The 57,671-nt window shown below is 70.0% G+C and carries 47 protein-coding genes and 1 pseudogene (1 of these 48 cut by a window edge); 17 read left to right on the forward strand and 31 right to left on the reverse strand.

Annotation, left to right across the window (positions count from 1 at the left end; all coding sequences use genetic code 11):
- Positions 1 to 658: 658 nt before the first annotated feature.
- Positions 659 to 1,861 (forward strand): sensor histidine kinase, encoded by a 1,203-nt coding sequence (locus ACXIZN_RS18420; protein ID WP_167373484.1) that lies wholly within the window; start codon positions 659 to 661, stop codon positions 1,859 to 1,861.
- A 7-nt stretch (positions 1,862 to 1,868) separates the two neighbouring features.
- Here the strand turns inward: ACXIZN_RS18420 and ACXIZN_RS18425 are convergent, their stop codons facing one another.
- The 7 genes from ACXIZN_RS18425 to ACXIZN_RS18455 form a co-directional block, all read right to left on the reverse strand.
- Positions 1,869 to 2,210, reverse strand: coding sequence for an RNA polymerase-binding protein RbpA (locus ACXIZN_RS18425; protein ID WP_034311760.1), 342 nt, complete (start codon positions 2,208 to 2,210; stop codon positions 1,869 to 1,871).
- A 65-nt stretch (positions 2,211 to 2,275) separates the two neighbouring features.
- Positions 2,276 to 2,506 carry a preprotein translocase subunit SecG gene (gene secG, locus ACXIZN_RS18430; RefSeq protein ID WP_016333144.1) on the reverse strand — a complete coding sequence of 77 codons (231 nt, stop codon included), beginning with the start codon at positions 2,504 to 2,506 and terminating at the stop codon, positions 2,276 to 2,278.
- A 155-nt stretch (positions 2,507 to 2,661) separates the two neighbouring features.
- A complete protein-coding gene (gene tpiA / locus ACXIZN_RS18435; RefSeq protein ID WP_034311753.1) occupies positions 2,662 to 3,447 on the reverse strand; it encodes a triose-phosphate isomerase in 786 nt (261 codons plus the stop codon).
- On the reverse strand, positions 3,447 to 4,655 hold the full coding sequence (locus ACXIZN_RS18440) for a phosphoglycerate kinase (protein ID WP_457960549.1): 1,209 nt from the start codon (positions 4,653 to 4,655) through the stop codon (positions 3,447 to 3,449). The genes tpiA and ACXIZN_RS18440 overlap by 1 nt, the downstream gene beginning before the upstream one ends.
- Before the next feature lie 9 nt (positions 4,656 to 4,664).
- Complete coding sequence (gene gap, locus ACXIZN_RS18445) at positions 4,665 to 5,669, reverse strand: type I glyceraldehyde-3-phosphate dehydrogenase (protein WP_038515534.1); 1,005 nt, start codon at positions 5,667 to 5,669, stop codon at positions 4,665 to 4,667.
- A 178-nt stretch (positions 5,670 to 5,847) separates the two neighbouring features.
- Complete coding sequence (locus ACXIZN_RS18450) at positions 5,848 to 7,035, reverse strand: winged helix DNA-binding domain-containing protein (protein WP_457955873.1); 1,188 nt, start codon at positions 7,033 to 7,035, stop codon at positions 5,848 to 5,850.
- Positions 7,036 to 7,076: 41 nt separating this feature from the next.
- A complete protein-coding gene (locus ACXIZN_RS18455; RefSeq protein WP_457955874.1) occupies positions 7,077 to 8,321 on the reverse strand; it encodes an acyltransferase family protein in 1,245 nt (414 codons plus the stop codon).
- Between the two features lie 507 nt (positions 8,322 to 8,828).
- On the opposite strand from ACXIZN_RS18455, the gene ACXIZN_RS18460 reads away from it, so the two are divergent.
- Together ACXIZN_RS18460 and ACXIZN_RS18465 are read left to right on the forward strand one after the other, a co-directional pair.
- Positions 8,829 to 9,410: a hypothetical protein gene (locus ACXIZN_RS18460; RefSeq protein ID WP_457955876.1), complete on the forward strand. Its 582-nt coding sequence runs from the start codon at positions 8,829 to 8,831 to the stop codon at positions 9,408 to 9,410.
- A 71-nt stretch (positions 9,411 to 9,481) separates the two neighbouring features.
- A complete protein-coding gene (locus ACXIZN_RS18465; RefSeq protein WP_457955878.1) occupies positions 9,482 to 10,711 on the forward strand; it encodes a hypothetical protein in 1,230 nt (409 codons plus the stop codon).
- Between the two features lie 173 nt (positions 10,712 to 10,884).
- On the opposite strand, the gene ACXIZN_RS18470 is transcribed toward ACXIZN_RS18465, so the two are convergent.
- Positions 10,885 to 11,307, reverse strand: a complete 423-nt coding sequence (locus ACXIZN_RS18470) for a nitroreductase family deazaflavin-dependent oxidoreductase (RefSeq protein ID WP_457955879.1) — start codon at positions 11,305 to 11,307, stop codon at positions 10,885 to 10,887.
- Positions 11,308 to 11,394: 87 nt separating this feature from the next.
- Between ACXIZN_RS18470 and ACXIZN_RS18475 the strand changes: the two genes are divergently transcribed.
- On the forward strand, positions 11,395 to 12,333 hold the full coding sequence (locus tag ACXIZN_RS18475) for an AraC family transcriptional regulator (protein WP_457955880.1): 939 nt from the start codon (positions 11,395 to 11,397) through the stop codon (positions 12,331 to 12,333).
- A 21-nt stretch (positions 12,334 to 12,354) separates the two neighbouring features.
- Here ACXIZN_RS18475 and ACXIZN_RS18480 read toward each other — a convergent pair whose 3' ends face one another.
- From ACXIZN_RS18480 to ACXIZN_RS18490, 3 genes are read right to left on the reverse strand one after another with little or no spacing between them, the layout of a single operon-like run.
- Positions 12,355 to 16,821 (reverse strand): hypothetical protein, encoded by a 4,467-nt coding sequence (locus tag ACXIZN_RS18480; RefSeq protein ID WP_457955881.1) that lies wholly within the window; start codon positions 16,819 to 16,821, stop codon positions 12,355 to 12,357.
- Between the two features lie 13 nt (positions 16,822 to 16,834).
- On the reverse strand, positions 16,835 to 17,575 hold the full coding sequence (locus tag ACXIZN_RS18485) for a hypothetical protein (RefSeq protein ID WP_457960550.1): 741 nt from the start codon (positions 17,573 to 17,575) through the stop codon (positions 16,835 to 16,837).
- A 47-nt stretch (positions 17,576 to 17,622) separates the two neighbouring features.
- The gene (locus ACXIZN_RS18490; RefSeq protein ID WP_126731938.1) at positions 17,623 to 19,074 is read right to left on the reverse strand and encodes a hypothetical protein; all 1,452 of its coding nucleotides are present in this window, start codon (positions 19,072 to 19,074) and stop codon (positions 17,623 to 17,625) included.
- A gap of 109 nt (positions 19,075 to 19,183) precedes the next feature.
- On the opposite strand from ACXIZN_RS18490, the gene ACXIZN_RS18495 reads away from it, so the two are divergent.
- Positions 19,184 to 19,621, forward strand: coding sequence for a PPOX class F420-dependent oxidoreductase (locus tag ACXIZN_RS18495; protein WP_257487728.1), 438 nt, complete (start codon positions 19,184 to 19,186; stop codon positions 19,619 to 19,621).
- Positions 19,622 to 20,366: 745 nt separating this feature from the next.
- Positions 20,367 to 22,871 carry a PQQ-dependent sugar dehydrogenase gene (locus ACXIZN_RS18500; RefSeq protein ID WP_457960551.1) on the forward strand — a complete coding sequence of 835 codons (2,505 nt, stop codon included), beginning with the start codon at positions 20,367 to 20,369 and terminating at the stop codon, positions 22,869 to 22,871.
- A gap of 106 nt (positions 22,872 to 22,977) precedes the next feature.
- On the opposite strand, the gene ACXIZN_RS18505 is transcribed toward ACXIZN_RS18500, so the two are convergent.
- Entirely contained in the window at positions 22,978 to 23,589 is a 612-nt protein-coding gene (locus ACXIZN_RS18505; protein WP_457955882.1) for a TetR/AcrR family transcriptional regulator, read from the reverse strand.
- An 84-nt stretch (positions 23,590 to 23,673) separates the two neighbouring features.
- On the opposite strand from ACXIZN_RS18505, the gene ACXIZN_RS18510 reads away from it, so the two are divergent.
- On the forward strand, positions 23,674 to 24,552 hold the full coding sequence (locus tag ACXIZN_RS18510) for a sterol desaturase family protein (RefSeq protein ID WP_457955883.1): 879 nt from the start codon (positions 23,674 to 23,676) through the stop codon (positions 24,550 to 24,552).
- Here ACXIZN_RS18510 and ACXIZN_RS18515 read toward each other — a convergent pair.
- Together ACXIZN_RS18515 and ACXIZN_RS18520 are read right to left on the reverse strand one after the other, a co-directional pair.
- Positions 24,526 to 25,529: pseudogene (locus ACXIZN_RS18515) on the reverse strand (glucosyl-3-phosphoglycerate synthase). The gene ACXIZN_RS18510 and the pseudogene ACXIZN_RS18515 overlap by 27 nt on opposite strands.
- 87 nt (positions 25,530 to 25,616) lie before the next feature.
- Positions 25,617 to 26,540, reverse strand: coding sequence for a hypothetical protein (locus ACXIZN_RS18520; RefSeq protein WP_457955885.1), 924 nt, complete (start codon positions 26,538 to 26,540; stop codon positions 25,617 to 25,619).
- Between the two features lie 78 nt (positions 26,541 to 26,618).
- Here ACXIZN_RS18520 and ACXIZN_RS18525 point away from each other — a divergent pair, with 78 nt between their 5' ends.
- Genes ACXIZN_RS18525 through ACXIZN_RS18540 form a run of 4 tightly spaced genes read left to right on the forward strand, consistent with a single transcriptional unit; the run spans position 26,619 to position 32,436 of the window.
- A complete protein-coding gene (locus tag ACXIZN_RS18525; RefSeq protein ID WP_457960552.1) occupies positions 26,619 to 29,567 on the forward strand; it encodes an FHA domain-containing protein in 2,949 nt (982 codons plus the stop codon).
- A gap of 3 nt (positions 29,568 to 29,570) precedes the next feature.
- Complete coding sequence (locus ACXIZN_RS18530; protein WP_457955886.1) at positions 29,571 to 30,785, forward strand: glycosyltransferase family 4 protein; 1,215 nt, start codon at positions 29,571 to 29,573, stop codon at positions 30,783 to 30,785.
- A complete protein-coding gene (locus ACXIZN_RS18535) occupies positions 30,779 to 31,486 on the forward strand; it encodes a methyltransferase domain-containing protein (protein ID WP_457955888.1) in 708 nt (235 codons plus the stop codon). Before ACXIZN_RS18530 ends, ACXIZN_RS18535 begins: the two co-directional genes overlap by 7 nt.
- Positions 31,483 to 32,436 carry a prenyltransferase/squalene oxidase repeat-containing protein gene (locus ACXIZN_RS18540; protein WP_457955889.1) on the forward strand — a complete coding sequence of 318 codons (954 nt, stop codon included), beginning with the start codon at positions 31,483 to 31,485 and terminating at the stop codon, positions 32,434 to 32,436. The genes ACXIZN_RS18535 and ACXIZN_RS18540 overlap by 4 nt, the downstream gene beginning before the upstream one ends.
- A 61-nt stretch (positions 32,437 to 32,497) precedes the next feature.
- Here ACXIZN_RS18540 and whiA read toward each other — a convergent pair whose 3' ends face one another.
- Genes whiA through uvrC form a run of 4 tightly spaced genes read right to left on the reverse strand, consistent with a single transcriptional unit; the run spans position 32,498 to position 37,333 of the window.
- A complete protein-coding gene (gene whiA, locus ACXIZN_RS18545) occupies positions 32,498 to 33,487 on the reverse strand; it encodes a DNA-binding protein WhiA (RefSeq protein WP_457955890.1) in 990 nt (329 codons plus the stop codon).
- An 18-nt stretch (positions 33,488 to 33,505) separates the two neighbouring features.
- A complete protein-coding gene (locus ACXIZN_RS18550) occupies positions 33,506 to 34,480 on the reverse strand; it encodes a gluconeogenesis factor YvcK family protein (protein ID WP_126731751.1) in 975 nt (324 codons plus the stop codon).
- Positions 34,467 to 35,324: an RNase adapter RapZ gene (gene rapZ, locus ACXIZN_RS18555; RefSeq protein ID WP_034311885.1), complete on the reverse strand. Its 858-nt coding sequence runs from the start codon at positions 35,322 to 35,324 to the stop codon at positions 34,467 to 34,469. Before rapZ ends, ACXIZN_RS18550 begins: the two co-directional genes overlap by 14 nt.
- Positions 35,325 to 35,374: 50 nt before the next feature.
- Positions 35,375 to 37,333 (reverse strand): excinuclease ABC subunit UvrC, encoded by a 1,959-nt coding sequence (uvrC, locus tag ACXIZN_RS18560; RefSeq protein ID WP_192745245.1) that lies wholly within the window; start codon positions 37,331 to 37,333, stop codon positions 35,375 to 35,377.
- Between the two features lie 238 nt (positions 37,334 to 37,571).
- Between uvrC and ACXIZN_RS18565 the strand changes: the two genes are divergently transcribed.
- On the forward strand, positions 37,572 to 38,309 hold the full coding sequence (locus tag ACXIZN_RS18565) for a S1 family peptidase (RefSeq protein WP_192745246.1): 738 nt from the start codon (positions 37,572 to 37,574) through the stop codon (positions 38,307 to 38,309).
- Between the two features lie 96 nt (positions 38,310 to 38,405).
- Complete coding sequence (locus ACXIZN_RS18570; RefSeq protein ID WP_457955892.1) at positions 38,406 to 39,185, forward strand: exodeoxyribonuclease III; 780 nt, start codon at positions 38,406 to 38,408, stop codon at positions 39,183 to 39,185.
- Between the two features lie 80 nt (positions 39,186 to 39,265).
- Here ACXIZN_RS18570 and ACXIZN_RS18575 read toward each other — a convergent pair whose 3' ends face one another.
- The 5 genes from ACXIZN_RS18575 to rpe form a co-directional block, all read right to left on the reverse strand.
- The gene (locus ACXIZN_RS18575) at positions 39,266 to 39,709 is read right to left on the reverse strand and encodes a PH domain-containing protein (RefSeq protein WP_126731744.1); all 444 of its coding nucleotides are present in this window, start codon (positions 39,707 to 39,709) and stop codon (positions 39,266 to 39,268) included.
- A gap of 17 nt (positions 39,710 to 39,726) precedes the next feature.
- Positions 39,727 to 40,233 carry a 6,7-dimethyl-8-ribityllumazine synthase gene (ribH, locus tag ACXIZN_RS18580; RefSeq protein WP_034311710.1) on the reverse strand — a complete coding sequence of 169 codons (507 nt, stop codon included), beginning with the start codon at positions 40,231 to 40,233 and terminating at the stop codon, positions 39,727 to 39,729.
- Complete coding sequence (locus ACXIZN_RS18585; RefSeq protein WP_457960553.1) at positions 40,230 to 41,504, reverse strand: bifunctional 3,4-dihydroxy-2-butanone-4-phosphate synthase/GTP cyclohydrolase II; 1,275 nt, start codon at positions 41,502 to 41,504, stop codon at positions 40,230 to 40,232. Before ACXIZN_RS18585 ends, ribH begins: the two co-directional genes overlap by 4 nt.
- A 53-nt stretch (positions 41,505 to 41,557) precedes the next feature.
- Positions 41,558 to 42,181 (reverse strand): riboflavin synthase, encoded by a 624-nt coding sequence (locus tag ACXIZN_RS18590; protein WP_126731741.1) that lies wholly within the window; start codon positions 42,179 to 42,181, stop codon positions 41,558 to 41,560.
- Positions 42,182 to 42,293: 112 nt separating this feature from the next.
- The gene (rpe, locus tag ACXIZN_RS18595; protein ID WP_126731931.1) at positions 42,294 to 42,962 is read right to left on the reverse strand and encodes a ribulose-phosphate 3-epimerase; all 669 of its coding nucleotides are present in this window, start codon (positions 42,960 to 42,962) and stop codon (positions 42,294 to 42,296) included.
- A gap of 145 nt (positions 42,963 to 43,107) precedes the next feature.
- Between rpe and ACXIZN_RS18600 the strand changes: the two genes are divergently transcribed.
- The 3 genes from ACXIZN_RS18600 (at position 43,108) to ACXIZN_RS18610 (ending at position 46,316) form a co-directional block, all read left to right on the forward strand.
- Positions 43,108 to 44,343, forward strand: a complete 1,236-nt coding sequence (locus tag ACXIZN_RS18600) for a sensor histidine kinase (RefSeq protein ID WP_457955895.1) — start codon at positions 43,108 to 43,110, stop codon at positions 44,341 to 44,343.
- The gene (locus ACXIZN_RS18605) at positions 44,340 to 44,999 is read left to right on the forward strand and encodes a response regulator (RefSeq protein ID WP_457955897.1); all 660 of its coding nucleotides are present in this window, start codon (positions 44,340 to 44,342) and stop codon (positions 44,997 to 44,999) included. Before ACXIZN_RS18600 ends, ACXIZN_RS18605 begins: the two co-directional genes overlap by 4 nt.
- Before the next feature lie 198 nt (positions 45,000 to 45,197).
- Positions 45,198 to 46,316 (forward strand): serine hydrolase domain-containing protein, encoded by a 1,119-nt coding sequence (locus tag ACXIZN_RS18610; protein ID WP_457955898.1) that lies wholly within the window; start codon positions 45,198 to 45,200, stop codon positions 46,314 to 46,316.
- On the opposite strand, the gene ACXIZN_RS18615 is transcribed toward ACXIZN_RS18610, so the two are convergent.
- The 4 genes from ACXIZN_RS18615 to ggt form a co-directional block, all read right to left on the reverse strand.
- Complete coding sequence (locus tag ACXIZN_RS18615) at positions 46,313 to 46,819, reverse strand: flavoprotein (RefSeq protein ID WP_457955899.1); 507 nt, start codon at positions 46,817 to 46,819, stop codon at positions 46,313 to 46,315. The two genes, ACXIZN_RS18610 and ACXIZN_RS18615, sit on opposite strands and share 4 nt — an antisense overlap.
- Positions 46,816 to 48,258 carry an RsmB/NOP family class I SAM-dependent RNA methyltransferase gene (locus ACXIZN_RS18620; protein ID WP_457955900.1) on the reverse strand — a complete coding sequence of 481 codons (1,443 nt, stop codon included), beginning with the start codon at positions 48,256 to 48,258 and terminating at the stop codon, positions 46,816 to 46,818. The genes ACXIZN_RS18615 and ACXIZN_RS18620 overlap by 4 nt, the downstream gene beginning before the upstream one ends.
- Entirely contained in the window at positions 48,255 to 49,181 is a 927-nt protein-coding gene (fmt, locus tag ACXIZN_RS18625; protein WP_457955901.1) for a methionyl-tRNA formyltransferase, read from the reverse strand. Before fmt ends, ACXIZN_RS18620 begins: the two co-directional genes overlap by 4 nt.
- A 245-nt stretch (positions 49,182 to 49,426) precedes the next feature.
- Positions 49,427 to 51,238 (reverse strand): gamma-glutamyltransferase, encoded by a 1,812-nt coding sequence (ggt, locus tag ACXIZN_RS18630; RefSeq protein ID WP_457955902.1) that lies wholly within the window; start codon positions 51,236 to 51,238, stop codon positions 49,427 to 49,429.
- A gap of 97 nt (positions 51,239 to 51,335) precedes the next feature.
- Between ggt and ACXIZN_RS18635 the strand changes: the two genes are divergently transcribed.
- A complete protein-coding gene (locus ACXIZN_RS18635; RefSeq protein WP_457955903.1) occupies positions 51,336 to 52,715 on the forward strand; it encodes a hypothetical protein in 1,380 nt (459 codons plus the stop codon).
- A 73-nt stretch (positions 52,716 to 52,788) separates the two neighbouring features.
- Here the strand turns inward: ACXIZN_RS18635 and ACXIZN_RS18640 are convergent, their stop codons facing one another.
- The 4 genes from ACXIZN_RS18640 to rpoZ form a co-directional block, all read right to left on the reverse strand.
- On the reverse strand, positions 52,789 to 54,879 hold the full coding sequence (locus ACXIZN_RS18640) for a primosomal protein N' (RefSeq protein ID WP_457955905.1): 2,091 nt from the start codon (positions 54,877 to 54,879) through the stop codon (positions 52,789 to 52,791).
- 109 nt (positions 54,880 to 54,988) lie between these two features.
- Positions 54,989 to 56,191 carry a methionine adenosyltransferase gene (gene metK / locus ACXIZN_RS18645; RefSeq protein ID WP_185927028.1) on the reverse strand — a complete coding sequence of 401 codons (1,203 nt, stop codon included), beginning with the start codon at positions 56,189 to 56,191 and terminating at the stop codon, positions 54,989 to 54,991.
- Positions 56,192 to 56,269: 78 nt separating this feature from the next.
- Positions 56,270 to 57,508: a bifunctional phosphopantothenoylcysteine decarboxylase/phosphopantothenate--cysteine ligase CoaBC gene (coaBC, locus tag ACXIZN_RS18650; RefSeq protein WP_457955906.1), complete on the reverse strand. Its 1,239-nt coding sequence runs from the start codon at positions 57,506 to 57,508 to the stop codon at positions 56,270 to 56,272.
- Positions 57,501 to 57,671, reverse strand: partial view of a DNA-directed RNA polymerase subunit omega gene (gene rpoZ, locus ACXIZN_RS18655; RefSeq protein ID WP_005152353.1) — the 3' portion only. 99 nt of this gene lie beyond the right edge of the window; only the last 171 of its 270 coding nucleotides appear in the window; its start codon lies off the right edge, out of view; the stop codon is at positions 57,501 to 57,503. Before rpoZ ends, coaBC begins: the two co-directional genes overlap by 8 nt.

Here is a 57,671-nt window from a genome sequence, read left to right on the forward strand (position 1 = left end):
ACGTCTCTGATCACGCGAGTCACGCCTTGGGGCACCTCGCCCGAAGCCACCCGAAGCGCGTGAAGGCCCCCTTCCCTCGGCTGAGCCGAGGGAAGGGGGCCTTCACGCGCTTCGGGTGGCTTCGGGCGAGGTGCCCCAAGGCGTGACTCGCGTGATCAGAGACGTAACTCGCGTGCTTGGAGGCGTAACTCGCGAGTTACGCCTCTGATCACGCGAGTTACGCCTCCAAGCACGCGAGTCGCGTGTTCGAGCACGACCACCCCGGTAGTGACACCCCCATGGCGGAAGTCCGCGAAGGCGTCCTTCCCTACGCTGAAGGACAGGAAGGGATGCGCGGCGGGGTCACCGCGCGACCACGAAACGTGACGTAGATCAACTTCCGGTGACTTTCGCATCAGAGAGGACTTGTTCGCGCGTCGAAACGATCAACGGACCACCGAGCCCGGGTGGTCCGGTGTGGATTCGACCGACCGAACGTTCATGCACTTGTCCGCAGAGCGGACAGTGACCGGACAGTCGCTAGCCCGACTGGGGGAAACTTACCGCCCTTGTACATCCACCCGTTAGCATCCGCACATTTGTTCGTTCCTGCGCGTCCCGATCGGGCGAAGAACACGTCTCACCATCCAAGTCCACAAGACGAGTGAGGTCGCCAGCGATGAGCACAGAGGGTCTCTCGATGCCAGGTATCTCGGTGGGCGGCTCCGGAGCGGACGCCGCCGACCGGATGCGCCGTGCCGCCGGGGTCATTTCGTTCGCCAAGATCAAACGCCCGGCGCTGGTCGCGCTGGGCATCGACACACTCGCGATCTTCCTTGCCGCGCTCGACGTGTGGCTGGTGATCCCCGAGAAGGCTCAGCCGTACTCGATCTATCTGTCCGGCGCCGCGTGCCTCGGCCTCGCCTTCCGGCGCAAGTTGCCGTTCCTCGCGGTGATCGTCACCGTCCCCGGGTTCCTGGCGGGCTGGTCGCAGCTGGCCGCGATGATCGCGCTCGGCTTCCTCGCCACCCGCAAACAGATGCACTGGCAGACCTGGACCGGGTTCGCGCTCGTCTTCACCTGCCGGTTCGTTCAGTGGCCGCTGGCCGACTTCGTCGAGCTCAGCTGGCGCGAGCACGTCCTGGACGGTATCTACGGCGTCATCGTCGCCGGGATGCCGGTGGCCATCGGCCTGCTCATCGGAGCGCGGACCGAGATCTCGCAGAAGCTGTCCGAACTCGCCGCCAGCCGCGACCGCGAACGCCGCTTCCACGCCGACGCCGTCCGCGCGGAGGAGCGCGCCCGCCTCGCACGGGAGATGCACGACGTCGTCTCGCACCAGATCACGCTGATCGCGATGCAGGCGGGCGCGCTGCAGGCCCAGACCACCGACGCTCGCTCGCTCGAAACCGCGCAGGTCATCCGGAAGCTGAGCACCAAGACGCTCGAGGAACTGCGTTCACTCGTGAGCGTGCTCCGCTCGGGCTCCGAAGACGACGGGCCCCGGCCGGGGATCAACGAACTCGACCGGCTGATCCGCGGCTCGGACGTGCCGGTGCATCTGACCGTCGAGCGGATCCCCGACCTGCTGCCCAGCCAGGTTTCGGCGGCGGCCTACCGGACCGTGCAGGAATGCCTGACCAACGTGCACAAGCACGCGCCCGGCGCCACCGCGACCATCCGGATCCAGGGCGAGCACGGTTCGCTCAAGGTCGAAATACGCAACGAGCGCGCCCGGACCCCCGGTGCGGCCCTGCCCTCGGGAGGGCACGGGCTGACCGGGCTGGCCGAACGCGCTCGACTGCTGGGTGGGAGCTTCGAGACCGCCGACACCGAGGACGGCGGGTTCCGGGTGCGTGCCCGGTACCCGCTCGACCGGTGAGCGAAGGCTAGATCTCCCGGCGCTGGCGCAACCGCTCCAGCGCCTCGGCGAGGATGGCCTCGCCGTCGGCGTCGGAACGCCGTTCCTTCACGTACGCGAGGTGAGTCTTGTAAGGCTCGGTCCGCGGCGCGGCAGGAGGGTTCTTCTCGTCCTGCCCACCAGGGAGCCCGCAGCGCGGGCAGTCCCACTCGTCGGGAATCTCGGCGTCCATCGAGAACGAGGGCTGTGCCTCGTGCCCGTTGGCGCACCAGTAGGAAATACGGCGCCGCGGCGCCGACTCACCCCGTTCCGATTCGCCCGAAGGACCGGCACCCACACGGGTGCCCCGAATCGCGTTACCGCCAACCATGAATCCTCACACCTATAGGGATCGGCGGCGCGCCCCCCATAGGCACGCCGAAACACCTGGGTCGATCAGACCTTGAGCAGGAGCCCGAGGCCGATGATGCTGATCAGCCACACCGCGCCCAGCAGCAGCGTGATCCGGTCGAGGTTCTTCTCGGCCACGCTCGAGCCGGAGAGGCTCGACTGCATACCGCCACCGAACAGCGAAGACAGACCGCCACCACGGCCGCGGTGCAGCAACACGGCGACCACCAGCAGCACGCTGGAGGCGATCAACAGGATTTGCAGGAACAGCTTCATGTCATCCTCTGCGCTCTTGGAGAATGCAGGAAAACGGTGTGCACAGGCGGCCGGGGTTTGAAACAACCCAGCACCGCCAGGACACACCGTACTCCTGGACTCGTCCACTGCTGTGTGACGGACCGGATACCCAGGTTACCCGGTAGGTGCCCCGATCAGGGCAGGGGCCCGCCCGCGGCGAGTGCGCAGAGTTTGGTGAACTCGTCACCATCCAGGCTGGCACCACCGACGAGCGCACCATCGATGTTCTCGCAGGCGACGAGGTCACTGATGTTGTTGGCCTTGGCCGAGCCCCCGTAGAGCACGCGGACCGAGGACGCGACCTCGGCACCGTACTTCTCGGCGAGGGTGGCGCGGATGGCTCCGCACACCTCCTCGGCGTCCTGCGGGGTCGCGACCTTGCCGGTCCCGATCGCCCAGACCGGCTCGTAGGCGACGACGACGTCCTTGACCTGCTCGGCCTTGAGCCCCTTGAGGCCCTCGACCAGCTGGGTCGTGGTGTGGGCGATGTGCTCGCCGGCCTCGCGGACCTCGAGCTTCTCCCCCACGCACAGGATCGGCGTGATGCCGTGCTTGAGCGCTGCCTTCACCTTCTTGTTCACCAGTTCGTCGGATTCGCCGTGGTACTCACGCCGCTCCGAGTGCCCGACGGTGACGAAGCTGCAGCCCAGCTTCGCCAGCATCGGGCCCGACACGTCACCGGTGTAGGCACCGGAGTCGTGCGGCGACAGGTCCTGGGCGCCGTAGGTGAGCGACAGCTTGTCGCCGTCGGTCAGCGTCTGGACGCTGCGGATGTCGGTGAACGGCGGCAGGACCGCGACGTCGACCTTCGCGTAGTACTTCTCCGGCAGGGCGAAGGCGATCTTCTGAACCAGCGCGATGGCTTCGAGGTGGTTCTGGTTCATCTTCCAGTTGCCGGCGATGAGCGGTTTGCGCGCCACTAGTCGTTCTCTCCCAGCACAGCGACTCCGGGCAGTTCCTTGCCCTCCAGGTACTCCAGCGACGCGCCGCCGCCGGTCGAGATGTGCGAGAAGCCGTCCTCGGGCAGGCCGAGCTGCCGCACGGCCGCGGCGGAGTCTCCCCCGCCGACCACGGTGAAGGCATCGCTCTTGACCAGCGCTTCGGCCACGGCACGGGTGCCACCGGCGAAGGACTCGAACTCGAACACGCCCATCGGGCCGTTCCAGAACACGGTCGCCGCGTCGGCCAGCTTGCCCGCGAACAGCTCCCGCGACTTGGGGCCGATGTCGAGACCCATCCGCCCGGCCGGGATGGCCGTCGCGTCGACGACGTCGAACTCCGCGTCGGCGGCGAAGCCCGTCGCGGCGAGGACGTCCACCGGCAGGATCAGCTCGACGCCGCGCTTCTCCGCCTCGGCGAGGAAGCCGCGGACCTGCTCCAGCTGGTCCTCCTGCAGCAGCGAGTTCCCGACCTCGTGGCCCTGGGCCTTGAGGAAGGTGTACGCCATGCCGCCGCCGATGAGCAGCCTGTCGACCTTGGTCAGCAGGTTCGCGATGACACCCAGCTTGTCCGACACCTTGGCGCCGCCGAGGACGACGACGTACGGGCGCGCGAGGTCCTCGGTGAGCTTCTTGAGGACGTCGACCTCCGCCAGCACCAGACCGCCCGCGTACGCCGGAAGCGCACGGGCGATCTCGTAGACCGAGGCCTGCTTGCGGTGCACGACACCGAAACCGTCGGAGACGAACGCGCCGCCCGGGACGAGCGCGGCCAGCTCGGCGGCCAGCTCCTGACGCTCGGCCTCGACCTTGCTGGTCTCGCGCGCGTCGAAGCGCACGTTCTCCAGCAGGGCCACCTGGCCGTCGGTCAGGCCGGCGACGGTGGCCTTGGCGGACTCGCCGACCAGGTCACCGGCCAGCGGGACGTCGACGCCGAGCAGCTCGGTGAGCTTCGCGGCGACGGGCGCGAGCGAGAACTTCGGGTCCGGCTCGCCCTTGGGACGGCCGAGGTGCGCCGTGACGACCACCTTCGCGCCCGCCTCGGCGAGACGCTTGAGGGTCGGCAGGGCGGCGCGGACGCGGCCGTCGTCGGTGATGGTCTCCCCGTCGAGCGGGACGTTCAGGTCGGAACGTACGAGTACGAACCGGCCCGAGACGTCCTCGCCCAGCAGGTCTTCGAGGTTCTTCAGCGCCATGGGTCAGGAAAGCTTGGTGCCGACGAGCTTGACGAGGTCGGCGAGGCGGTTGGAGTAGCCCCACTCGTTGTCGTACCAGCCGACGACCTTGACCTGGTTGCCGATGACCTTGGTCAGCGGCGCGTCGTAGATGCAGGACGCCGGGTCGGTGACGATGTCGGCCGAGACGATCGGGTCGTCGCTGTAGCGCAGGATGCCGGCCAGGGGGCCCTCGGCGGCGGCCTTGTACGCGGCGTTGATCTCCTCGAGGGTCGCGCTCTTGGTCAGCGTGACGGTGAGGTCGGTGGCCGAACCGGTCGGGACCGGGACGCGGACCGCGTAGCCGTCGAGCTTGCCGTTGAGCTCCGGCAGGACCAGGCCGATGGCCTTGGCGGCACCGGTCGAAGTCGGGACCATGCTCAGCGCGGCGGCGCGGGCGCGGCGCAGGTCCTTGTGCGGCGCGTCCTGCAGGTTCTGGTCCTGCGTGTACGCGTGGATCGTGGTCATCAGGCCCTGCTCGATGCCGAAGGCGTCGTTGAGGACCTTGGCCAGCGGGCCGAGGCAGTTGGTGGTGCAGGACGCGTTCGAGATGATCGTCTGCGAACCGTCGTACTTGTCGTCGTTGACGCCGAGGACCACGGTCAGGTCCTCGCCCTTGGCGGGCGCGGAGATGATGACCTTCTTGGCGCCACCGGCGATGTGCGCCTTGGCGGCGTCGCCGTTGGTGAAGAAACCGGTCGACTCGACGACGACGTCCACGCCGAGGTCGCCCCAGGGCAGGTTGGCCGGGTCGCGCTCGGCGAGGGCCTTGATCGTCTTGCCGTCGACGACGATGCCCTCGTCGCTGACGCTGACCTCGCCCGGGAAGCGGCCGAGGATGGAGTCGTACTTGAGCAGGTGGGCCATGGTGGCGACGTCGCCGAGGTCGTTGAACGCGACCACCTCGATGTCGTGACCGGCGGCCTGCACGGCCCGGAAGAAGTTGCGGCCGATGCGGCCGAAGCCGTTGACACCTACGCGAACCGTCACTGCTGCCACTCCCTTGAGACTCGTCCGGGATCGCCCCGGTAAGACGTCCTTTACTCGGGCGCAACCCTAGCGTGCGTGCTCGGGCGACCCTCTTTGCCCTGACGAGACTTCCACCACTCGGTGGGTCAGGTCAAGAATCGATTAAGACCATCGCTACCAGGCCGTCTTGGGGAAACTCTCAGCTTCCCTGTGCTAGCCGTCGCTCCAGCGGTGTCCGCATTCGTGGCGTGACTCGCACCTCTCCGAACCACTCGGCCAGGTGGTTCGCCTCCGCCTCGACGGCCCGTTCGACGTCCGTGCCGACGTCCTCCAGGAAGTGATGGACGATCTCGCCGTCCGGGCGCTGCGCCCAGCCGCCGACGATGCGGCCGCCTGCCCAGACCGTGGGCCCGATGTTGCCGGTGCCGTCGAACAGCGGCGCCTTGTGCGGGCCGAGATACCAGTCGCGCTCGATCCAGCCCATCGACGTCGGATCGAGCGACGGGAGCAGCGCGACCCAGGGTTCGGGCTCCGCGACCGGCTCCAGATCGTCGGCGAGCACCACCCCGGGAACACCGTCGAGGTCGACCTCGACCGGTTGAATCGCGGCGAGTGCCTTCTTCGTCTGGCCCGCCGTCCAGCCGGTCCACCAGCGTAGGTCCGCGATCGGGGCGGGGCCGTAGGCGTAGAGCCACCTTCGGGCGAGCTCGACGCGGGCGGCGTCGGCGTCCCATTCGGCGAGGCCCTGTGGCAACCAGCCCTCCATCGGCGCCCAGTAGTACTGACTGCTGATCCAGCTTCCGCGCGGGCGGCCGCGCACGATACGGCCGTCGACCGCGAGCTGGAAGAGGACCCGGCTGGTGACGTTGGCGATCGCCTCGTACGGCTTTCCCTTCGCCATCAACAGCTGTTGCTTGAGCCGCGGCTCGTCCTCGGAAAGCTGCTGCGCCGTCGCCGATCCCCTGGCTTTCAGCGCCCGCTCGGTCGCGTCTTCGACCTCGGCCAGCCAGCGCCCGGGTTCTGTGACGTTCTCCGGATGCCCTTGCGTGCCGAGGTGCTGTTCGAGCAGGCGGCGCTGCTTCTTGGCGATGTCGGCGGAACAGGCGGCCTGGACGAGCGCCGCGTTCTCGTGCCCGAGGACGAAGACCGTGCGGCGCATGCCGAGCATCCGGATCAGCGTTCGCTCTTCGTAGAGCGCGTTCTCCAGCTCGGCGACGCCGCTGCCCTTCACGCGCGCCCACGCCGACAGGTGCACCGAAGCCGGGTCCGTGGCGTGCAACGCGACGACCGCGTCCGCGGCGGCGTGCACCGACTCGGCGGGCACGGCGAGGCGATGACGCGTCGCGAGGCGGGCGCGGCGCTGCGCGGTATCGATCTTGGGGGTCACGGATCGGTTCTATCACCGGGGTCCGACAAAACTCCGGCTCATCAGTTCCGATGCTCCCGGCAGTGGGCCACCGGTGCCCCGGGCCGCGGCTCGAAGCGAGCGACTTGAGGCGCCGGCAGGCGAGGCGGCCGAGGCGGGACGGCCGGGATCACCTGGGTGATCTCGTCGTCCGGGTGCGGCGCGCGTCTTCCGCCGCCGGACCGGGTTTCGTCCGGCACCCGGAGGTAGATCCGCAGCTTCTGGGTCGGCCGTTCGATCAGCCGCCAGGACACCACCCCGCAGAGGTACGCGGTGGGTACCGCGAGCACGATCAGCAGGTACGAGTCGCGCACCCCGGCGAGGGTGTACAGCTGTTGCACCGGCATTCCCCACACGTACATCCCGTAACTGGGATAGACCCACTGGTCGTAGCCCTCCAGCCGGCGCGGCCAGTGGTACGCCCAGGTGATCGCGCCGTAGCCCGCGGCGATGGGCAGGATGAAACGCGTCGCGGGTTCGATGGGCGGGGTGAAGTTCGCGACGAGGTAGAGCGCCACCAGCGCGTACGCGACGGCCGGGCGCAACGGGATCAGGTCCCGGTAGCTGTGCAGCAGCATGCCGAGGACGAACGCCACCAGGAACGCCACCATCGACCCCAGCGGCACGCTGAACAACGAGCCCGCGTTGCCATGGAAGCCGACCGAAGCCCCCATGAACCCGTCCGCCACCATGAACGCCAGCAGCAGCGGGAACAGCACGACCCGTCCCCGCGCGAGGCCGCCCACCAGCCCGATGACGAGCACGATCAGATATCCGGTGGTCTCCATCGGGAGCGTCCAGATCGAACCGTTCGCGGAGAACGGGTACGGGTTCTCGGTGAACACGCCCGGGAGCAGATGCTGCAACGGGTACAGCATCGCGTTGTTCACGACGTAGCCCCAGGTGTCGTGATCGCCCCAGTATTCGCGCGGGCTGAGCACCGTCACCAGCGGCCCGATCACGAACGCCGTCACCATGACAACGAACAGCAGCGGCGGCCAGATCCGCAGCACCCGCTTGAGCAGGTACCGCCACCACGAGGAGTCCCGCCGCCAGCTGTCGGCGATCTGGTAGCCGCTCATGGCGAAGAAGCCCATGAGCGCGAAGTACCCCAGCGAGATGTTCCAGCTCGACGGCAGGCTGGTGATCCGGCTCGGTTCGATGATCGGGAAACAGTGCTCGAAGACGACCAGGATCGCCCCGAACATCCGCAGCCACGCGAACCCGGTGTCCGGTTTCGCGTAGGTCTTCGCGCCCGGGCTACTCATGGACCACCGGCGCGATGGCTTCGGAACAGGTGATCACGTCCACGACACACCCCGCACGCCGGTCCGTTCGATCAACCGATGCGCCTCTCCCCGAACCCGCCATGCGCGGGAGGTTACCGGTGGCTTGCCGGGGCCGTACCGGATACCGATACTTCTGGTGGGAAAAGTACCGACGATTACACTGCCGAACACCCAGAGCACAGAAGGAGCAACGCACGGTGACCGAGTCCGACCGTTCACGCCGGGAACGCAACCTGGGGCTCGTGGTGATCCTGGTGCTGGTGCTCGTCCTGGAGACCGCGGTGATCGGTTACCTCGTCACCTCGAACTGAGAGACGGCCCTCCGGGCTGTCAGGCGTTCACCGGACTCCCGCGGTTCTTCGAACCCGTTACTTTCGATTCCGTCAACGGAACGGGACCCGAGTTCTTGTGCGCGATCGCGCCGGGTACCGCTGTCCACCGGTTGAAAGAGTGGGGATATCCATGTCCAAGTTCGGGAGATTCTTGGTGACGTCCGCCGCGACCGCCGCAATGGCGGGAGCGTCGATGTTCGGCCTGTTCGCCGCGCCCGCACAGGCCGCGGAAACGGGCTCGTCGAGCGATATCGGAATCGCTTCCTCCGACGACGGCGCCTGCAAGACGAAGAAGACGGTCGGAAACGCGCGGAACAAGGGAGACATCTTCCACTCCTACGCCAAGACCACCGTTTTCAAGCACAACCACGTCGGCATCTACTACACGACGAAGACGATCGTGGAGGCGCCCGGCTCGGGTAAGAAGAGCAAGGCCGTCACGGCGTCCACGCTGAAGAAGTGCGGCCCCATCTACAAAATGTCCGTCGACGTCAAGCAGTCCACGCGCAACAAGGCGGCCGACCACGCTTACAACAAGTTCCGTGATCTGCCCTACGACTCGAACTTCGCCGACAACAAGGACAACAGCAACGGGAAGCTGAACTGCTCCGAGCTGGTGTGGAAGGCCTACAAGCACGGCGCGAAGGTCGACTTGGACAGCAACGGCGGGCCGGGCGTCTACCCCGACAACATCAAGGATCACAAGAGCACCGTGGTCTACGCGACCATCAAGTAACGACATCCTGTGGACGGTGCGGCCCGCCGGGTGCGGGCCGCACCGCCCACCGCCTGAGAGGATCCGGCCCGGTGCGCCTCCCCCGACTCATCGCGCTCGCCGCCTGCGGGCTCCTGCTCACGACGGCGTGCGCTTCGCCCGACAGCGGAGCGGAGATGAACATCGCCGATCCCGCTGTGGTGAAACTCGGCGAAACCGTCGTCGCGTTCGCTCTCAGCCCGGACACCTCCGCCGACAATCCGGCGGAAAAGCGGCAGCCCGGCTATCTGGTCCTGGTGCAGGGGGACGGCGGAACGCGGCTGATCGAGACCAGCGGCATGACCGAGTCGCATATCGCGTGGTCGGAGACCGGACTGTTCTTCAGCGACGACAAGCGCGACTACATTCTCGGCAAGGACGGCCTGGCCGGCTTCGAGAACAAGAAGGCAGGGCATCAGCAGTCGGCTTTCGCATTGCCCGGCGGCAAGGGTTTCGTCGCGGTCTACAACGAAGGCTTCTCGGAAGCCGGTTACACCAATCAGGTGGCCGTCACCACTTCGACCGGTTCACGGCTTTACCGGGTCGAGGGAAACTACTTCATGAACGCGCTGTGCGGCGGTGTCCTCAATGGGATCGCCACCGATGCGGGAGCTCATTTCGCGGAGTCGGCCGCGATTCCCGGTATGCGCTCGAAGGTCGATCCCAGTGCGCAGCCGGAACTGCTTTCCCAGCTGTACCCGGCGACCGATGGAAAGGAAAAGGTCCTCGCCTGGCGAGGGGTCTTCGACGCGGGAGACCACAACCGTCACGTGCCCTGTCACGACGGTGTCATCACGTTCCTTTCCGATTACACCGACGCCGACGGCAAGCCCCGGACGACCGTCGTTTCGTGGAACACGGGCGACGGCAAGTACACCGAACAGCCACTCGTGGACGCCGGGGGCCGCCCCGTCACCGAGAAACTGGTCGACCCCGAGACGTTCTCCCAGAAGACGTACGACGCCAGGGCCCTGCGGGAAGGCCATCTCGAATGGCTCGCCGCCGACGGTCGGCTCATGAGCACCGAAATCGCCTCCGGGACCACCGTGCCGCGGTTCGGCACCGGCTTCACCTCGGGTAGCGATTCGTCCAGCCAGGCGATCTTCACGGACCGGTCGATCACCGTGATCCAGGAGAAGTTCGACGGCAACACCCCCGTCAAGATCAAGCGGTTCGACCGCGCCACCGGGAACCCGATCACCGAAATCACCGTGCCCGGCCTGGCGGAACGGTTCGGCAACCGGTTCAACCTGCGCGGTATGGCCGTCTCCCCAGCCTCGTGAGTGGTGAGGACGGTCAGAACCGTCCTCACCACTCACGAGGCTGGGGAGACGGCCATACCGCGCAGGTTGAACCGGTTGCCGAACCGTTCCGCCAGGCCGGGCACGGTGATTTCGGTGATCGGGTTCCCGGTGGCGNGAGGACGGTCAGAACCGTCCTCACCACTCACGAGGGCCTAGACCCGCTCCAGCTCGAAGACGGGGATGACCCGGCTGGTCTTGCTCTGGTAGTCGGCGAACTGCGGCTGAGCGGCGGCCTGCCTGGCGTAGACCTCGTCGCGCTCGGCGCCGGCGAGCAACCGCGCGCGGACCGGGAAGGTCTCGGTGCCGAGCTCGACCTTCGTGTCCGGGTTGGCCACCAGGTTGTGGAACCAGGCCGGGTTGTCGTCGGCGCCGCCCTTGCTCGCGAAGATGTAGATCCGGTCGCCTTCGAGAAGCGGGACGAGCGGCGCGATGCGCCGGGTGCCGGACTTCGCGCCGGTGTGGTGGACGAGGACCAGCGGGTACCCCTCGAACATGCCGCCCGCCTTGCCGCCGGTCTCGCGGAACTCGGCGATCACGGTGCGGTTGATCTGGTCGAAGTCGAACGTGTCAGTCATGATCTCGATCGTATGACTCGCGCGGTGACTGTATCGATGGCTGATAACGCCACGAAGATATCCGTTTGTCGCACTATCCTCGTCGCCATGGACCTGTTGGCCGAAGCACTCGCCGTGGGAGGCGTCCGCGGCACCGCCGGGGCGCGGATCGAGGCGTCCGGACCGTGGGGCATCCTCTGGCACGGCATCACCCGTGCAGCGTTCTATGCCATCACCTGCGGCACGGCCTGGCTGGAACTGGCCGGGCACCCGCCGCGGCAGCTCATGCCCGGCGACGTCGTCCTGTTGCCGAACGGCCCGGAGCACACTCTGCGCAGCGCTCCGGACGTCGCGATCATTCCCAATCTGTGCACGGCGGCCGAGAAGGCGCGAGACTGCGGTGGCGTGCTGCGCCTCGGCTCCGGGGACGTGGAGACGCATGTCCTCGGCGCGTCCTACGACTACGACCCGGCGGTGTCCACCCAGGTGCTCGCCACCCTGCCGGAGCTGGTGCACATCCGCGCGAACCACGTCGGTGGCGGGCTGGACGACACCGTCCGGCTGTTGTCGCGGGAACTGGCCTCCCCGCAGATCGCCACCGAGTTCGTCCTCAACCGGCTCGTCGACATCCTCCTGGTCCAGTTGCTGCGCGCGTGGCGGACCGAGAAACCGGCGGAGGCGCGGGGAACCTGGCTCGGTGTCCTCGGCGATCCGCTGATCAGCGTGGCGCTGGCGAAGATCCACGAGGACCCGGCGAAACCGTGGACCACCGACCTGCTCGCGGCGGAACTGGCGACCTCACGCAGCACGCTGACCCGCCGCTTCCGCGAAACCACCGGCCGGACACCCGGCGAGTACCTGACCCAGTGGCGGATGGACCTGGCCGCCGTCCGGCTGCGCGACACCGGCGACACGGTGGACACCATCGCCCGCTCGGTCGGCTACACGTCGGTGTACGCGTTCAGCCGGGCTTTCCGCCGCGCTCGCTGTCAGGCACCCGGGCAGTACCGGGCCTCGGCGCGGGAAGACCTCAAGACGGCCGGGTGACGCGACACCGCACTCGCGTGATCAGGCCGTCTCCTCTTCCGGCTCCGGCTCGTCCGACGGCCGCGTGAACAGCCGCGTCGCCGAGAGCCGCGCGACGCCGTCCGGCTCGCCGAGCGCGTCGGTCGCGTTCCGGATCGTCGCGTCGACGGACAGGTACTTGCGCCCCGCCCGCAGGTCCGCGTCGTTGCGCAACCGCACGATCAGCGGGAACTCGCTCAGCGCGCCGGCGTCGAACAGACCGGTGGTGTAGATCAGCTGGACGCCCAGCGCCTCCGCGACCGCGCGCTGCAGTTCCAGCAGGTAGCCCGCCGACGCGCGGCCGATCGGGTTGTCGAGGAACAGCACGCCGGAATGCCGGTTGCGGGCCTTGCCGCGGTTGTTCGCCCGCAGCGCCGCCAGGGTGCAATACAGGATGATCGCCGCGGTCAGCTGCTGCCCGCCGGAGAACACGTCCCGGATTTCGGAGACCCGCTGGCGTTCGGTCCGCAGCACGGAGTCCGGCTTCAGCATGTCGACCCGGAAACCCTTGGGCGCGGCGGCCTGCACGCCGCGGAGCACGAGGGACAGCCCGTCCCGCTTGACATCCCGGCCGTCGGAGGTCTTCCCCACCGCGGCCTCGTCGACGACCTCGCCCAGTTTCTCGGCGAGCACGTTCTCCTCGAGTTCGGTGAAGCGGATCCGCAGGAACTCCTGGCCCGACCAGTCGCCGAGACCGTCCGGCAGCCGCGAAACCCGTTGTGCCGCGCGGAGAGTGCGCAACGCGCCGTCGACCATGCCCTGCAGGCGGGTGATGATGCCGCCGCGGTGCCGGTCGATCTGCGCGAGATCGTCGGTGAGCGTGCGCAGCCGGGGCCGCAGCGCCTCCGCCCATTCCGCGGCGTGGGCGGGCAGCTGATCGCGGCGGACCGAGATCACCTGCTGCCGCACCGGCGTGCTGAGCTTCTCGAACCGCTTGTCCGTGGCGTACTGCGCCAGCTGGTCGGCCGCGGCACGCACCCGGCGGTCGCCCGCGTCGGCGGCGTCCTGCGCCTCGGTGAGCGAGGTGTTGAGCCGCGAGTGCTTGGCACGCGCGGATTCGACGTCGCCCTCGAAGGCAGCCACTTCGTCCTCTTTGGACAAGAGGTGCGCCATGGATTCGGCCAGCAGCCCGAAGCCGGACGCGGAGGTCTTCGCGGACTCCAACGTCGCTTCGGCGGCGGCGCGGCGCTCCTGGAGTTCTTCCCATTTCCGCGCGGCGGCGGACACTTCGAGACTCGCCTCGTCGATCAGCTCCAGGCCGTGCTGGATGTCCTTCGGCCGCGCGTCGGAGGCGATCGCTGACGGCTGTTCCGGCAACTGACCCAGTTCCGCCTTGCGGGTCGCGACGAGCCCGACGATCTCGGTGCGCTCTTCCTCCAGCACCGCGACCGCGCGGTTCGCCCGCGCCTGCGCCGCCGCCCGCGCCGAAGCGTCGGAGCCGTCCGGCGTCTCCAGCAGCGCCGAGGCCCGCTCGCGGACGGCGTCGTCCAGCGCTTCCACGGCCGCCCGCGCGGACGCCTCGACACTCTCGGCCTGGTCGAGTTCGGCACGAAGGTCGCTGCCGACCTCCACCTTCGCGTAGGCCTCGGAAGCCGACGCGAAAGTACGCCGCAAGGCGTCCACCGGTTCGGTGGGCACGGGGTCGTTTTCGGTGACGTCGCTCGATCCCGGCACCTCGGCCAGTTCCGCTTTCGCTGTCGTCGCCGTGCGCCGGTGCCCGTCGGCGGTGCGCTGCTCCTCGCTCGCCTGTTCACGCAGCCGGGACGCCTTCACCGCGGCTTCGGACGCCGTCGCCTCCGCCCGTTCGGCGGTCTCGGTCGCGCGTTCGACGTCATCCGTCCACTCGGGAATCTTCGCGGCGCGCGCGGCGAGGGTTTCGAGCCCGCGGGCCCGCTCCCCCGCCTCGGCCGAAGCCGCACGCAACTCGGGGACCCGTTCCCGGAGCCCGGCCGCCTTCTCCCCGAGGCGCTGGAACTCCTTTTCCGCCTGCTCCAACGCGGTCTGCGCGGTTTCGTGCGCGGTGCGCGCGTTCTGGAGCTGCTCGGCCAGTGTCGCGATGCTGCCGGGCGGATAGTCCTCGCGCCAGGTCTTGAGCTTCCACGACAGGGCGCTGTCGTCGGCCAGCGATGTCGCCAGCGCTTCCAGCCGTCGCTGACGTTCCGCGTGCCGGAGCGCGATGGCCTCGCGCTCGGCGTCGGCGGCTTCCTCGTCGTACATCGCCGGATTGGGCGGCACGAGGAATTCGATCCCGGCCTCGTCCGGCAGGCGGTCGGTCGTGGTGGCCTCGGTCGTCGCGACCGGGATGATCGTGGTGGGCAGCAGACGCCGCTCCGCCAGGACCTTCTCGGCGAGCCGCACCTGCTCCGGCTCGTTGAGCAAGATCCCCGAGACGAGCTGAGGTGCGCGCGCCAGCACGGCCGCCCGCCGCTTTTTGTCCAAAGTAGACAGATAACGCCAGCCGGACCACGCGTTCATCCCGGCGGCTTCCAGCGCGTCTAAAGCGGCCTGGACCTCTTCGGTGGCGGGCAGGAGACCGCCCGAACCGAGCGCGTTCAGCGCGCGCTCGTCGACGGATTCCTCCATCCGCAGCGCGGTCTGTTCCTTCTCCGCCGCCGAACCCGCCTCGCGAAGCCGCTCCAGCAACATCGGAAGGTCCGTCTCCAGCGTGACATCGTCCACGCCGAGGAGTTCGCTCAGCCGCGGTTCGACGGCGAGCGCGTCGGTACGCCGGTTGGCCCGGTCGAGTTCCTCGGCCGCGCGTTCCAGGCGGTCCTTTGTGGACCCAGCGAGCCGGTGCGCGTCGTTCACGGTGGCCTGCGCGGACCGCAGATCCTCCGCGACGCGTTCGAGTTCCTGTTCACGACGAACGAGTTCCGCGGCGGTCTCCTCGGCCTCCGTCCTGGCCGCACGCGCCGCTTCGGCGACGTCGGCACCGGCCTTGAGCGCGCCGGACCGGACGGTTTCCGCGATCTCCTCACGGATTTCGGCGATCCGCGCGCCCAGCCCTCTGGCCTCCGCCCGGCGCGAAGCCGCGAGGTTCGCCGACTCGTCGCGTTCCGCCTGGGCCTTTTCCGCCTCGGCACGCAGGGCGCCGACGTGGGCTTCGGCCTTCGCCGCCTGCTCGGTGGCGTTCTTGGCCAGCGCCAGCAGTCCCCGCGCGAGCGCGCCCGCGGCGGCGTTGCGGGCCTGCAGCGCGGGCTGCGCCTTCTGCTCGCGATTCCCCACCAGTTCCCGGAAATCGCGCGCCTTGCGGGAGGCGTTGAGGTGGTTGAGCACGGTGGCGCATTCACGCCAGGCCTCGGCGGCGGTCTTGGCCTCGGCCAGTTCGCCGTCGATCCGCTTCTTGCTCTCCTGCGCCTCCTCGAGCCGCAGTTTCCCGACCAGGCGACGGAGTTCGGTGACCCCGGCGGTGAGCCGGCGGTGGTCGCCCTCGGCCAGTTTCTCCGCGGACTTCACCTCGTCGACGTGCTGTTCGAGACCGCTCAGCCGCTCGTTCTCCAGCTTGTCGCGCGCGGCGACCTGTCCGGCCAGCGTCCGCATCTCGGCACGGGCCGCGTCGGCGAGCTTCCGTGACGCGGCGGCGACGCCTTCTTCTTCCGCCAGGGGTGTGAGCAGGTCGAGGGCACCGGCAACGAAATCGCGCTCCGACAGCAGATCCCCGCGCTGGGCGAGGTTGTGCGCGTACGTCGCGACGACCTCGGCGAGATCCTTCGGTTCCTCCTCCGAAAGCACCGCGCGCAACAGGAACTCGACGAAGGCTTCGTCGGTGCTGAACGCGAAGGCGTCCGCCGCCTCGCCCTCACCGGCGTTCATCGCGCGCTGGTACCGGAAGAGCTCGGTGTCGAGGCCGAGGCCGTCGAGCCGGGACGTCCATTCGTGGTGACGCCGGGTCCAGAACAGCTCCAGTTCCGGCTCGCCGCCGTGCACCTTGTCGAGCTGGTCGTGGAAGCCGGACATCGTCAGCAGCCTGCCGTCCGACGTCAACGGCAGCGAGTCCAGATCGAGCGACGGCGTCGGCCGGAAGCAGTACCAGGAATCGACGAGGTTCTCCGAGTCGGCCGACACGACGTGCCCGCGCCATTCCGACACCTTGCCGGTGATCACCCGGTGGCCGGTCTCGACCTGCAGCCACTCCAGCACGACGTGCGAGACGTCCTTGGCGGCGACGAACTTCTCCAGCACCTTGGTGTTCGTCGTGCCGACGACCTGGCGGCGGCCGGGCAGCATGACCGAGAAGATCAGCTTGATCAGGACGGATTTGCCGCCGCCGTTCTCCAGGAACAGCACGCTCGCCGGCGACGGGCGCCGCGGCGGACCCTCCCCCGCGAGGTGGATCCCGGCGCTGAACAGCGCGTCCTGTTTGGGCGCGGTGATGGCCGCGCCGACGCCGCTGAAGTCCAGCACGACGTCCTGGTACCGCGCGCCCGCCGGGCCCACCGAGTGCAGGCGAACCCGCGAAAGCTCGTACATCGACTCCCCTTGGTTAAAGCGTGTCCGACGCGGCCGCGCGCAACGTCCCGCCACCGTCGGCGACCGAGACCACGTTCAGTTCCAGCAGGTCGTCGAAGGCCGCGTCGGCGGCGAGTTCGCGCACCTGCACCTGATAGCGCGGTGTCGTCCGGTAGGTCCCGCCCTGTTCCCCGCTGACCTGGACGAGGAAGCCCTGATCGGCGAGGAAGCGCAGGGCGCGCGCGACCATGCCGCGCGTGGTGTCCGACGCAAGCCTGCCGTCCTTGGTGGCCGCCGCCGCCGGGCGCCGGGCGTAGGCGCGCCAGGCCTGTTCGAGTTCGGGCGCGTCGGCCAGCGGGTCGTTGTTCGCCTCCGCCTCCGCCGCGCGCTCGTCGAGGATCCGGCAGGCCTCGCGCACCATCGCGTCCACCTGCTCGACGCTGACGCGGCCGATGTAGGTGTCGTTCGCGAGATCGTCCGGGCGCGGGTAGCCGAGCGCGGCGGTGGCGAGGTGGACGAGCCCGTGCAGGACCTTCTCGGTCTCCCGGCGCTCGCGGATCTTGCTCTGCCGCGCGTAGCTGTCCATCTTGATCTCGAAGACGGACTCGTCGGTCGCCGCCAGCACGGCACCGGCCTGGAGGTTGACCTCCAGCACCATCAGCCCGAGCCCGGCCGCGACCGCGTGCGTGAGCTGTTTGAACGCCCTGTCCTCGCCGTAGCGCCGGACGAGGTCGCCGTACACGACGTCCCGCGACGGGAGCTGCTTCGGGCGCATGCCGAAGGAAACCAGCCTGGCCGCGGATTCGACGTCCCCGGTTGTCGTCACGCGACCTCCTCCTCTTCCTCGTGGCGATCGACCGTGGCCGACGAAAGCAGCAGATCCGCCCCGCCGAACTCCGGGTCTTCGAGCAGCGTGCCGTCGTCGACGGCCAGCAGCACCTGGCGCTCCCCCTGCCGGAGCGCCGCGCCGACCTCGGGACTGTAGGCGTGCACCGCCCGCAGGGCGACCAGGGCCGGCAGCCCGGGGTCGATCCGGCGGGCCTCTTCGAGCAGCCCGGACAGCCGCCGCGGCACCTCCGGCAGGTCGAGCAGGTCGTCGGCGAGGCGCCACTGCTCGTCGCCGAACCTGTCGGTGACCTCGGCGGGCATGAGTTCGGGTTCGGGGATCTCGCCGACGAGCTGATCGCGTTCGGGGGCGGGCCGCAGCAGCAGCGACACCAGCGACGACAGCGACGGCACGGTCGGCGGCGAGATCCCGGCGCCGGCGTGGAAGAACGATTCGGCGGGCGCGACGGCTTCGGCGATCGGGAGGCCCAGCGTCGGCATCAGGAGCTGGCCGAACAGGTCGATCGTCGCGCGCTGCGGCGGCCCGGAGAACTGCTGGCGGTCCTGTTCGGCGCGGAACACCGCGCCCGCGTCGGCCAGCCGTGACTGGAGCCGCGTGTGGCGGCGGATGCAGTCGCTGACGATGTCGACGAGTTCGGCCGCGCGGCGTTTGCGGTCGAGGTCCTCGGTCTCGTCCCGCGACGCGGTGATGTTCTTGAGGATCGCGTTCTCGGCGCGGAACCGGGACTCGATATGGGAAAGCGCCTGGTCCAGCAGGTCCGGGACCTCGCGCTCCCAGTCGACCGCGCGCACGTCACGGCGGGTGGCGTCGAGTTTGGCGCGCAGGGTCTCGCCGTACTGGACCGTGCGGTAGCGGGCCTGCTCGGCCGCGAGCTTCGCGTCGGCGAGGCGGCCGCGGTTGATCAGGTTCTCCAGTTTGACCTCGGCCGCGATCTGGGCGGACTCGACGTCGGTGTCCAGCGCGCCGACGAGCACGTTGATCGCCTCGTCGGTGGCGCGCAGGTAGACCTCGCCGTCGGGCGCGGCCAGCTCGACGAGCAGTTTGAAGTCGAACTGGCGGCGCTGGTAGCCCCCGCCGGGGCCGATGGAGCCGTAGACGCGGCGGAACCCGCGATCGGTGGTGCCGACGTTGATCAGGTTGTCGAGGACCCACCGGGCGACCTTGGCGTGCTCGTCGGGCGTCCGGCCGGGCGCCTGGAGCGCCACGAACGGCAGCAGCCGCGCGATCACCTGGTCGTGGTCGGCGCCGGTGTCGAAGTCCATCGAGACGGTGACCTGGTCGATCGTGTGCAGGGCGATCTCGGCCATCTGGTAGATCGTGGCGTCCGCCCAGTCCAGCTTCGCCTTGCGCGCGTCGAGGTCGTGCAAGGGCGCTGTGCAGGCCAGCGCCTTGAGGCGGCGGGTCAGCCCCTCGTCGGCCAGCCCCATCCCGGTCAGCTCGTCGTCTCGCACAGCAGGCCAGGCTAGTCGCCGCCCCCGGCACCCCGCACGGGTGACCGGGGTGCCCGGCGCTCCGGGCGGCGGTAGCGTCTGGTCCATGCGTGAAATGAGCCGGGAAGAATGGTGGAAGTTCGCGAGCGAGGGCACGCGGACGGGCATGCTCGGCCTGGTCCGCGCCAACGGGGCGGCGATCGTGACGCCGGTGTGGTTCCTGCTGAACGAGGGGCCGGACGGTGACGAGCTGATCTTCACCACCGGCACGGACACCCTCAAGGGGAAGGCGCTGCGACGCGATCCGCGGCTTTCGCTGGCCGTCGACGACCAAAAGCCGCCGTACTCGTACGTGCAGTTCACCGCCGAAGCCGTGTTGCACAACGACCTCGACGAAATGCTCGAATGGGCGACCAGGCTCGGCGGGCGGTACATGGGCGAGGACAAGGCCGAGGCCTACGGCAAACGGAACGCCGTCCCGGAGGAGTCGTTGGTGCGGGCGCGGATCACGAAGGTGATCGCGCGGGCGGACATCGCCGGCTGACGCTTCCGTTCTCGCGTGGAGGCCCCCTTCCCTCAGCTGAGCCGAGGGAAGGGGCCTTCACGCGCGTCGGGTGGGGCTGCTGCTCCCGGCTGGGTGTGGTCGCCGGCTTGAGGGTGTCGCGAAAGCCACTTTCGGGACATGAGGCGTCCTGAAAGTGGCTTTCGCGACACCTGCGCTCGGTGCTCGGGCGAGCGACCGGACTCGACGTTGCGAAAGTGGCTTTCGCAACCTCGAAGGTTGCGAAAGTGGCTTTCGCAAACCCGCCGGCCNGCCACTTTCGGGACATGAGGCGTCCTGAAAGTGGCTTTCGCGACACCTGCGCTCGGTGCTCGGGCGAGCGACCGGACTCGACGTTGCGAAAGTGGCTTTCGCAACCTCGAAGGTTGCGAAAGTGGCTTTCGCAAACCCGCCGGCCCCGAAGCCTCCCACTGGCCGCGGCAGCTAACCCCTCGCGTTTAGTCCTCTGGATGCGGTCCTTGCACACGCAAGTACCGCATCCAGAGGACTAATTGCCTTCGGGGTGTGACTCTCCGTGTTGATGTTGGTCAAGTATTGACACGAAGCACCCTCTGGTGTGTGATCTGAACCATAGATAGGAAAGTTTCCTAACTAAAACTCCCCGTTCCCCGCCGGGCTCGCCCGGTCCGCCGTTGCACCTCCCGAACCCCCGACTTCACGCATGGAGGCTCCAGTGGCACCCCGACCACCGTGGCGCGCGCTGCTCACGTGTGCCGCCGCGACGACGATGACCTTCGCCGCCCTGCCGGTCCTTCCCGCCGGCGCGGCACCGACCGATCACGAATCCGAAGCCGCGACGATCTCCCAAGGCGCCGTCGAGAAGAACCACGCGGGCTATTCCGGCACCGGGTTCGTGAACTTCGACAACGTCGCCGGCAGCTATGTCGAGTACACGGTGAACGCCGCCCAGGCCGGAACCCAGACGCTGACCTTCCGCTACGCCAACGGAACCACGATCGACCGGCCGGTATCCCTCAGCGTCAACGGCACCGCCGCCGGGACACTGTCCTTCCCCGGCACCGGGGCGTGGGCCACCTGGAAGACCGTCACCAAGGACGTCACCCTGGCCGCGGGGGCCAACAAGATCCGCACCACCGCGACGACCGCGAACGGCGGGCCCAACGCGGACAAGCTCACCGCGAGCGGGGTGCTCGACGCCGAAGCGCCGACCCCGCCGAAGAACCTGGCCGCCAAGGACATCAAGGCCCGCAGCGCCACCTTCACCTGGGAGGCCGCGACCGACAACGTCGGTGTGGTCCGCTACGACGTCATGCGCGGCGGCAACGTCCTCAAGAGCGTCGACGGGAACACGCTCACCACGACCGTCGACGATCTGCAGCCGAACACGGCCTACGACATCTCGGTCGGCGCCTTCGACGCGGCCGGAAACCCTTCGCAGCAAAGCAATGTCGTCCAGTTCACGACGCCGCCCAGCGGCGACACCACGCCGCCGACGGTGCCGGGGAACCTCCGCTCGACGTCGGTGACGGCGAACAGCGTCTCCCTGGCGTGGAACGCTTCCACGGACAACAGCGGCACCATCGCCGGTTACGACGTGTACCAGGGCACCACGAAGGTCGCGACGACGCCTTCGCTCGAAGCGACGGTGACCGGCCTGACGGCGAACACGTCGTACACCTTCACGGTGAAGGCGCGCGACCTCGACGGCAACGCCTCGGCCGCGAGCAACGCGGTGACGGCGAAGACCAGCGGCGCCGCGGGCGGCGGGATTCCCGAGTACGACAAGGACATCACGAAGGCGGACCTCGCCTGGTCGGTCGACTTCCTGCCGGACGGCACGGCGCTGGCGACCGAACGGGACCGGTTCGAGATCCTGCGGATCACGCCGTCGGGTGAGAAGACCACGGTCGGCAAGGTGCCCGGCGCGGTCGGCACCAACGGCGAGGGCGGCTTGCTCGGCATCGCGATCTCGCCGAACTACGCCACCGATCACGCGATCTACCTGTACCACACGGCGTCCGGCGACAACCGGATCGTGAAGATGACCTACGAGAACGGGAAGCTGTCTTCGTCCTCGACGCCGGTGCTCACCGGGATCGCCAAGAACCGTTACCACAACGGCGGAAGGCTGCGCTTCGGCCCGGACGGCAAGCTGTACGCCACCGTCGGCGACGGGCAGAACAAGGACACCGCGCAGAACAAGGGCTCGCTCAACGGGAAGATCCTGCGGGTCAACCCCGACGGATCGGCGCCGGGCGACAACCCGTTCTTCTCCACCGGCGGCAACGCCCGCTACGTGTGGAGCTTCGGGCACCGCAACCCGCAGGGCCTGGCGTGGGACTCCCGCGGCCAGCTGTGGGCTTCGGAGTTCGGTGACGGCAAACTGGACGAGCTCAACCTGATCCAGAAGGGCGGCAACTTCGGCTGGCCCCAGTGCGAGGGCACCAGCGGAACCTGCGGTGGCACGGTCGCACCGAAGAAGACCTGGCCGACCAGTTCCGGCGGGCCGAGCGGGATCGAGATCGTCAACGACTGGATCTACGTCGCGGCCGTCACCAGCGAACAGCTCTTCGCCACGCAGATCAACGCGGCGGGCAACGGCGTCGGTTCGGTGCAGTCGCTGTTCTCCGGCCGCTGGGGCAGGCTCCGTTCGGTCACCAAGACCCCGGATGGCGGCCTGTGGGTCACCTCGACCAACGCGGACAAGAACGGCGGCACCCCGAGCGGGATCGACAACGTCGTGGTCCGGCTGAAGTTCCCCGGCGCCTCTCAGCCGGGGGCGTTCAAGCTGACCAGTTCCGCGTTCGCCGACAACGCGTCGATCCCGGACAAGTTCACCTGCGCCGGTGACGGCACCGCCGGCCAGGACACGTCCCCGCCGCTGGCGTGGGGCGCCGGGACCACCGGCGCCAAGGGATACGCGATCGTCTTCGCCGACGTGGCCAACAACGGCAACAAACTGCACTGGGCGATCTGGGACATCCCGGCGTCGGCGGCTTCACTACCCGAGGGACTGGGAGCGGGCTACACCGTCCCGAACCAGAACGGCGCCAAGCAGAAGGCCATGGGCAGCGGGGCGAACTCGCAGAAGTACTTCGGTCCCTGTCCCGGCGGCTCCAGCCATCCCTACACCTTCACGCTCTACGCGCTGAAGTCGGCGACGGTGCCGGGCTTGTCCTCGTCCTCGACGATGGCGCAGATCGAAACGGCGATCAAGAACGCGTCGACGGCCAACGTCACGCTACGCGGCAAATCCAGCGCCGCGTCCTGAGTCACGGCCGGGGTGTCCGGAGCGGCGCCGGGCACCCCGACCGTATCCAGTGTGAGCTGGAGGAAACCCACCCCGCCCGGGATCTCCCGGCGGGGTGGTTTTTCGTTCACCAGCCGAACAGGTTCCGCATGATCCGCGCGCAGCGCTCGGTCATCGCCGCGGCGTCCTGGTCCGGCTGGTCGATCCACCAGCTGATCAGCGAATCGACCACACCGGTCCACACCTGGGCGATCGCCTCGATGTCGCGATCGTCGTCCAGGCCCCGCGAGCGCATCAGCTGGGCGGCGCCGACCAGCGCGAACCCGTCGAGCCGGTAGCGGTAGTCGATCGCGACGCCGGCGATCTCACCCGTCGAGGGCACCGTCGGGTCGCGGAGCAGCTTCCAGGCGTACCGGTCGTTGTCGAACGTCTCGAAGATGGCCGAGAGCACCGCGAGCGGCATCCGTTCCGGCGGTTCGGCCTCCGCCGCCATCGTCTCGGCGACGCCTTCGGTCAGCCTGTCCCCCGCGCGGTGCAGGCAGGCGAGGTACAGCCCGTCCTTCGAGCCGAAGTACTGGTACAGCAAGGGTTTCGTGACGCCGACCCGGCGGGCGATCTCCACCATCGACGCCCCGGCGTACCCGTTCCTGCCGAACTCCTCCGTCCCGGCGCGCACGATCTGGGTCTCCCGCTCTTCGCGGGGCACCCCCTTCGTGCCGACGGCCCTTGCTTCTGTCACGGCGGTTATCTTACCCTGAGGTAAGTGACCCTTGGGTAAGTTACCTGATGGTCAGATAACGGGGTCGGACGAGGGAGAGGTGCGGTGGCGGATTTTCTTGCCCATCTGAGTGACCCGGTGCTGCTGGCGACACCGGTGTTCCTGCTGTTCGTCGCGATCGAGATCCTCGCGCTGCACGTGCTGGGCCACGACGACAACGTCATCGGTTACAGCGTCAAGGACACCCGCACGAGCATGTCCATGGGCGCGGTGGCGGTGGTGCTCAACGGCGTCTTCCGCATCGTCATGCTGTTCGTGTTCGCCGCGCTCTACGAGCTCGCGCCGGTGAAGTTCAGCCCGCACGACTGGTGGACCTGGGTCCTGATGCTGCTGGGCCAGGAGATCGTCTTCTACGCCTACCACCGGGCGAGCCACCGCGTCCGGCTCATGTGGGCCGGCCACCAGGTGCACCATTCGAGCGAGCACTACAACTTCTCGACGGCGTTGCGGCAGAAGTGGACCCCGTACTTCCAGCTGCCGTTCTGGTCGATCCTCGCGCTGGCGGGCATCCCGCCGTGGATGATCCTCACCGGACTGTCGATCGACCTCGTGTACCAGTTCTTCGTGCACACCGAGAAGATCCGGAAGCTGCCGCGCTGGTTCGAGTACGTGTTCAACACGCCTTCACACCATCGTGTGCACCACGGCAGCGATCAGGAGTACCTGGACGCGAACTACGGCGGCATCCTCATCATCTGGGACCGGATGTTCGGCAGTTTCGTGCCGGAGGGCAAGCGCCCGACCTACGGGCTGACCAAGAACGTCGGCTCCTACAACCTGCTCAAGGTCGGTTTCCACGAATACGGCTCGATCCTGCGCGACGTCCGCGCGGCCGGGTCGTGGCGGGACAAACTCGGCTACGTGTTCGGCCCGCCGGGCTGGCAGCCCAAGGAGGCGCTAAGCGCTCCTGCGCAAGGCGGGTGAGTTCTCCGGGCGGATCTCCGGCGGCAGGCTCTCAAGTGGCGGCCTTTGCGTGAGCGTCACGTCGGTGAGCACGAGTTCCCGCTCGACGGATTCCCCAGCGCCACGCCGGAATTGGGCGAGCGACGTCGCCGGGGGCGCCGCGGAGATCACCCGGCCGCCGCGTTCCAGCCGGTCCATCAGGGTCAGCATGATCTGCGCGGACATCCGGCCGAGTGCCTGCGTGCTCTGGTGGCGGTGCGTCCGGTGACCGAGGTCGACCTGCGCGAGCGCGTCGAGCCCGTGCAGTTCGAGCAGGTCGATCAGATGGCCGACCTCGACGCCGTAATGCGTGACGAACGGGATGCCTTCGAGCACTTCGCGCCGTCCCGCGTACTCGCCGGCGAGCGGCTGGACGAAACCGGCCAGCTCCGGCCAGTACATGTTGAGAAGGGGACGGGCGACGAGTTCGGTGACGCGGCCGCCGCCGTCGGGTTCGACGCCCGCCGTCCCGGCGAGCGGACGGTGGTAGAAGCCTTTGACATAGGCGATCCCGGGGTCGGTCAGCAGCGGTCCGAGCAGTCCGGTCACGTAGTCCGCGGTGAAGTCGCGGAGATCGCCGTCGACGAAGACGACGAGATCGCCGGTGGTCTCGGCGACGCCCTTCCAGAGCGCTTCTCCCTTGCCTGTCAGGCTTTCCAGCGCCGGGAACACCGAGTCCTGCGCGACGACATCCGCTCCGGCCGCCCTGGCGACCTCGGCTGTCGCGTCCGTGGAATGGCTGTCCACCACCAGGATTTCGTCCACCAGGGGAACCGTTCGACGAGTTCGCGCCGGATGGTGCCGACGATCGCGCCCACCGTCTCCTCCTCGTCGCGGGCCGGGATCACCACCGAAACCCGGGCCCCGCGTTTGGCGGCGACCAGTTCCGCCGCCCACCAGTCACCCGCCCGGCTGCTGCGCCGCGCGAGCCACGTGCCGACCTCCGCCGATACCCGCATGGCTTCACCCCTTCCGTCGAAGATCACCTCTCCGGCGATCTTCGATGGCGGCTGTTTCCATCGGTCGTCACCGCGGAAACCGCCGCGTTACGCCTGCCCGCCGCGGGTTAACGCCTGGGAGAGGACCTCGCCGGTGCGACGCTTCGCGAGGTAGAACGCCGCCTCGTGCGGTTTCGCCCCGTTGTCGACGGTGTAACCGCTGTCCAGGACACCGTCGGCGCCGGGGAACAGCCCGCTGAGATCCGGCCGCGCGGCGACGAGATCGTCCCGGTCGGCCAGGTTCACCCAGCGCGCTACGCCGGGCGGGACGGACGGCGGCTGCGGCCGGGTCCGTTCGTAGACCACCGTGCGCAGGCCCAGCGGCGAGCCGAGGGTGAGCAGCAGCGGCAGCGGACGGCCGTGCAGATGGGCGGCCTCGTAGGCGACGACCGAACCGAGCGAATGCCCGACGATCACCTCGGTCTCCGGTCCGACGAGCTCGGCGACGCGCTCCTGCACGCGTTCCCGGATCGTCTCGTCGGTGAGGTACAGCGTCACCTGTTTGAGCGCCTTGACCACCACGCGTTCGGCGAACGCCACCCCGAGCCTCGCGAACGGCTTCAGCCGCACCAGCGCGTTCAGCACCGGACGGGCCGCCGCGCGGACCCCTTGGGTCTCCCCCGCCGGACCACCGAGCAGGTCCAGTTCGGCCTTCGCCCGGTTCCGGTCCGCCTCGCGGGACGCCGACGAAGCCGCGTTCCGGAGCCATTCCACCGCCAGGGTCTCGGCGAGCGCCCACTCGTCCGCGGTGAGTTCGTCCGCGCCGCCCTGCTGGCCGTCCTTGCGGAACAGGTCACCGTAGAAGGCCATCCGCGCGTCACCGGGCCGGGCGTCGCGCCACACGGCGTCGGCCAGCGCGGAGTCACCGGCGAGGCGGACGCCGCCCGCCAGGCTGGGCAGCCATTCGGCCTCGAGGGTGTCCGCGGACTTCTGTTCCTGGGCGATGCCGTGCACCAGAACGATCCGAGCCATGTCGCACAGTATCGCGGGCCGCCCTTGCCGGTGACCGTCCGATGAGACAAAGTGATCTCCGTGGGAGAGCGGAGGTCGTTGGTGGTCGCGTCGCAATGCGACTCACTGAACCTTCTCTCCTTCCTCCCCGACGCGGGGCATCAGGTGTCGACGGCCCTGCTCGACCCCGAGATCGGCGGCTGCGTGCCCGCGCTCGGAGACGGCCGCGGCCTGCTCGTCGACCCGACCATGGTCGAGCTGGACGACGCGCTCGTGGAGGCCTTCGAGCGCGCGTCGGACGACGAGGCGACGCTCTTCCTTTCGCTCGTCGGCCACGGCGAGTACGCCGACGACGACTTCTACTTCCTCACCAAGGACACCGGCCTGCCGGTGGACAGCCGCCGGTCGTTCCTGTTCGCCCAGCGCATCAAGGAGCTGCTCGGCCGCTACTCGATGCTGGACGGTCTGGTGATCCTGCTCGACACCTGCCACGCCGGCATCGGGGCGAGGCAGGCGGGGCAACGCTGGCTGAGGATCGTCGGCGAAGCGGGTAAACGCTTCGACCTGCTCACCGCCTCGGACGACCGCGTCGCGGCCAACGGGTGCTTCAGCCGGTCGCTGGTCTCGGTACTGCGCTCGGGGCACACGGAGTTCGGCGAACGCGTCCGGTGCGCGGATCTCAAACGGGTGATCACCGGCCTGTGCCCGATGCAGACCGCTATCCACCTCGGTTTCGACGGCACCCGTGAGGTGGCCGACGCCGATCAAGGGCTGTGGCTCGCGCTGAACTCCTCCCCCGTCTGGCGGCGTTCCCCGCTGGCGGGCAACCCGGCCGCGCCCCTGATCGAACGGCTGACCGCGAACTATCAGCCGGATCCGAAACTCGGCGAGACCGTCGGGCGCCTGCTCACCGGCGCCCGGCTGGTCGCGATCACCGGTGAAGCCGGCGCGGGGAAGTCGACCATGCTGGCCGCGCTCGCCCGGCCGTCGGTGGCGGGATCCTATGTGCCGCCCGACTTCCTGCACGCCGTACTGTTCGCGGGCCGCGGTGACACGGCCGAGCGGCTCGCGCGGGAACTGGCCCGCCAGCTGCGGCGCACCGTGCCCGGTTTCGCCGAGGCCGAGCAGGCGCACCGCGCCGGGCTCGACGGTGCCGCCCGCAGCGGTGCGAGCGCCTTCGACCTGGCTTTGCTCGGTCCGCTTCGGACGCTCGCTCCACAGTGGACCGGAGCACCGGTGCGGATCGCGATCGACGGGCTCGACGACCTCGACCCCGACGTCCGGGACCGGCTGTGCGGGCTGGTCCGGAGCCTGTCGACGGAAGCGGGCTTGGAACCGGTGACGACGGTCGTGGCGACGCGGGAGCCGGCACTCCTGCCGCCCGCGGCGGAGGTCCCACTGGTACGGGCCGTCCCGTTCGAGCCGTTGACGCCGGACGGGCGGTGGGAGCCGAGCGTCGATCCTGTTCCGGCGGCGCGGGACCAGACGGACACCGGCGGCTGGGGCGGCCAGGACACCGGTTCACCCACCTCGCCGAGGATCACCCCGGCCACGCTGATCATCGACGTCCCCGGTCAGCCGCCCGCCCACCACGAGCTGTCCTTCGGGCTCACGACGCTCGGCCGCAGCAGGAGCGCCGCGATCCGGCTCGGGGACTCGCGGGTGTCCCGGCTGCACTGCAAGATCCGCTGGGACGGCACGAACGCGTGGCTGACCGACCTGGATTCCGCCAACGGCTCCTTCGTCAACGGACAGCGGGTGCCTGCCGCCACGCTGGCGCATGGTGACGTGCTCCGGCTCGGCGATTCGACGGTCACCTTCATCAGCGTCGCGCAGGCGGACGACGAGGAGGCCGGCGTCGAGCAGGGCACCGGCGCGGTGGCGTCGCCGCGGCCGGGACACGCGGTCCTGCTGGACCTGCTGACGCTGGCCGCCACCCGCGGGCCCATCCCGATCTCGATCCTCACCGCGGCGAGCGCGGCGGCGGGTGGCCCGGATCGGCGGGTCCACGTCCGCGACTTCCTGGCCGGGCTCGGTGACTCGGTCAGCCGGACGCGAGCGGGTCTCGCCGACGAAACCGTCCTGTGGACCTCCGACGCGCCCGCACTCTCCCCAGATACGGTGACCCGGCTCCACGCGCGGCTGGCGGCGGCGACCTCGGAGGTGGCACTCGTGACCGGAGACGACGAGCCGACGCCGGAACAGGGCTACGCGGCGGCCAACGAGGCCGAGCACTTCTGGCTCGCAGGACTCCACGAAGACGCTCTCGCCGCGTTGGAGCGCCGTGCGTCGCACATTCCCGTCGAGAACCGGGAACGCTGGGCGGCCTGGGCGCGGCGCGCGGAACGGGAACTCGGCGAGACCGACCGGATGACGTTGCGCTGCAAGGCACGGCACGCGACGTGGACCGGCAAGGCGGGCGACGCGGCCGCGGCACTCGCCCGGTTCGAAGAGCTGTTGCCGATCGCCACGGCCACTCTGTCGAGTGGCGACGAAGAGGTCTTGAGCATTCGCCACAACATCGGCTACCTCCTCATGGAACTCGGCCGCTTCGAAGAGTCCCGGGCGGCGTTCGAAGCCCTGGTCCGGGACGCCACCCACGCTCTCGGAGCCGATCATCGCGAGACGCTGCACGCCCGGCACCTGCTCGCGGTGGCGACGGGCAAGACCGGGAACGGGGAAGAGTCCCTCCGCCTCTCCCGGGAGCTGCTGCCGCAGGCGAAACGGGCACTGGGCGACGACGAGATCGTCAGCCACGTGCGGCACAACATCGCGTTCTGGAGCGCCGAAATCGAGCACCCCCCCCCCGTCGTTTCGGAGTATCGACGGCTCCTCGGCGAAGCGACGGGACGGCTGAATGAGCGGCATCCCGACGTCCTCGACCTCCGGTTCGGGCTCGCGCTCGCCCTGGCCAAGGCCGGCCAGGTCACCGAGGCGCTCTCGATCTGGGCCCTGCTGCTGGACGATTCCGTCGAGGTCCGCGGCGAACGGCACGACGAAACCCGGAAGATCCGCGAACAGCTCGGCTACTGGGGTGCGCGGGAGTGAGCGGTGAGCGCACTGCGGATCGCGCTCCTGACCTACCGCGGGAACCCGCGCAGCGGCGGTCAGGGTGTGTACGTCCGGCATCTGAGCCGCGAACTCGCCGCGCTGGGGCATCACGTCGAGGTGCTGTCCGGGCCTCCCTATCCGGAGGTGGATGAGGGCGTGCGGCTGACGAAGGTCCCCGGGCTCGACCTGTTCGCGGAGCCGAATCCCTTCCGGACACCGCGGCCGAAGGAACTGCGTGATCTGCCGTCGTGGGTGGAATTCCTCGGCATGCGGCGCGGCGGCTTCCCCGAACCCCTCGCGTTCTCCCTGCGTGCCGCGCGCCAGCTCGCGAAGCGCCGGGGCGAATTCGACCTCGTCCACGACAACCAGGGACTCGGCTACGGCATGCTCCACTGTGGACTGCCGACGATCGCCACCGTCCACCATCCGATCGCCGTGGACCGGGCGTTGAAGCTCGCCACCGTCACCGGACGCGACGCGGCACGTGTCGCGCGCTGGTACGGGTTCGTGGAAATGCAGCACCGCGTCGCGCGGCGGCTGCCGACGCTGACGGTGTCCCAGGCGTCCCGCGCGGCCATCGGCCGGGAAATGGGTGTGCCGGAGGACCGGATCCACGTCGTCCCGCTCGCCGCCGACAGCAGGGTCTTCCGGCCGCGCCCGGAGATTTCGCGGGTCCCGGGGCGCGTCGTGGCCACCGCCAGCGCCGACGAGCCGTTGAAGGGGCTCGAAAACCTCCTGGCGGCGTGGGAGCGGATCGAGGGCGAACTGGTGATCGTCGGCAAACCGAAACCCGACAGCCCGGCGGCGCGGGCACTCGCCCGGCTCGGTCCCGGCGCCGGCGTCCGGTTCGTCAGCGGGCTGACCGACGACGAACTCGCGCGGTTGCTGTGCTCCGCCGAAATCGCTTGTATACCTTCCCTGTTCGAGGGGTTCTCGCTTCCGGCCGCCGAGGCGATGGCCTGCGGGACACCGGTCGTCGCGACGACGGGCGGGGCGCTTCCCGAGGTCGTCGGCGACGCGGGGATCCTGGTGCCGCCGGGCGATGTCCCGGCGCTCGCGGAAGCGCTCACCAAGGTCCTCGGCGACGAACACCTGCGCGCCGACCTCGCGGCCCGCGGCCTGGAGACGGCCGGGGCGCTGAGCTGGCGGCGCACCGCCGAGGAGACCGCGGCGTACTACCGGCGGGTCCTCGGCCGGGAGCGTGCCGGATGCTGACCGTCGACTTCGACCGGTTCCCCGTCGGCCCCGGCGACCGCGTGCTCGATCTCGGCTGCGGGGACGGCCGCCACGCCTACGAGGCGTACAAACGCGGCGCGGACGTGGTCGCCGCCGATCTCGACGACATCGCGCTCAAACACGTGCGGGACATGTTCGCCAACCTGGCGGAGGCGGGCGAGGCCCCCGCCACCGCTTCGGCGCTGGCCGTCCGCGCGGACGCTCTCAAGCTCCCGTTCCCGAGCGGTTCGTTCACCCGGGTGATCGTGGCCGAGACGCTGGAGCACATCCACGCCGACCGGACGGTGCTCGCGGAGGCGAGCCGCGTCCTGGCGCCCGGTGGCAGGCTCGTGGCGACCGTGCCGCGCTGGTGGCCGGAGCGGATCTGCTGGCTGCTCTCGGACACGTATCACGAGGTCGAAGGCGGGCACATCCGGATCTACCGCCGCCGCGAACTGCTCGGCAAGCTCAGGGACGCGGGGCTGTCGACGACCGGCGGCCATCACGCGCACGCCCTGCACTCGCCGTACTGGTGGCTCAAATGCGCGGTCGGTCCCGACGAAGAGCACCGGCTCTGCGCGCTGTACCACCGGTTCCTGGTCTGGGACATCATGCGGAGCCCCCGGCCGGTGCGGTTCACCGAGTGGGCGCTGAATCCCGTGCTCGGCAAGAGCCTCGTCGTCTACGCGCGCAAACCGTGAAGGCCACCGCCGCCGGTATCGCGGCCGTGCAGCGGCCCGACGGCGGGATCCCTTGGGAAACCGGCGGGCACCTCGATCCGTGGAACCATCTCGAAGCAGCCATGGGACTGGACGTCGCCGGGTTCAGCACCGAGGCCGAAGCGGCGTACGACTGGCTCGTCCGGAACCAGCGTCCCGACGGATCCTGGGCTGCCCGGTACCGCGGCGGCGGAATCGACTTGTCCACTATGGACACGAACTTCACCGCCTACGTCGCGGTCGGGACCCGGCACCGTTTCCTGCTGACCGGGAATCGCGTCTGGCTGGACCGGATGTGGCCCGTCGTGGACAGGGCCGTCGACGCCGTCCTGCGGCGGCAGCAGCCGTCGGGCGCCATCCCCTGGCGCGACGACCCCGGAATCCGCCTGGTCACGGGATGCAGCAGTATCCACCACGCGCTGACGCAGGCACTGGCGCTCGCGTCCACGCTGGGGCTGGACCGTCCACATTGGCTGGACGCGGCGCACCGGCTGCGGACGGCCCTGGTCGGCGAGCCGCGGCTGTTCGCGCCGAAACCGCACGCGATGGATTGGTACTACCCGGTTCTGGGCTCCGTGGTGACCGGCGCCGACGCCTCGGCGCGGCTGGCGGCGGACTGGGACCGGTTCGTCGTACCCGGCCTGGGCGTGCGCTGCGTGCACCACGAACCGTGGGTCACCGGAGGGGAGACCGCCGAACTGGCGCTGACCCTCGCCGCCCGCGGCGACCGTGCCCGCGCGGCGGAACTCCTCGCGTGCCTCACCCGGCTCCGCCACGGCGACGGCTCGTACTGGACCGGCTATCAGTACGCGGACGAGGAATTCTGGCCGGACGAGCGCACCACGTGGACCTCGGGCGCCGTCCTCCTGGCGACCGCCGCACTCGACGGCGACCCGGCCACCTGCGAAGTCTTCGGCGAACACCGCGTTTAGTCCTCTGGATGCGGTCCTTGCGTGTGCAAGTACCGCATCCAGAGGACTAAACGCGTGCTACTCAGGCCTCGTCTTCCTCGAGCATGTCCGGGGTGACCGCGGATTCGGTGTCCGGAATGCCTTGTTCCTTCGCCTTCTTGTCGGCCATCGCCAGCAGGCGGCGGATCCGGCCGGCGACGGCGTCCTTCGTCATCTGCGGCTCCGACAGCTGGCCCAGCTCTTCGAGCGAGGCCTGCCGGTTCGACAGGCGCAGCTTGCCCGCGGCGAGCAGGTGCTCCGGCGCGGATTCGCCGAGGATGTCCAGCGCGCGCTCCACCCTGGCCGCCGCCGCGACGGCCGCGCGGGCCGAACGCCGCAGGTTCGCGTCGTCGAAGTTCGCGAGCCGATTCGCGGTGGCGCGCACCTCGCGGCGCATCCGCCGCTCTTCCCAGGCGAGCACGCTCGTGTGCGCGCCGAGCCGGGTGAGCAGCGCGCCGATGGCGTCACCGTCACGCACGACGACCCGGTCCGCGCCGCGGACCTCCCGCGACTTGGCCTGGATACCCATCCGCCGGGCGGCGCCGACGAGCGCCAGCGCGGCCTCGGGGCCGGGGCAGGTGACTTCGAGCGACGACGAGCGTCCGGGTTCGGTGAGCGAACCGTGTGCCAGGAACGCGCCGCGCCAGGCGGCTTCCGCGTCGGCGACACCGCCGGACACGACGGCGGCGGGGAGCCCGCGCACCGGACGGCCGCGCTGGTCGATCAGACCGGTCTGCCGGGCGAGCCCCTCGCCGTCCTTGACCACCCGAACGACGTACCGCGTGCCCTTGCGCAATCCGCTGGAGGAGATGACGTGGACGTCGGACTGGTGCCCGTACAGTTCGTGGATCTCCTTGCGCAGCCGCCTCGCCACCGAACCGGTGTCGAGTTCGGCCTCCACCACGACGCGGCCGGCCACGATGTGCAGCCCGCCCGCGAATCGCAGCATCGACGCGACCTCCGCGCGGCGCGGGCCGATCTTGGTGATCTCCAGCCGGCTCAGCTCGTCCTTCACGGCGGCGGTCATCGCCATCGCTGCCCCTCCATACCTTCAGCTCCTCCCCCGGTGAGACTCCAGAGCGTCTCGCATACAGCCCGCGAGCGCATCAGGATCATGCCGCCCCGTCACGACCGGGTCAGCCACCGCCCCCAGCAACGCCCGCGCGCCCAGTCTCCCGGCCGCGTCCCGCAACCGGGCTGGTGAGGGCACCGAGTCACGGTCCGCGATGACCGCGTCCACCCGCAATTCCGGGGCGTGTTCGAAGAGTACGTCCAAATGCTTCTCCGGGGAGAACCCCGCCGTCTCCCCCGGTTGGGGGATCAGGTTGAGGATCACGACCTTCGTGGCGTCCGTCCGGAGCAACGCGTCGTGCAGATCCGGCACCAGCAGATGGGGCAGCACACTGGTGAACCACGACCCCGGCCCGAGGAACACCACGTCCGCGCCGAGCACCGCCTCGATCGCCTCGGCGCAGCCGCGCGGCGGCCGATCGGCCTGGCCGGCCGGGTGAAGGCTGATTCGGTGCACCTGCCCCGGCGTCGTCGCCACCGCCACCTGACCGCGGATCCGCCGGAGCGCACCGGGATTCTCGGCGTCCAGCCCCGAAACCTCACCTTGGATCTCCAGCGGTTCGGGTGACATCGGCAGGACGCGGCCGGAGATGCCCATGAGCCTGCTCGCCTCGTCGAGCGCGGCGACCGGATCCCCGAGCACCTCGAACAATCCGGCCAGCAACAGGTTCCCGACCGCGTGCCCGGCGAGCGCGCCGTCACCGCCGAAGCGGTGCTGGAACACCTCCGCCCACAGGGTCCCGCCGTCTTCGGCGGCGAACGCGGCGAAGGCCTGCCGCAGGTCGCCCGGCGGCAGCAGCCCGAGTTCCCGGCGCAGCCTGCCGGACGAGCCCCCGTCGTCCGCGACGGTGACCACGGCGGTGACCTGCGAGGTCACCCGGCGCAACGCGGTGAGGGTGGCGTGCAGGCCGTGCCCGCCCCCCAGTGCGACCGCGCGCGGTTCACTCGCGGCCAAGGTCGCGGTGCACCACCTTCACGGCCATACCGTCCTCATTGGACAGACGCTGGGCGAGCTCCTCGGAAATGGCGACACTGCGGTGTTTCCCGCCGGTGCAGCCGACGGCCAGCGTCAGGTACCGCTTGCCCTCGCGCTTGTAGCCCGCGCCGATCAGGCGCAGCAGCTGGTGGTAGCGGTCGAGGAACTCGTCCGCGCCCTCCTGGCTGAGCACGTAGTTGCGGACCTCGCCTTCGAGACCCGTGTGGTCGCGCAGCTCCGGGATCCAGAACGGGTTCGGCAGGAAGCGGACGTCCATCACCAGGTCGGCGTCCATCGGGAGGCCGTACTTGTAGCCGAACGACAGCACGGTGACGCGGGTCTGCGTGCTCGCCTCGGAACCGAAGGCGTCCTCGATCTTGGCGCGCAGGTCGTGCACCGAAAGCGACGACGTGTCGAGCACGAGGTCGGCCTCTTCCCGCAGCGGCTCCAGGAGCGTGCGCTCGGCGGTGATGCCGTCGGCGAGCCTGCCGTCGCCCTGCATCGGGTGCCCGCGGCGGACGGCCTCGAACCGGCGCACCAGCACCGCGTCGGTGGCCTCCAGGAACAGGACGCGCGGCTTGTACCCGCGGGCGTCGAGGTCCTTGATGACCGACGCCAGGTCGTCGGTGAACGCGCGCGAGCGCACGTCCATCACCACGGCGACCTTGGTGATCGCGCCCCGCGCCTGCGCGCCGAGCTCGACCATGGTGGCGATCAGCTCGGGGGGCAGGTTGTCCACCACGAACCAGCCCAGATCCTCCAGGCATTTCGCGGCGGTGCTGCGGCCGGCGCCGGACAGACCGGAAACGACCGCGACCTCCATCCCCGAACCGCGGCCTTCTTCTTGCGCACTCACGATGGTCCCTTCACCGGTCACGTACTGGACTCCCCCGCCGTCTGCGGCTGCTCCCCTGCGAGTGCCGCGACGACCGCTTCGGCGGTGCGCCTGCCGAAGCCGGGCACCGCCTCGATCTCCTCTATCCGCGCTTCGCGGAGTTTCTTCACCGAGCCGAAATGCTTGATCAGCGCGGTACGGCGAGCCTGCCCCAGTCCGGGCACACCGTCCAATGCGGACACCTGCATCCGCTTGGACCGCTTCTCCCGGTGGTACCGGATGGCGAAGCGGTGCGCCTCGTCGCGCAGGCGCTGCAGCAGATACAGCGCGTCGGAGGTGCGCGGCAGGATCACCGGATCGGGATCGCCCGGCAGCCACACCTCTTCCAGCCGCTTCGCCAGGCCGACCACGGCGACGTCGGTGACGCCCAACTCGGACAGGACGTCCGCCGCGGCCGTGGCCTGCGGGCCCGCGCCGTCGACGACCAGCAGGTTCGGCGCGTACGCGAACTTGCGCGGCTTGCCGGTCTCCGGGTCGATGCCCGGGCGCTCCGGATCGACCTCGGCACCTTCGGCGTTTTCCTTGAGATAGCGGTAAAAGCGGCGCCGGACGACCTCGGCGATCGACGCGACGTCGCCTTCTTCCGCGGCCTCGCGCAAGGCGAAACGCCGGTACTCGGACTTGCGCGGGATCCCGTCCTCGAACACCACGAGCGAGGCCACCACGTCACTGCCCTGGATATGGCTGATGTCGACGCATTCGATGCGCAGCGGCGCGGTTTCCAGCGCCAGGTAGTCCTGCAGTTCCGCCAGCGCGGCCGAACGCGCCGTGAGATCGCCGGCGCGGCGCAGCTTGTGCTGGGTGAACGCCTCGCCGGCGTTGCGCGTCACCGTCTCCGCGAGAGCGCGCTTGTCCCCGCGCTGCGGCACCCGGAGGCTCACCCTCGACCCGCGCAGCCCGGAAAGCCATTCGCCGAGCGCTTCGGCGTCGGCGGGCAGCTCGGGGACGAGGACCTCGCGCGGCACCGGCGATCCGAGGTCGGGGTCGTCCGCGCGTTCGGCCTCCTCACCGTAGAACTGCGTGAGGAAGTGGTCGACGAGATCCTTGACGTCCATCTCCTCGGCCTTGTCGATCACCCAGCCGCGCTGGCCGCGGACCCGGCCGCCGCGCACGTGGAAGACCTGGACGGCGGCTTCGAGTTCGTCGTGGGCGAAGGCGACGACGTCCGCGTCGGTGCCGTCGCCGAGCACGACCGCCTGCTTCTCCATCGCGCGCCGCAACGCGCCGAGGTCGTCGCGCAGCCGGGCCGCGCGCTCGAACTCCAGCTCCTCGGACGCGGCCGCCATTTCCTGTTCCAGGCGGCGGATCAGCGCGTCGGTGCGGCCGGCGAGGAAGTCGCAGAAGTCCTCGACGATGGCGCGGTGTTCGTCGGCGGAAACCTTGCCGACGCACGGAGCGGAGCACTTGCCGATGTAACCGAGCAGGCAGGGCCTGCCGATCTGGCCGTGCCGTTTGAAGACGCCCGCCGAGCAGGTGCGCGCCGGGAAGACCCGGAGCAGCAGGTCGAGCGTTTCGCGGATGGCCCAGGCGTGCGCGTACGGACCGAAGTACCGCACGCCCTTCTTGCGCGCGCCGCGGTAGACGTGCAGGCGCGGGAACTCCTCGTTCATCGTGACGGCGAGGACCGGATAGCTCTTGTCGTCGCGGTACCGGACGTTGAACCGCGGGTCGAACTCCTTGATCCAGTTGTACTCCAGCTGGAGCGCCTCGACCTCGGTGCTCACCACGGTCCATTCGACGCTCGCCGCCGTCGTCACCATCTGGCGCGTGCGCGGGTGCAAGCCGGTGAGATCCGCGAAGTACGAGTTCAGCCTGCTGCGGAGGCTTTTCGCCTTGCCGACGTAGATGACCCTCTTCGTGGCGTCACGGAATTTGTACACGCCAGGGGCGTCCGGGATGCTCCCCGGCGAGGGACGGTAGGTGGTCGGGTCAGCCACGCCGCCAAGCCTATGGGGCACCACCGACAGTCTTGCGAGCCCCCATGCTCTAGCCCTCGTTCGAGTGGCGCCTACCACGATGCGGTCCGTATTTCATTACGTATACCGACCTAAGTCGGGTCTTCAGCCGGATCCGACGTTCGTTGGTTCCTAGCGGGTGAACCGGGTGATTACTTTCCGTCCCAGTTCCACTTCACTCGGTTCTTCGTCAGATGACGCTCGAAAGGACTCCTGCACCGTGAGCCGTCTTCGTACGCTGGGCGCCGCCACCCTCGCCGCCGCAGCCCTCACCATGACCGCCGGCGCGGTCGCCTCCGCGGGCACCCCCACCGGTGTCCAGCCCAACATCGTGGGCGGCGGCACCGCCCCCACCGTGAGCTGGGGCGCCCAGGTCTACGTCAACACCCCGGGCCGTCAGTGGGACGGCTTCAACTGCTCCGGCAGCGTCATCGCCCAGCGCTGGGTGCTGACCGCCAAGCACTGCCTCGACTCCGACGGCAGCGGCATGCGGGTCCGCGTCGGCAGCAACCAGCTCCAGGGCGGGCGTGAGATCGCCGTCGACCGCAAGGTGTCCTCGCCGAACGGCGCCGACATCTCGCTGCTGCACCTGGCCTCCGACGCCGGTGTCACGCCGATCAGCCTGGCCGGCTCGAACCCGCCGGTCGGCAGCACCAACCAGCTCTACGGCTGGGGCCGCGAGACCCCGACCGGCCCGCCCGCCTCGGCGCTGAAGGTGGCCGACGTCCGCGTCACCGGCAGCTCGCGCGACGCCTACGGCGGCCCGGCCATCCAGAGCGTCGGCATCAACGGCTCGGCGTGGAAGGGCGACTCGGGCGGCCCCCAGGTCTACAACGGCGTCCAGGTCGGTGTCGCTTCGACCGTGCAGAACCAGAGCGGCTCGAACATCCGCGGCACCAACAACTACGGCAGCGTCGCTTCGGCCCGCTCCTGGATCCGCTCGACCACCGGGGTCTGACCTCCACCCCGGCCGGGGCCCCTGCCGCGACGTGACCCGTCACGGCAGGGGCCCTTTCACGTCGGAGTGTCGGTGGGATGTGGGACGCTCGCGGGCATGCGGATCGCGACCTGGAACGTGAACTCGATCGGGCCCCGGCTGCCGAGGGTGCTGGAGTGGCTCGGCTCGGTGCAGCCGGACGTGCTGTGCCTGCAGGAACTCAAGAGCGGCACCGACGCCTTCCCCTTCGACGCGGTGAAGGAACTCGGCTACGAGACGGCCGCGTACGGGATCGGGCGCTGGAACGGCGTCGCGATCTTGTCCCGCGTCGGGCTGGAAGACGTGACACGCGGGCTGACCGGCGAGCCCACCTTCGAGGACAAGACCGACGCGCGGGCCATCGGCGCCACCTGCGGCGGGCTGCGGCTGTGGTCGGTGTACGTGCCGAACGGGCGAGACCTGGAGAACCCGCACTACGGCTACAAACTCGCCTGGCTTTCGGCGCTGGAGGCGACCGTGCGGGAGGAGCAGGCGCGCGGGCTGCCGTTCGCGGTGCTGGGCGACTTCAACATCGCGCCGACCGACGCGGACGTATGGGACATCAGCGTGTTCGCCGAATCGACGCACGTGACCGAGCCGGAGCGAAAGGCGCTCGCCGCGCTGCGCGACCTCGGGCTCTCGGACGTGTTCCCGCGGCCGCTGAAGTACGACCACCCGTTCACGTACTGGGACTACCGGGCGGGGAACTTCCCGAACAACAAGGGAATGCGGATCGACCTCGTGTACGCCGACGCGACGGTGGCCGGCGCGGTGACGGATTCCTATGTGGACCGTGAGGCGCGGAAGGGCAAGGGTCCCTCGGACCACGCGCCGATCGTGGTGGATCTTTCGCTTTGAGCGGTGCCCAGGTCCGTGAAGGCCTCCTTCACTACCCTGAGAGTAGTGAAGGAGGCCTTCACGGCACTTGAGAGAGCGTGTCAGCCTTCCCAGGCCGCCTTGTGCAACTTCCGCAGCGCTCGCACCGCGGCCACCGCGCGTTCCCGGTCCACCGCCTGCACCGCCATGACCGAGTAGTACTCGTCGTCCGGCAGCTCCAGCCGCGCCCACGAGGCCCCGTCCGGGAAACTCACCGAGAGCACCTCGCTCCACGCGAACTTCTTGGTCATCAGCACGTTCCGGACCTCGATGCCGTCGGCGTCGGCCTTCACGCGCGCGGTCGCGAACAGCATCGTGCCCGCGGCGAGCAGGACCCCGATGCCGATCATCGCCGCCTGGTCGGACGGCTGGAAGATCACGCCGGTGTCCGAGCCGCGCAGCAGGACCGCGACGACCACGAACGTCGCCAGCATGATCACCGCCAGCACGGAGCACATCACCAGGGCACGGCGGGGCCGCACCACCACGACCTCGGACTCCGTCATCACATCCGCCTCGACACTCACACGAAACCCCGCTCGGTCCACGGCTGGCGCAGGTTCCGCAGCGCGTGCGCGGCGTCCAGCGCGGCGACCGTCGCTTCGTAGCCTTTGTCCTCGACGGAGCCGGGCAGCCCCGACCGGTCGAGGGCCTGCTGCTCGGTGTCGCAAGTGAGCACGCCGTTGCCGACCGGGGTGCTCTCGTCGAGCGCGACCCTGGTCAGACCCGCGGTGACCGCGTCGCAGACGTACTCGAAATGCGGCGTCCCGCCCCGGATGACCACGCCCAGCGCGACGACCGCGTCGTGCGTGCGGGCCAGCGCCTGCGCGGCGACGGGCAGTTCGACGGCGCCCGCGACGCGCACGACCGTCGGCTCTTCCTCCAGATCGGCCGCCTTGGCCGCCTCGAGGGCGCGTTCCAGCAGCGCGCTCGTGATCTTCGTGTGCCAGCGCGTGGCCACGATCCCGAGCCGGATGTTCTTACAGTCGGACAGGTCGAGTTCGACGTCCGGACGGCCTTCGCCGCTCACCGCGTGCCACCTCCGTTGCCCTGGTCGACCTCGGCGCCGACCTGGTCGAAATGCTCCAGCTGGGACAGGTCGTGCCCCATCCGGTCCCGTTTGGTCTTGAGGTAGCGCAGGTTCTCCGGGTTCGGCGAGATCGGCAGCGACACCCGCCCGCTGACCCGCAGGCCGTAGCCCTCCAGGCCGACGCGTTTGGCCGGGTTGTTCGTCAGCAGCCGCATCGAGCGGACACCGAGGTCGCACAGGATCTGCGCGCCGGTGCCGTAGTCCCGCGCGTCGGCGGGGACGCCGAGCTGCAGGTTCGCGTCGACGGTGTCCGCGCCCGCGTCCTGCAGCTGGTAGGCCTGCAGTTTGTGCAGCAGCCCGATGCCGCGGCCCTCGTGGCCGCGGATGTAGAGCACGACGCCGCGCCCTTCCTTGGCGACCGCCTCCAGGGCGGCCTCCAGCTGCGGGCCGCAGTCGCAGCGCAGCGAGCCGAACACGTCACCGGTCAGGCACTCGGAGTGCACGCGGACCAGGATGTCCTCGCCGTCGCCGATCTCGCCGTAGACGAACGCGATGTGCTCGATCCCGTCGAGCAGGCTGTCGTAGCCGACCGCCCGGAAGGTGCCCGCATTCAGCGGGATCCGCGCCTCGGCGACCCGCTCGACCTGCTTCTCGGTGCGCCGCCGGTACGCGATCAGGTCGGCGATGGTGATCATCTTGAGGTCGTGGTCCGCGGCGAAGACCTCGAGTTCGTCGCGGCGGGCCATGTCGCCCTCGTCCTTCTGCGAAACGATCTCGCAGAGCACGCCGGACGGCGAGAGCCCGGCGAGCCGGGCCAGGTCGACGGCGGCCTCTGTATGCCCCGGGCGCCGCAGGACGCCGCCCTGCTTGGCGCGCAGCGGGACCACGTGGCCGGGCCGCCGGAAGTCCGACGCCTTCGACGCCGGGTCCGCGAGCAGCCGGACGGTGTGCGACCGGTCGGCCGCGGAGATACCGGTGGTGATGCCCTCGGCGGCGTCGACCGTGACGCTGTACGCGGTGCCGCGCTGGTCCTGGTTCGTGTGGTACATCGGCGGCAGATCGAGCCGGTCCGCCTCGGGCTCGGTCAGCGCCACGCAGACGTATCCCGAGGTGTAGCGCACCATGAAGGCCATCAGTTCCGGCGTGGCCTTCTCCGCCGCGAAGATCAGGTCACCCTCGTTCTCGCGGTCCTCGTCGTCCACCACGACGACCGGACGGCCCGCCTTGATGTCGGCGATGGCCGCCTCGATGGCATCGGCGTTCACGGCCACCCCGCCTCCACAGGGGGTCAGATCCGCCGACCCCGGAATCGCACTCGTCTCGCTCACGCCCGCTCCTCCGTACCGCCATTGTCCCCCTGCGCGCGCAGGTGCGGCATGGCCAGCTTCTCGACGTATTTGGCGACCACGTCGACCTCGAGGTTCACCAGGTCACCCGGGGTGTTCCGGCCGAGGGTGGTCAGTTCGAGGGTGGTCGGGATCAGGGCGACGGAGAACTCCTCGTCGGTCACCGAAGCGACCGTGAGAGAGACGCCGTCGACCGCGATCGACCCCTTCTCGACGACGTACCGGGACAGCTTCTTCGGCAACGCGAACGTGGTGAGCCCCACCTCGTCGCGTTTGAGGAAGACGCCGGTGCCGTCGACGTGGCCCTGCATGATGTGCCCGCCGAGCCTGCCGCCCGCCGGTGTCGCGCGTTCGAGGTTCACGACGTCGCCGACGTGCACCTTCGCGAGGCTTGAGCGCTGCAGGGTCTCGTGCACGACATCGACGGTAAACTCACCGCCCGCCACCGCGACCACGGTGAGGCACACGCCACTCACCGCGATGGAATCGCCGTGCCCGGCGTCGCTGGTCACCAGCGGCCCCCGCACGGTCAGTCTCGCGGCGTTCGGGATCTGCTCGACCGCGGTGACCTCGCCGAGTTCCTCGACAATGCCGGTGAACACTCCTGCTGCCCTCCTCCTGGGTCGCACCGTCGCTGGAAACGGTGCTTCCCTCATCCAACACCCACCGGGACCGATTCCTTCTCCTGACCCGACGGCGGATCACGAGGCGGGATCAGCCGCGGACGCGGGCCGCCTGCTCGCGCAGCGCCGCGACGGCCTTACCAGGGTCTTCGGCGCCGTAGACGGCGGAACCGGCGACGAAGCAGTCCACACCGGCCTCGGCGGCCTGCTCGATGGTGTCGGCGTTGATCCCGCCGTCGATCTCCACGACGAGCTTGAGGTGGCCGGTGTCGACCAGGCGCCGCGCGGTGCGGACCTTGTCGAGGACGCCTTCGATGAACGACTGCCCGCCGAAACCGGGCTCGACCGACATCACCAGCAGCGTGTCGTAGTGCTTGAGGGTCTCGAGGTGGTCCTCGATCGGCGTGTTCGGCTTGATCGACAGGCCGGCCTTCGCCCCGGCGGCGCGCAGGTTCTTCGCCAGCGCGATCGGGTCGTGCGCGGCCTCGACGTGCACGGTGACGTTGTAGGCGCCCGCCTCGGCGTACCCGATGGCCCACTTGTCGGGGTTCTCGATCATCAGGTGGCAGTCGATCGGCACGTCGGTGGCCTTGAGCAGCGACTTCACCACGGGGAGCCCGAGGGTCAGGTTCGGCACGAAATGCGCGTCCATGACGTCGACGTGGACCCAGTCCGCGCGAGTGTCCCCCTCGCCCGCGACGGCGCGGATCTCGTCGCCGAGCCGGGCGAAGTCCGCGGAGAGGATGCTGGGTGCGATCAAAGGTCGGTGAGCCACGCGCCCGAGTGTAGGAGGGCGCCGCTAACGCCCGCTAACCGGCTGTGACCGGCGACCCGGTCTGGAGTATGACGCGAAATGGCACCGCAGTGGGAGGTGCGCGCACGCGCCGCCGAATAGCGTTCCGGTCATGGTCAACCCACTCAAGCCCTTGGTCCGGATCGGCAGTTACCGCAGTCTGCCGTTCGGCTTCCTCGGTATGGCGATCACCGCGATCCCGTTCCCGATCGCGCTCATCCCCGCCGTCCTCATCCCGGGCGACGTGCGGTTGAAGCTCGTCTACGGCGTGCTCGCCATGGGCGTGCTGGTCGCGCTGGCCGGTCTGCCCGGCCCGATGCGGCGGGTCGGCATCTGGTTCGCCAACCAGATGCTGGGCACGCGGATCGCGCAGCCCCCGCCGAACACGAAGGTCGCCTGGGCGGAGCGACGACGCTCGGCCGCCTGGCTGCTCGTGCACACCGGGCTCGGCTGGGTGCTGTTCGGCCTCGGCTGCTTCCTGTTCCTGGGGTTCGTCCTGACCCTGGTGTGGGCGGGCGGTGGCGGCAGCCCCATCGCGATCTTCGGTGAACAGGTGACGATCGAACCCGGCATCGCCGGGGCGTGGACACTGCCCATCGGGTTGTTCACGCTCGTGGTGATCGCGTACGTCCTCGCCGGTTTCACCAAGCTGTTCCAGTACAGCGCGGTCGCCCTGCTGGGCCCGTCGGCCGCCGAACGCGTCGCCGCGGCCGAAATCCGGGCGAACCACTTCGAGCAGCGCAACCGGCTGGCCCGCGAACTGCACGACTCCATCGGCCACACCTTGACGACGTCGACCATCCAGGCCGCCGCGGCCGCCGAACTGGTCGACTCCGAACCGCAACTGGTGCGCCGGGCGCTGGGCACCATCGAGGAGTCGTCGAGGGCGGCGCTCGAAGACCTCGACCACGTACTGGGCCTGCTGCGGGAAGACCGGTCCTCCCGGGAACCCGAACGAAGGCTGATCGAGGTGGGCACGCTGGCCGAACGGGCCCGCGCGGGCGGCGCGGTGATCGACTACGAGCTGACCGGGCCCGCGGCGGAACTTCCCGCGACCCTGTCCAGGGAGGCGTACCGGATCGTCCAAGAAGGACTGACGAACGCGTTGCGGCACGCCCATCCCGGCCCGGTGACCGTGCGGGTCGCGGTGCTCGCCGACGCGTTGCGGATCGAGATCGTGAACCCGCTCGTGGCGCACGCGACCGCTTCCGGCCGCGGCGGCAACGGGCTGCCGGGGCTCACCGAACGCGTCGAAGCGCTGCGCGGCGAGCTCGTCGCGGGTCCCGCCGTCGACGGGGAACCGCTGTGGCGGCTGGTGACCACGATCCCGCTACGGTCGCGCTCATGACCCTGCGTGTCCTGATCGTCGACGACGAACCCTTGCTTCGTGCGGGATTGCGTTCACTGCTGGACAACCAGCCCGATCTGACCGTGGTCGGGGAGGCCGGTGACGGCGGCGAAGTGGTCGATCTGGTGCGGCGGACGCGTCCCGACGTGGTCCTGATGGACGTGCGCATGCCCGGGGTGGACGGGATCGAGGCGACCCGGCGGGTGCTGGCCGGAATCGCCGACCCGCCGAAGGTCCTCGTGATCACGACGTTCGACAACGACGACTACGTCTACGACGCGCTGCTGGCCGGGGCGAGCGGATTCCTGCTGAAGCGGGCGCGCAAGGAGGAGTTCGCGCACGCCATCCGGACCATCGCCGCCGGGGAGACGCTGCTGTTCCCCGACGCCATCCGGCGAATGGTCACCGCGCGCCCGGCGCCGTCCGGCCTCGCTCCGTGGCCTTCCTCGCTGACGAAACGGGAGACCGAGGTACTGCGGCTCATCGCCACCGGGATGTCCAATGTGGACATAGCGGCCGAGCTGGTGATCAGCCTGGAAACCGTCAAGACCCATGTGGGCAACATCTTCGGGAAGCTGGGGGCGGCCAACCGCAGCCAGGCGGTGGTGTTCGCCTACGAGACCGGCGTGGTCGCACCCGGGCACAGTCTGCGCTGAACCTCTCTCGGTGCGCGGCCCCACGCCCGGCCATGTCGCGAAAGCCACTTTCGCGACGTCAGATGTCCCGAAAGTGGCTTTCGCGACACGCGCCGACCGACGGTGGGCGGTCCGATGGGGCCAACTGGGGCAAACCCCAGTACGACGCGGGGGTTTACCCCATGGCTACCGCGCCCGAGCCTCCCTAGCTTGGTATCCATGCGAAAATCCTTGCCAGGCAAGAAGATCATCGCCACCGGTTCCCTGGTCGCGCTGCTCGCCGCGACGACGGCCGCCCCGGCGCTCGCCGTGGGCGGCGGAGCCCGTCACGACGTCGACGAAGCGCTGAAAACACTGGTGCAGGACGGTGTCCCCGGCGCGCAGGCGACGGTGACGAACCCGTCCGGGCGGACGTGGTCGGAGCGCGAAGGCGTCGGCGACGTCGAGACCGGGGCACCGTTCCCGCACGGTTCGAAGTTCCGGGCGGCCAGCGTCACCAAGACCTTCGTCGCCGTCGTGATCCTGCAGCTGGTCGCCGAGGGGAAGGTGCGGCTGGACACGCCGATCGAGCGGTACCTGCCGGGGCTCGTCGGCGGGAACGGCAACGACGGCACGAAGATCACCGTGCGCCAGCTGCTTCAGCACACCAGCGGGCTCTACGACTACGTCCGGGACCTCGACCTCGAAGAGTGGCGCCATCGCGGCGCGGAGCCCGGGGAACTGGTGGCGATCGGCCTGGCACATCCGCCGGCGTTCGCCCCCGGGGCGGGCTGGGCGTACTCCAACACCAACTACATCATCGCCGGGATGCTCATCGAGAAACTCACCGGCCGCTCCGTCGCCGACGAGATCCGGAGCAGGATCAGCGAACCGCTGGGCCTGCGCGGAACCTCCCTGCCGCAGCGCGGGAACGAAGAGCTGCCCCGTCCGCACGCCAGGGGTTACGCGCCCGGGCCCGTCGATTACACCGAATTCGATCCGTCGGCCGCCGGCGCCTCCGGCGGGCTCGTTTCGACCGGTGAAGACCTGACCCGCTTCTACGGCGCGCTCGTCGACGGCCACCTCTTGCCGCGCGCGCAACTGGCGGAGATGCAGCGGACCGTTCCGAGGCCCGGCGGCGTTCCGGGCTCGGAGTACGGCCTCGGCATCGGCTCCGTCCCGCTGTCGTGCGGTGGCAGGTTCTGGGGGCACGGAGGGAACATCGTCGGCTACGCGAACCTGTCGGGCGCCGTCCCGCACGGCAGGCGGGTGAACGTCGTGGTGAACCAGAACCCGTTGCCGGACAAGGCGTCGAAAGACCTCGCCAAGGCGCTGGACACCGGATTCTGCGCCCGCTAGACCGGCGGCAGCAGGTCCAGCACGGAGGTCCACGAGGCCTCCGGGCTGAGCCTCGCGGTGATGACCCCGGCGGAGGCGAGCGTGTCGAGATGGCGCTGCCACGCCGGATGGTGGATCCGCGTGTCCTGGATCTGGTAGCCCAGCACGATCGTGATGCCCGGGGCGCCGAGTACGTCGCCGAGCAGGGTCAGCGCCTGGTTGTCGGCGATACCCAGCGCCAGCTTCGCCACGGAGTTGGCGGACGCGGGCGCGAACAGGAACACCTCGGGGTCCGGATGCGGGCGGGGCTCGCCCGGCAGCCGGGAGGTATCGCGGACCGGCAGCCGCGTGCATTTCTCCAGGTCGGCGAGCCCGCCGGTCTCCTGGAGCCAGCGGGCCGCGGTGGGGGTCAGCGTGATCGCGAGCTCCCAGCCAAGGTCCGCGGCGGGTTTCGCGAGCTGCGCGGCGAACCGGGTGTCCAGTCCGCCGCACGAGCTCGCGACCAGGCCGAGGACCCTGCTCACCCGGCGGAGTCCGGCTTCCGCAGGATGGCGCAGAACATCGCGTCCGTGCCGTGGCGGTGCGGCCACAACTGGACGTACGGGCCATCGCCGAGCTGCGGGACACCCGGGAAGAACTCCCGCGCGTCGACGATCTGGGCGCCGGCGCGGCGCGCGGTCTCCCCCACGACGCCTTCGGTCTCGGCCAGATGCGGCGAGCAGACGACGTAGGTGACGATGCCGCCGGGCCGGACCAGGTCCAGCGCCGCGGTGATCAGCTGGCCCTGCAGTTTCGTCAGATCCGAGATGTCGCTGGGCTGACGGCGCCAGCGCGCCTCGGGGCGGCGCCGGAGCGAGCCGAGACCGCTGCACGGCGCGTCGACCAGGACGCGGTCGTAACCCGGTTCGAGGCCGGTCTCGCGGCCGTCGGCGACGTGCACGGTCACCGGCAGGTCCTGGACGGCCTTCTCGATCAGCTTCGCCCGGTGCGGCGCCTTCTCGACGGCGTCGACGGTCGCGCCGGCGGCCACCGCCAGCGCGCCGAGCAGCGCCGCCTTGCCACCCGGGCCGGCGCACAGGTCCAGCCACCGCACGTCGGATCCGGAGCCGGAGAGCGGCACCCTGGTGACGGCGACGGCGCACAGCTGGCTGCCCTCGTCCTGCACCGCGGCCAGCTTTTCCTTGATCGGCTCGATGTCGCCGGGGTCGCCGGAGCCCGCGGGCATCCGGACACCGTAGGGCGAGTACGGCGCGACGTCGCCGCCGGTGATGGCGGCCAGCTCCTCGGCGCTGATCTCGCCGGGCCGGGCGACCAGGTGGACGTCGGGGCGGTCGTCGTCGGCCTCCAGGGCCGCCTTCAGCTCCGCTCCCTTGTCCCCCAAGGCTTCCGCGAACGACCGCGCGACCCAGCGCGGATGCGCCGTCCGCAGGGCGTAGGCCCCGATCGGGTCGACGGCCTCGTCGGGGGCCAGCTCGTTCAGCCAGGTCTCTTCGTCCTTTTCGGACACAGAGCGCAGGACTGCGTTCACGAAACCCGCGATCCACGAACCGACTTCGGCGCGGACGAGGTCCACAGTGGACCCGACGGCGGCGTGCTGGGGGATGCGGGTGCGCAGCAGCTGGTACGCGCCGAGCCGCAGCCCGTCCAGCACAATGGCGTCCACCTTGGCCAGCGGCCGGTCGAGGCAGGCCTCGATGACGGCGTCCAGCATGCCGACCGCGCGGCAGGTGCCGTAGGTCAGTTCGGTGGCCAGCGCCGCGTCGCGGCCGGAGATCCGGCGGGTGCGCAGCAGCTGCGGCAGCACCAGGTTCGCGTACGCGTCGTCCTCCCGGACCGCGCGCAGGACGTCGAAGGCGACCTGACGAGCCGGGTCGATCTGCGGCGGGCGGCTCGGCCCCTCTTTACGCTGGCCAGGACGGCCGCGATCCGGCCTCGACGGCCGGCGTTCCCTACGCTCGTTCACTGCAGGCGCTCTCCTTGTTCGATCCTCGTACCGCGCGCCCAGTCGGTGGCCGCCATCCGCTTCTTCCCCTGCGCCTGCACCTCGCCCAGCCGCACCGGCTTCGACGCCGTGCCGACCAGGACCCGCTTGCGCTCCACGACCAGTTCGCCGGGCGGGGGCCCCGGCTCGTCGACGACCGTCACCGGGCCGAGCTTCAGCCGCTCGCCCCGGAACTCCGCCCACGCGCCCGGTTCCGGCGTGACCGCGCGGATCTGCCGGTCGACGGCGGCGGCCGGGTCGGCGAACGAGACCCGCGCGTCCTCGACGGTCACCTTGGGGGCGTAGGTCATCCCGTCGCCGGTCTGCTCGACCGCGCGCAGCGTTCCGTCGGCGATTCCGTCCATCGTGGACACGAGCAGCTTCGCCCCGGACTCCGCCAGCCTGCCGAGCAGTTCCCCGGCGGTGTCGGTGGCGGTGATCTGCTCGGTGACCACACCGAAGACCGGTCCCGCGTCGAGTTCCTTGACGATGCGGAAGGTCGAGGCGCCGGTGATCTCGTCCCCGGCGCGGATCGCGGCCTGGACCGGCGCGGCGCCACGCCACGCGGGCAGCAGCGAGAAGTGCAGGTTGACCCAGCCGTGCGCCGGGATGTCCAGCGCGGCCTGTGGCAGCAACGCCCCGTACGCGACCACCGGGCAGGCGTCGGGCGCGATCTCCGCGAGCCGGGCGAGGAACGCGGGGTCGCTCGCCTTCGGCGGGGTCAGCACCTCGATCCCGTGCTCGTCGGCCAGCGCGCCGATCGGCGATCGGACCACCCGGCGGCCGCGGCCGGCCTGGGCGTCCGGGCGGGTCACGACGGCGACGACCTCGTGCTGCTCGGACGCCAGGAGCGCGCGCAGAGACGGGACGGCGGGTTCGGGGGTGCCGGCGAAGACGAGGCGCATCAACGCACCTCCGCCGGGGGGACGGGTACCTCTGACTGGGCGAACATCGCTCTGCAGTCTATGTCGCGCGCTGACGGAAACATTCCGCAGGGCGCGGCACCACTGTCACCTCACGCGGGCGCGGAGGGCGCCCTGCAAAATGCTGCCGTGGCCTTCGGCCGAAAGAGGGCGCGCGACGGTGAAGCCTCCCGGGCGCGCTGACGCGCTCCCGGGAGACATCCTGCCGGTCACCCTGAGATCGGTCCTTATCGGCCCGGCCAGGGCAGCACGACGGCCGCCGAGCCACCACCCCGCCGGGTCGGTTCGGCCGCGGCGAGCCACCGGCCGTCACGCAGCCGCTCGACGCCGGTCGCCGCCCCGATCTCCGCGGGCGTCGTCGAGAAGCCCTGTCCCTTGGCCTTCAGCGCCTTGAGCACTTCGGTCTGGTCCAGGAACGCCTGCTCGACCTGCGCGGCCGCCGAGTTCCGCTGTGAGGCGCGCGGTTCGGCGATCGCGTCGACGAGCTTCAGGCCGCGGTCGATACGGCCGGTGAGGATCTGCAGCACCGTGGTGATGATCGACGCGCCACCGGGCGAGCCGACGGCGAGGAACGGCTTGCCGTGGTCGAGCACGATGGTCGGCGCCATCGACGAACGCGGCCGCTTGGCAGGGCCCGGCAAGTTCGGGTCGGGCACGCCCGGCGTCACCGGGGTGAAGGAGAAGTCGGTCAGTTCGTTGTTGAGCAGGAACCCGCGGCCCGGCACGACGATGCCGCTGCCGCCTTCCTGCTCGATGGTCAGCGTGTACGCGACCACGTTGCCCCACCGGTCGGCGACCGTGAGGTGCGTGGTGTTCTCGCCCTCGTACGGCGTCGGCGCCGGGTTCGTCCCCGCCACGCACGGCGTGGGCTCGCGCGGATCGGCGGGCGCGACCGGGCTCGTCCCGGCCTTCGCGGGGTCGATCAGGCACGCGCGGCTGTCGGCGAACTTCTGGCTGATCAGTTCCTTCGCCGGGACGTCGACGAAGGCCGGGTCGCCGATCCACCGGTTGCGGTCGGCGAAGGCGTACCGCGTCGACTCCAGGAAGTAGTGCAGGTAGTCGGCCTTCTCCAGCTTGGAGAGCTTCGTGTTCTCGAGGATGTTCAGCGCCTCGCCGACGGTCAGCCCACCGGACGACGGCGCGGGCATGCCGTAGACGTCGAGGCCGCGGTACTTCGTCTTGGTCGGCTTCCGCTCGACGACGCGGTACTTCGCGAGGTCGGCCGCTGTCATGTCACCGGGACGCACCTTCAGCGTCGACGCGGGGTCCACCGGCGGCTTCCGGACGGTGTCGACGACGTCCGCGCCGATCGGGCCGCGGTAGAGCACGTCGGTGCCCTTCGCCGCGAGCTGCGCGTACGTGCCCGCGAGGTCCGGGTTCTTGAACGTCGAGCCGACCGCGGGCGGCGCGCCGCCGGGCAGGTACAGCGACCTGGTCGAGGGGAACGCCGAGAAGCGGGCGGCGTTGTTCGCGATCTGGGTGTTGAAGGTCTGGTCGACGGTGAAGCCCTTGCGGGCGAGCTCTTCGGCGGGCTTGACCGCCTTCGCCAGCGACCTGGTCCCCCATTTGCGGAGGGCTTCGTCCCAGGTGGCGGGTGTGCCGGGCACGCCGACGCTCAATCCGCTGGTCACCGCTTCGGGGAACGGGATCGCCTTGCCGTTCTCGACGAAGAGGTTCTCGTTCGCCGTCGACGGCGCGGTCTCGCGGCCGTCGAGGGTGTGCACCTTGCCGGTGCGCGCGTCGTAGTAGACGAAGAAGCCGCCCCCGCCGAACCCGGCGGAGAACGGGTCGGTGACGCCGAGCGCGGCGGCCGTCGCGACGGCGGCGTCGACGGCGTTGCCGCCCTCACGCAGGATCTTCGTGCCGATCGCGGTCGCGTCCGCGTCGATACTCGACACCGCTCCCAGGTAGCCGACGGCGGTCGGTGACTTGGGTGTCGGTGGCGCCGCGGCCGCGGTTCCCGGCGCGGCCGTGCCGACCAGTGCGGCGATCGCGGTGACTGCGGTGATCCGTCCCAGAGTGCTTCCGTGCGCGGCCATGGCGCGAGTCTGCCCCGCCTGTCCACCCCGGACAAGACCCGGCCGGCCCTGCGAACGTCGGTGGTGCGGCCCGGCCCCGATGAGAAGAATGCGGTCCATGAAGACACCCGGCAGGCGGTGGAGCGCGCTCCTCCCGCTGCTTATCGCCCTCCCCGTCCTCGCGGTCCCCGGCGTCGCGCAAGCCGAAGACGCGCGTGCCTGCTTCGACGAGTCGGCCGCGATCACTGTCGAGGAGAAGCGGCTCAGCGCGACCATGCCTTCGGGTGGGCCGGCGGTCGGTCCGGAACTCGTCCGGCTCGCCGGATTCGACAAGCTCGTCTCCGATTTCACGGCCCGCCTGTGCGCGACGAAGACCGCTTTGCGCGCCGGGAAGCTCGCCGAGACCGCCGGTGACGGGCTCTGGCGGACCGCGGTCGACCGCGCGCAGGGCCGCCGTCCCGATCTCGGCAGCATCGACAAGGCGGACGACCGCCCGCTCTACTGGGCGCGCTTGCAGATGAGCAAGGCGCTACGGCAGTGGTCGCCGCGCTTCCCGCTGTCCGCACCCGCCCGCGCGGAGCTGCTGAAGACGTTCGACTTCGGCGCCCGCGGACTCGACGACGCCCGTTTCCCGTCCGGCCAGAAGCTGCGACGCGTGCTGGTGAGCGGCTTCGACCCGTTCACGCTCAACGGCGCGGGGGTCCGCATCGCGAACCCGTCCGGCGCGGCCGCGCTGCATCTGGACGGCAAGGTGATCGAGACCCCGACCGGGCCGGCGCGGGTGCAGGCCGTCTCGTTCCCGGTGGTGTGGAGCTACTTCGACGCCGGCATCGTCGAAGCTGCCTACGGCCGGGCGTTCCAGGACCGCTTCCGCCGCCCGGAGCTGATCATGACGATCAGTCAGGGCCGTCCCGGCCGGTTCGACATCGAACGCTGGGCCGGTGCCTGGCGCGGCGGTTCGCCGGACAACCTCGACGAACCCGTCCGCGGCCCGGTCCCGCCCGCCGGCGGCTGGCCGCAGCCGGACGTCCAGTTCATCGAAACCACGCTGCCGTACGAAAAGATGCTCGCCGCGCCCGCCGGGGCGTACCAGGTGCTGTACAACCAGGCGTTCTGCGTCTGGCCGGACAGCGGCAACCCCGGCACGGGAACGGCGGTCTGCCGGACGGACGCGCCGAAGCCCGGCGAGATCGCCGCTTCCGGCGGGGGCGGCAACTATCTGTCGAACGAGTCGATGTTCAGGAGCAACCGGCTCCGGACGGGGCTCGGACTGACGGGTATCGCGGGCGGGCATCTGCACACGCCCGTCCTCGGCACGCCCGCCGACCCTTCGGCGCTGACCGACGCCGACTTCGAGGCGCGGCGGGCGGCGATCTCCTCGCAGATCGTCACCCTGCTCACCGCCGCCTTGGGTGACTCCTCCGCGAAGCCCGCTTCGCCCGCTCCGGGTGCTTCGGCCCGGGCCGACGTCCTCGCCACCCCCGGCACGACCCTCTGACCCCAGGCATTTCGTCCTCTGAATGCGCTCCTTGCACGCGCAACTACCGCATCCAGAGGACGAAATGCGGGGGTCAGATGAGCTCCAGGGGGTCCAGCTGGATCCGGATGGGTTCCGGGGCCTTGCGCGCGTCCCGGCGCGCGGCCGCGGCGTGGACGGCGGCGGCGAGCGCCTTCCCGTCCGGACGCGCGACGCGCACCAGTGCCCGTTCGCGTTCGGCGTTGCCGTCCTCGTCGACCTCGCCGAGCGGCACCGGGCCCAGCACCTCACCGGTCTCCGGGAGGGCGAGGTCGTCGAGCAGCCCGGCGACCGCGTCCGGCGTGCCCTCGATACTCGCCATCCGCATCGCGGGCGGGAACCCGAGTTCGCGCCGCTCGGCCAGTTCCAGGCTCGCGTGCCAGCCTGGATCCCAGCGCACCAGAGCCTGGACGACCGACAAGCCCGCTTCCGCGCCGACGAACACCCGGCCGCCCTCGGTCCCCGGCCGCACCAGGGCCGCGGCCGCCATCCAGCGGCGCAGGGTCTCCTCCCCCGCGCGCAGGTCCTGCCGTCCGAGCAGCGCCCAGCCGTCGAGCAGCAACGCCGCGCCGTAGCCGCCCTCCGCGACCGGCTCGGCTCCGGGCGTGCACACCACCAGCGCCGGTTTTCCGGGCACCGACGCCAAAACCTCCGTCGCGCCCGACGTGCGCACCGGGAAGCCGGAGAACGCCCGGCCCAGTTCCTCCGCGGTCCGCTTGGAGCCGACGACGACCGCCCGCAGCCGGACGGAACCGCAAGCGGCGCAATGGAAGTTCGTCTCGGGGACGCCGCACCAGCGGCACGCGGGCGGCCTCGGTGAGCCGTCGATCAGCCCGCCGGGCAAGGACAACGGGCCGGCGCAACGACGGCAATGCGCCGACGTCCGGCAGTTGCCACAAGCGAGGCCCGGGACGTAACCGCGACGCGGAACCTGGACCAGCACAGGGAATCCACCCGCCAGCGACTGCCGCGCAGCCTCGAACGCGACCGACGGGAGCCGCGCGGCCTTCGCCGCTTCGTCCCGGGCGACATCGAAGTCCTCGCCGACCGGCGTGACCCGCGGCGCGGCCGCCCGCAGTTCGGGCCGGGCCGCCACCAGAGGCTGCGCCCAGCCCGATTCCACCAGGAACTGCGCCTCGGCCGTCCGCGCGAACCCGGCGACGAGCATGGAGCCCTTCGCGGCGTGCGCGCGGTCCATCAGCACGTCGCGGACATGGGGGTACGGCGCGTGCTGGTCGAGGTGGACGTCGTCGCCGTCGTCCCACACCACGAACAGGCCGGGATCGGCGACCGGCGCGAACATCGCCGCGCGTGTGCCGACGACGACGCGCACCGCGCCGCGCAGCACCGCGAGCCACCGGCGATAGCGCTCGGCGGGCCCCAGCCCGGCGATCAGCGCGACCACGGAATCGGCGCCCAGCAAGGAAACACACGCGTCGTGGAGCCGCGTCAGGTCGCGATGGTCGGGAACGACCATGACGACACCCCGGCCGGCGGCGGCCGCGACGGCGGCGGCTTCGGCGAGGCGGCGAGGCCAGTCCTCGCCCGGCAGCGCCTGCCAGACGGCGTTGGCGGGACGCCGTTCCGCGACGGCCTCCAGGAACGCCGGACCGCTCTGGTACTTCTCCCAGGCGGTGGTTTCGGGCGGCTCCGGTGCCGGCGCGGGTTCGGCGGGCGGTTCGGCCTCGACCTTCGCGTGCCGGGACGGGATCGCGAGCCGCAGGACGTCGCTGAGCGTGCCGCCGTACCGGTCCGCGACGGACCGGCAGAGCGTGTGGAGCGCCGGAGGCAGCACCGGCTCGCTGGAGGTCACCCGGTCGATGTACGCGAGCTTCCCGGTGAACTCCGTGGTGTCGGCGCGTTCGACGAGGTACCCGTCGACGAGCTGGCCCGCGAACCGGACGCGGACCCGGCAGCCGGGTACGGCGGCTTCGTGCAGCTTCTCGGGGATCCGGTAGTCGAAGGTGCGGTCGAGGTGCGTGAGCGGGATGTCCACGACGATCCGCGCGACCGGGTTCTCGGGCGCGGGGTTCTGCGCGCCGCGACGGCTGGCCGTTTTCGCACGCGCCGGCTTGGCCTTCCGCGCCGGCTCGGCCTTCGGCTCCGGAAGGTCCCACAGCGGGGTCGGTTCGGGACTGCTGCTCACCCGGTGATCTCTACCAGACTCCGTCGCGCGTCTGGCCGCGTAGTGCCGTGAAGGCCTCCTTCCCCACCCTCAGGGTAGGCAAGGAGGCCTTCACGGACGGAGCGACGGATCAGGCGCCCGCGGCCGACTTCAGGTCCGCGGCCCGCGCCGTGCTCTCCCACGGGAGCTCCAGCTCGGGACGGCCGAAGTGGCCGTACGCGGCCGTCGGCGCGTAGATCGGGCGAAGCAGGTCGAGGTCGCGGATGATCGCGGCCGGACGCAGGTCGAAGACCTCCTGGATGGCGGCCTGGATCTTCGACGGGTCGACCGTCTCGGTGCCGAAGGTCTCGACGAAGAGGCCCACCGGGGCCGCCTTGCCGATCGCGTACGCGACCTGGACCTCGGCGCGCGAGGCGAGCCCGGCGGCGATGACGTTCTTCGCCACCCACCGCATCGCGTACGCGGCCGAACGGTCCACCTTGGACGGGTCCTTGCCGGAGAACGCGCCGCCACCGTGGCGGGCCATGCCGCCGTAGGTGTCGACGATGATCTTGCGGCCGGTCAGGCCGGCGTCGCCCATCGGGCCGCCGATGACGAAGCGGCCGGTCGGGTTGACCAGCAGCCGCACGTTGGAGGTGTCGAGACCGAGGTCGGCGATCTCCGGGGCGACCACGTGCTCGCGGACGTCGACGCCGAGCATCTGCTCGAGGTCGATACCGTCGGCGTGCTGGGTGGACACGACCACCGTGTCGAGCCGCACCGGCTGGTCGCCGGCGTACTCGATGGTGACCTGGGTCTTGCCGTCCGGGCGCAGGTACGGCAGCACGCCGTCCTTGCGGACCCTGGTCAGCCGCTGCGAGAGCCGGTGCGCCAGCGCGATCGGCAGCGGCATCAGCTCGGGGGTGTCCGAGCAGGCGTAGCCGAACATCAGGCCCTGGTCGCCCGCGCCCTGACGGTTGATCTCGTCCTCGTCGGACTCGACGCGGGACTCGTACGCCGTGTCGACACCCTGCGCGATGTCCGGCGACTGGGAGCCGATCGCGACGTTGACGCCGCAGGAGTTGCCGTCGAAACCCTTGGCCGAAGAGTCGTAGCCGATCTTCAGGATCACGTCGCGGACGATGGTCGGGATGTCCGCGTAGGCCTCGGTGGTCACCTCGCCGGCGACGTGCACCTGCCCGGTGGTGATGAGGGTTTCGACCGCGACCCGGCTGCGCGGGTCCTTCGCCAGCAGACCGTCCAGGATCGAGTCGCTGATGGCATCACAAATTTTGTCGGGATGACCTTCGGTCACCGATTCCGACGTGAACAGTCTGCTCGTGGACGCGCTCACGGTGGCCGTCACTCCCTCACCTAGACGTCTGATGCCCAGTAAGTTAGGCACCCCTCAGCTTGCAATCAAGCCTACTGACTATCGCTTGGGGGACTCTCGACGCTTCATCAAGGTCACAACAGCATCCCACAATGTGGACGCGAGTTCCGCCTTGGCGCCGAGCGGGATCGGGATTTCGGTGCCGTCGGCCCCGAGCAGCCAGCCCGAGTTGTCCTCGGTCCCGAAGGCCTTCCCCTCGCCGACTGCGTTCACCACCAGCAGGTCCGCGCCCTTGCGCTTCAGTTTGACCCTGGCGTGATCGAGGACGCCACCCTTGTCGTCCCCGGTTTCGGCGGCGAATCCGACGACCACCTGGCCGTTCGTCCGGTTTCGCACCAGTTCGGCCAGGATGTCCGCGTTGCGCGCGAGCTCGACCACGGGATCCGGCGCGTCGTCGGACTTCTTGATCTTGTGGTCGGCCCGGTTCGACGGCCGGAAATCGGCGACGGCGGCGGCCATCACCACGACGTCGGCGGTGGCGGCCTCGGCGTGCATCGCCTGGCGCAGTTCCTCGGCGGTCGACACGTGGACGACCTTCGCGCCCGCGGGCTCCGGCAGCGCGATGGTGTGCGCGGCGACCAGCGTGACCTCGGCGCCGCGCTGGGCGGCGACGCGGGCCAGCGCGTAGCCCTGTTTGCCCGACGAACGGTTGCCCAGATACCGGACGGGGTCCAGCGGTTCACGGGTGCCGCCCGCCGAGATGGCCACGCGCACGCCTTCGAGATCGCGCGGGAGTGCGTTCGGCACGGCGAGCAGGAGCCGGGCGAGGTCGACGATCTCGGCGGGGTCGGCGAGCCGCCCCTTGCCGGTGTCCTTGCCGGTCAGCCTGCCGGCGGCGGGTTCGGCGACGACCAGACCGCGCGAGCGCAGCAGCGCCACGTTGTCGCGGGTGGCCGGGTGCTCCCACATCTCGGTGTGCATCGCCGGGAAGAAGGCGACCGGGCACCGGGCGGTGAGCAGGGTGTTGGTCAGCAGGTCGTCCGCGATGCCGTGGGCGGCCTTGGCGAGCAGGTTCGCCGTGGCGGGCACGACGATCACCAGATCGGCTTCCTTGCCGACGCGGACGTGCTGGACCTCGGGCACCTCGGTGAACACGCCGGTGTGCACCGGGTTCCCGGACAGTGCCTCGAAGGTGGCCGCGCCGACGAAGTTCAGCGCGGCTTCGGTGGGGACCACGCGGACGTCGTGACCGGTTTCGGTCAGCCCGCGCAGGACCTCACAGGCCTTGTAGGCGGCGATCCCGCCACCCACGCCCAGTACGACGCGGGGCTTATTCACCCTCGGTGTGCTCGAGCAGGCCGCCGTGGATCTCGCGCAGGGCGATGGACAGCGGCTTCTCACGCGGGCCCGGCTCGACCAGCGGGCCGACGTACTCCAGCAGGCCCTCGCCCAGCTGGGCGTAGTAGTCGTTGATCTGACGAGCGCGCTTGGCCGAGTAGAT

This window comes from Amycolatopsis sp. TRM77291, from assembly GCF_054166285.1.

Coding starts and splice junctions, on each gene's coding strand:
- ACXIZN_RS18420 (WP_167373484.1), top strand. CDS start 659: ATGAGCACAGAGGGTCTCTCGATGCCAGGTATCTCGGTGGGCGGCTCC.
- ACXIZN_RS18425 (WP_034311760.1), bottom strand. CDS start 2,210: ATGGTTGGCGGTAACGCGATTCGGGGCACCCGTGTGGGTGCCGGTCCT.
- secG (WP_016333144.1), bottom strand. CDS start 2,506: ATGAAGCTGTTCCTGCAAATCCTGTTGATCGCCTCCAGCGTGCTGCTG.
- ACXIZN_RS18455 (WP_457955874.1), bottom strand. CDS start 8,321: ATGAGTAGCCCGGGCGCGAAGACCTACGCGAAACCGGACACCGGGTTC.
- ACXIZN_RS18470 (WP_457955879.1), bottom strand. CDS start 11,307: ATGACTGACACGTTCGACTTCGACCAGATCAACCGCACCGTGATCGCC.
- ACXIZN_RS18475 (WP_457955880.1), top strand. CDS start 11,395: ATGGACCTGTTGGCCGAAGCACTCGCCGTGGGAGGCGTCCGCGGCACC.
- ACXIZN_RS18480 (WP_457955881.1), bottom strand. CDS start 16,821: ATGTACGAGCTTTCGCGGGTTCGCCTGCACTCGGTGGGCCCGGCGGGC.
- ACXIZN_RS18485 (WP_457960550.1), bottom strand. CDS start 17,575: ATGCGCCCGAAGCAGCTCCCGTCGCGGGACGTCGTGTACGGCGACCTC.
- ACXIZN_RS18490 (WP_126731938.1), bottom strand. CDS start 19,074: ATGGGGCTGGCCGACGAGGGGCTGACCCGCCGCCTCAAGGCGCTGGCC.
- ACXIZN_RS18495 (WP_257487728.1), top strand. CDS start 19,184: ATGCGTGAAATGAGCCGGGAAGAATGGTGGAAGTTCGCGAGCGAGGGC.
- ACXIZN_RS18500 (WP_457960551.1), top strand. CDS start 20,367: ATGACCTTCGCCGCCCTGCCGGTCCTTCCCGCCGGCGCGGCACCGACC.
- ACXIZN_RS18520 (WP_457955885.1), bottom strand. CDS start 26,540: ATGGCTCGGATCGTTCTGGTGCACGGCATCGCCCAGGAACAGAAGTCC.
- ACXIZN_RS18535 (WP_457955888.1), top strand. CDS start 30,779: ATGCTGACCGTCGACTTCGACCGGTTCCCCGTCGGCCCCGGCGACCGC.
- whiA (WP_457955890.1), bottom strand. CDS start 33,487: ATGGCGATGACCGCCGCCGTGAAGGACGAGCTGAGCCGGCTGGAGATC.
- rapZ (WP_034311885.1), bottom strand. CDS start 35,324: ATGGAGGTCGCGGTCGTTTCCGGTCTGTCCGGCGCCGGCCGCAGCACC.
- ACXIZN_RS18570 (WP_457955892.1), top strand. CDS start 38,406: ATGCGGATCGCGACCTGGAACGTGAACTCGATCGGGCCCCGGCTGCCG.
- ACXIZN_RS18575 (WP_126731744.1), bottom strand. CDS start 39,709: ATGACGGAGTCCGAGGTCGTGGTGGTGCGGCCCCGCCGTGCCCTGGTG.
- ACXIZN_RS18600 (WP_457955895.1), top strand. CDS start 43,108: ATGGTCAACCCACTCAAGCCCTTGGTCCGGATCGGCAGTTACCGCAGT.
- ACXIZN_RS18605 (WP_457955897.1), top strand. CDS start 44,340: ATGACCCTGCGTGTCCTGATCGTCGACGACGAACCCTTGCTTCGTGCG.
- ACXIZN_RS18610 (WP_457955898.1), top strand. CDS start 45,198: ATGCGAAAATCCTTGCCAGGCAAGAAGATCATCGCCACCGGTTCCCTG.
- fmt (WP_457955901.1), bottom strand. CDS start 49,181: ATGCGCCTCGTCTTCGCCGGCACCCCCGAACCCGCCGTCCCGTCTCTG.
- ggt (WP_457955902.1), bottom strand. CDS start 51,238: ATGGCCGCGCACGGAAGCACTCTGGGACGGATCACCGCAGTCACCGCG.
- ACXIZN_RS18635 (WP_457955903.1), top strand. CDS start 51,336: ATGAAGACACCCGGCAGGCGGTGGAGCGCGCTCCTCCCGCTGCTTATC.